This window comes from Bacteroidota bacterium (assembly GCA_026391695.1).
Classification (GTDB): Bacteria; Bacteroidota; Bacteroidia; order Bacteroidales; family JAGONC01; genus JAPLDP01.
Window position 1 is genome coordinate 57,672 of record JAPLDP010000071.1, and the last position, 57,671, is coordinate 115,342.

General features: G+C 39.6%; 39 protein-coding genes, 1 tRNA gene and 1 pseudogene. 19 read left to right on the forward strand and 22 right to left on the reverse strand.

Translation table 11 applies throughout. The features are described from left to right. Positions 1-232 precede the first annotated feature (232 nt). Positions 233-3,811 carry an alpha-mannosidase gene (locus tag NT175_10160; protein MCX6235066.1) on the forward strand — a complete coding sequence of 1,193 codons (3,579 nt, stop codon included), beginning with the start codon at positions 233-235 and terminating at the stop codon, positions 3,809-3,811. A 49-nt stretch (positions 3,812-3,860) separates the two neighbouring features. Here the strand turns inward: NT175_10160 and NT175_10165 are convergent, their stop codons facing one another. Continuing rightward, entirely contained in the window at positions 3,861-4,691 is an 831-nt protein-coding gene (locus NT175_10165) for a M23 family metallopeptidase (GenBank protein ID MCX6235067.1), read from the reverse strand. A 348-nt stretch (positions 4,692-5,039) separates the two neighbouring features. Between NT175_10165 and NT175_10170 the strand changes: the two genes are divergently transcribed. From NT175_10170 to NT175_10180, 3 genes are all read left to right on the forward strand, one after another. Continuing rightward, entirely contained in the window at positions 5,040-5,498 is a 459-nt protein-coding gene (locus tag NT175_10170) for a hypothetical protein (protein ID MCX6235068.1), read from the forward strand. A gap of 104 nt (positions 5,499-5,602) precedes the next feature. Next, a complete protein-coding gene (locus tag NT175_10175; GenBank protein ID MCX6235069.1) occupies positions 5,603-7,006 on the forward strand; it encodes a carboxypeptidase-like regulatory domain-containing protein in 1,404 nt (467 codons plus the stop codon). A 118-nt stretch (positions 7,007-7,124) separates the two neighbouring features. Then, on the forward strand, positions 7,125-8,420 hold the full coding sequence (locus tag NT175_10180; GenBank protein ID MCX6235070.1) for a T9SS type A sorting domain-containing protein: 1,296 nt from the start codon (positions 7,125-7,127) through the stop codon (positions 8,418-8,420). A gap of 113 nt (positions 8,421-8,533) precedes the next feature. Here the strand turns inward: NT175_10180 and NT175_10185 are convergent, their stop codons facing one another. Further along, complete coding sequence (locus NT175_10185; GenBank protein MCX6235071.1) at positions 8,534-9,220, reverse strand: hypothetical protein; 687 nt, start codon at positions 9,218-9,220, stop codon at positions 8,534-8,536. A gap of 980 nt (positions 9,221-10,200) precedes the next feature. Here NT175_10185 and NT175_10190 point away from each other — a divergent pair. After that, positions 10,201-10,383, forward strand: a pseudogene (locus NT175_10190) (LuxR C-terminal-related transcriptional regulator). A 228-nt stretch (positions 10,384-10,611) separates the two neighbouring features. On the opposite strand, the gene NT175_10195 reads toward NT175_10190, so the two are convergent. From NT175_10195 to NT175_10205, 3 genes are all read right to left on the reverse strand, one after another. Beyond that, positions 10,612-11,172 carry a nucleotidyl transferase AbiEii/AbiGii toxin family protein gene (locus NT175_10195; protein MCX6235072.1) on the reverse strand — a complete coding sequence of 187 codons (561 nt, stop codon included), beginning with the start codon at positions 11,170-11,172 and terminating at the stop codon, positions 10,612-10,614. An 8-nt stretch (positions 11,173-11,180) separates the two neighbouring features. Beyond that, positions 11,181-11,465, reverse strand: coding sequence for a hypothetical protein (locus NT175_10200; GenBank protein MCX6235073.1), 285 nt, complete (start codon positions 11,463-11,465; stop codon positions 11,181-11,183). An 84-nt stretch (positions 11,466-11,549) separates the two neighbouring features. After that, the gene (locus tag NT175_10205) at positions 11,550-13,868 is read right to left on the reverse strand and encodes a glucosamine-6-phosphate isomerase (protein MCX6235074.1); all 2,319 of its coding nucleotides are present in this window, start codon (positions 13,866-13,868) and stop codon (positions 11,550-11,552) included. 90 nt (positions 13,869-13,958) lie between these two features. Here NT175_10205 and NT175_10210 point away from each other — a divergent pair, with 90 nt between their 5' ends. The 3 genes from NT175_10210 to NT175_10220 all read left to right on the forward strand — a co-directional run bounded on the left by NT175_10210 (position 13,959) and on the right by NT175_10220 (position 17,706). Further along, on the forward strand, positions 13,959-15,500 hold the full coding sequence (locus NT175_10210) for a DPP IV N-terminal domain-containing protein (GenBank protein MCX6235075.1): 1,542 nt from the start codon (positions 13,959-13,961) through the stop codon (positions 15,498-15,500). Beyond that, the gene (locus NT175_10215; protein ID MCX6235076.1) at positions 15,500-16,219 is read left to right on the forward strand and encodes a prolyl oligopeptidase family serine peptidase; all 720 of its coding nucleotides are present in this window, start codon (positions 15,500-15,502) and stop codon (positions 16,217-16,219) included. The genes NT175_10210 and NT175_10215 overlap by 1 nt, the downstream gene beginning before the upstream one ends. A gap of 149 nt (positions 16,220-16,368) precedes the next feature. Next, a complete protein-coding gene (locus NT175_10220; GenBank protein MCX6235077.1) occupies positions 16,369-17,706 on the forward strand; it encodes a PhoH family protein in 1,338 nt (445 codons plus the stop codon). A 36-nt stretch (positions 17,707-17,742) separates the two neighbouring features. Here NT175_10220 and NT175_10225 read toward each other — a convergent pair whose 3' ends face one another. The 3 genes from NT175_10225 to NT175_10235 form a co-directional block, all read right to left on the reverse strand. Further along, positions 17,743-18,741, reverse strand: coding sequence for a M28 family peptidase (locus NT175_10225; GenBank protein ID MCX6235078.1), 999 nt, complete (start codon positions 18,739-18,741; stop codon positions 17,743-17,745). A gap of 113 nt (positions 18,742-18,854) precedes the next feature. Further along, positions 18,855-20,210 carry an ATP-binding protein gene (locus tag NT175_10230; GenBank protein ID MCX6235079.1) on the reverse strand — a complete coding sequence of 452 codons (1,356 nt, stop codon included), beginning with the start codon at positions 20,208-20,210 and terminating at the stop codon, positions 18,855-18,857. Further along, entirely contained in the window at positions 20,200-21,579 is a 1,380-nt protein-coding gene (locus tag NT175_10235; protein MCX6235080.1) for a sigma-54 dependent transcriptional regulator, read from the reverse strand. Before NT175_10235 ends, NT175_10230 begins: the two co-directional genes overlap by 11 nt. A gap of 176 nt (positions 21,580-21,755) precedes the next feature. On the opposite strand from NT175_10235, the gene NT175_10240 reads away from it, so the two are divergent. From NT175_10240 to NT175_10255, 4 genes are all read left to right on the forward strand, one after another. Then, the gene (locus tag NT175_10240) at positions 21,756-23,006 is read left to right on the forward strand and encodes an efflux transporter periplasmic adaptor subunit (GenBank protein MCX6235081.1); all 1,251 of its coding nucleotides are present in this window, start codon (positions 21,756-21,758) and stop codon (positions 23,004-23,006) included. 71 nt (positions 23,007-23,077) lie between these two features. After that, positions 23,078-25,420 carry an ABC transporter permease gene (locus NT175_10245; GenBank protein MCX6235082.1) on the forward strand — a complete coding sequence of 781 codons (2,343 nt, stop codon included), beginning with the start codon at positions 23,078-23,080 and terminating at the stop codon, positions 25,418-25,420. Positions 25,421-25,474: 54 nt separating this feature from the next. Then, positions 25,475-26,161 carry an ABC transporter ATP-binding protein gene (locus tag NT175_10250; GenBank protein ID MCX6235083.1) on the forward strand — a complete coding sequence of 229 codons (687 nt, stop codon included), beginning with the start codon at positions 25,475-25,477 and terminating at the stop codon, positions 26,159-26,161. Between the two features lie 54 nt (positions 26,162-26,215). Next, positions 26,216-28,642, forward strand: coding sequence for an ABC transporter permease (locus tag NT175_10255; GenBank protein MCX6235084.1), 2,427 nt, complete (start codon positions 26,216-26,218; stop codon positions 28,640-28,642). A gap of 95 nt (positions 28,643-28,737) precedes the next feature. On the opposite strand, the gene NT175_10260 is transcribed toward NT175_10255, so the two are convergent. The 4 genes from NT175_10260 to NT175_10275 all read right to left on the reverse strand — a co-directional run bounded on the left by NT175_10260 (position 28,738) and on the right by NT175_10275 (position 32,590). Next, the gene (locus NT175_10260; GenBank protein ID MCX6235085.1) at positions 28,738-29,286 is read right to left on the reverse strand and encodes a hypothetical protein; all 549 of its coding nucleotides are present in this window, start codon (positions 29,284-29,286) and stop codon (positions 28,738-28,740) included. Between the two features lie 365 nt (positions 29,287-29,651). Further along, positions 29,652-30,272: a hypothetical protein gene (locus NT175_10265; GenBank protein MCX6235086.1), complete on the reverse strand. Its 621-nt coding sequence runs from the start codon at positions 30,270-30,272 to the stop codon at positions 29,652-29,654. A 99-nt stretch (positions 30,273-30,371) separates the two neighbouring features. Beyond that, positions 30,372-30,839: a hypothetical protein gene (locus tag NT175_10270; protein ID MCX6235087.1), complete on the reverse strand. Its 468-nt coding sequence runs from the start codon at positions 30,837-30,839 to the stop codon at positions 30,372-30,374. Between the two features lie 248 nt (positions 30,840-31,087). Beyond that, complete coding sequence (locus NT175_10275) at positions 31,088-32,590, reverse strand: glutamine synthetase family protein (GenBank protein ID MCX6235088.1); 1,503 nt, start codon at positions 32,588-32,590, stop codon at positions 31,088-31,090. 168 nt (positions 32,591-32,758) lie between these two features. Here NT175_10275 and NT175_10280 point away from each other — a divergent pair, with 168 nt between their 5' ends. Then, complete coding sequence (locus NT175_10280; protein ID MCX6235089.1) at positions 32,759-33,865, forward strand: TerC/Alx family metal homeostasis membrane protein; 1,107 nt, start codon at positions 32,759-32,761, stop codon at positions 33,863-33,865. 113 nt (positions 33,866-33,978) lie between these two features. On the opposite strand, the gene meaB is transcribed toward NT175_10280, so the two are convergent. After that, entirely contained in the window at positions 33,979-35,079 is a 1,101-nt protein-coding gene (meaB, locus tag NT175_10285; GenBank protein MCX6235090.1) for a methylmalonyl Co-A mutase-associated GTPase MeaB, read from the reverse strand. A 117-nt stretch (positions 35,080-35,196) separates the two neighbouring features. Between meaB and NT175_10290 the strand changes: the two genes are divergently transcribed. Beyond that, positions 35,197-35,269, forward strand: a tRNA-Lys gene (locus NT175_10290). A gap of 38 nt (positions 35,270-35,307) precedes the next feature. Here NT175_10290 and NT175_10295 read toward each other — a convergent pair. The 3 genes from NT175_10295 to NT175_10305 all read right to left on the reverse strand — a co-directional run bounded on the left by NT175_10295 (position 35,308) and on the right by NT175_10305 (position 38,857). Further along, on the reverse strand, positions 35,308-37,224 hold the full coding sequence (locus NT175_10295) for a hypothetical protein (GenBank protein ID MCX6235091.1): 1,917 nt from the start codon (positions 37,222-37,224) through the stop codon (positions 35,308-35,310). Between the two features lie 371 nt (positions 37,225-37,595). Continuing rightward, the gene (locus tag NT175_10300; protein MCX6235092.1) at positions 37,596-37,910 is read right to left on the reverse strand and encodes a nucleotidyltransferase domain-containing protein; all 315 of its coding nucleotides are present in this window, start codon (positions 37,908-37,910) and stop codon (positions 37,596-37,598) included. A 257-nt stretch (positions 37,911-38,167) separates the two neighbouring features. Continuing rightward, on the reverse strand, positions 38,168-38,857 hold the full coding sequence (locus tag NT175_10305) for a clostripain-related cysteine peptidase (GenBank protein ID MCX6235093.1): 690 nt from the start codon (positions 38,855-38,857) through the stop codon (positions 38,168-38,170). Between the two features lie 205 nt (positions 38,858-39,062). On the opposite strand from NT175_10305, the gene NT175_10310 reads away from it, so the two are divergent. From NT175_10310 to NT175_10320, 3 genes are all read left to right on the forward strand, one after another. Next, positions 39,063-41,189 carry a tetratricopeptide repeat protein gene (locus tag NT175_10310; GenBank protein ID MCX6235094.1) on the forward strand — a complete coding sequence of 709 codons (2,127 nt, stop codon included), beginning with the start codon at positions 39,063-39,065 and terminating at the stop codon, positions 41,187-41,189. Further along, on the forward strand, positions 41,186-41,812 hold the full coding sequence (locus NT175_10315) for a response regulator transcription factor (GenBank protein MCX6235095.1): 627 nt from the start codon (positions 41,186-41,188) through the stop codon (positions 41,810-41,812). Before NT175_10310 ends, NT175_10315 begins: the two co-directional genes overlap by 4 nt. Positions 41,813-42,276: 464 nt before the next feature. Then, complete coding sequence (locus tag NT175_10320; GenBank protein MCX6235096.1) at positions 42,277-46,806, forward strand: hypothetical protein; 4,530 nt, start codon at positions 42,277-42,279, stop codon at positions 46,804-46,806. A 445-nt stretch (positions 46,807-47,251) separates the two neighbouring features. On the opposite strand, the gene NT175_10325 is transcribed toward NT175_10320, so the two are convergent. Continuing rightward, entirely contained in the window at positions 47,252-47,734 is a 483-nt protein-coding gene (locus tag NT175_10325) for a DUF4440 domain-containing protein (GenBank protein ID MCX6235097.1), read from the reverse strand. 346 nt (positions 47,735-48,080) lie between these two features. On the opposite strand from NT175_10325, the gene NT175_10330 reads away from it, so the two are divergent. Beyond that, entirely contained in the window at positions 48,081-48,830 is a 750-nt protein-coding gene (locus NT175_10330) for a DUF3800 domain-containing protein (GenBank protein MCX6235098.1), read from the forward strand. Between the two features lie 714 nt (positions 48,831-49,544). Here the strand turns inward: NT175_10330 and NT175_10335 are convergent. The 4 genes from NT175_10335 to NT175_10350 all read right to left on the reverse strand — a co-directional run bounded on the left by NT175_10335 (position 49,545) and on the right by NT175_10350 (position 53,789). Next, complete coding sequence (locus NT175_10335) at positions 49,545-50,453, reverse strand: nuclear transport factor 2 family protein (GenBank protein ID MCX6235099.1); 909 nt, start codon at positions 50,451-50,453, stop codon at positions 49,545-49,547. Positions 50,454-50,661: 208 nt separating this feature from the next. Then, positions 50,662-52,227 (reverse strand): Fic family protein, encoded by a 1,566-nt coding sequence (locus tag NT175_10340; protein MCX6235100.1) that lies wholly within the window; start codon positions 52,225-52,227, stop codon positions 50,662-50,664. A gap of 170 nt (positions 52,228-52,397) precedes the next feature. Continuing rightward, positions 52,398-53,324, reverse strand: a complete 927-nt coding sequence (locus tag NT175_10345; protein MCX6235101.1) for an Abi family protein — start codon at positions 53,322-53,324, stop codon at positions 52,398-52,400. A 174-nt stretch (positions 53,325-53,498) separates the two neighbouring features. Further along, positions 53,499-53,789: a restriction endonuclease subunit S gene (locus NT175_10350; GenBank protein ID MCX6235102.1), complete on the reverse strand. Its 291-nt coding sequence runs from the start codon at positions 53,787-53,789 to the stop codon at positions 53,499-53,501. Between the two features lie 467 nt (positions 53,790-54,256). Here NT175_10350 and NT175_10355 point away from each other — a divergent pair, with 467 nt between their 5' ends. Beyond that, positions 54,257-56,239, forward strand: coding sequence for a tetratricopeptide repeat protein (locus NT175_10355; protein ID MCX6235103.1), 1,983 nt, complete (start codon positions 54,257-54,259; stop codon positions 56,237-56,239). 79 nt (positions 56,240-56,318) lie between these two features. On the opposite strand, the gene NT175_10360 is transcribed toward NT175_10355, so the two are convergent. Continuing rightward, positions 56,319-57,515: an AAA family ATPase gene (locus NT175_10360; protein MCX6235104.1), complete on the reverse strand. Its 1,197-nt coding sequence runs from the start codon at positions 57,513-57,515 to the stop codon at positions 56,319-56,321. Positions 57,516-57,671 lie beyond the last annotated feature (156 nt).

Below are 57,671 nucleotides of genomic sequence, written 5' to 3' on the forward strand. Positions count from 1 at the left end.
TAATGAGCAGAAGTTAAGTTGTGTGTACACAATAAATCAAAAAATTCATGGTACTAATTTTAGGGTACTAAATTATAAAGATTTTTGGGTCATCTGCGTCTTCATCTGCATCATCTGTATGAAAATATATTTTCAATTATTTGGTTTTTTGCCATGTAATTCTCAGCTTTACATGTTAAATTCACTGATTGAAATAATTTATCTTATGATGTCCCAAATAAATTCCTGAAAAATGAAAAAGCCTGCAATCATTATTTTTATTTTATCCATCTGGTGGACCTCTCAAGCACAGGAAAAACAATTCATCAGCAACTGGCTTGTGGTAGGATCATTTCCAAATGTCAATACCGAGTCATTGCTGGATAATGAATACATTTATGATGAATCAAAGATCACACCCTCTGCAGGGGATATCTATGAAAGTTATACTTGGTTTACGGCAAAGACCGGGCAGCATGGATCTCTCGATTTTCTGTCGATGGATTTTGAGCAGACTGAATACTGCGCGGTCTATGCTTTCTCCTTTATTTATTCAAATCTGGAGCAGAATGTAAACATACTTGTCGGATCCGATGACGGCAATGCCATTTACATCAATGGTCAAAAGATAGCCTCCAAAATGGCCTGGAGAGGCTGGCGGCCCGATCAGGATACGGTCATTGCCCGTCTCGGCAAAGGCTGGAATAGGTTACTGGTAAAAGTCGTTAATGGCGTAGGTGACTTTGCACTGTCAGTGCGCCTGACCGATAACAAAGGTTCCGGTCTTTCTGATATTATTTATAGTACGGAAAATCCTTATAAGGGCGGTATATGGCAGAAACCAGAAGTCCACCCGTGGATTTATGCTAAATCCCTTGCCTTTAATAATAAATTCATCAGGGAAGCCGACAGCAGGTGTATTAAGCTTGGACTATCATGTCAGGTTTTAGGGCAGCCTTATCCCGACAATATCCAATTGAAGTTACAGTGCCTCGGAACAGGTGGTGTTAAAGTGTACGAAAAAGACGTCATGATGACCTCACCTGAGGGATGTGCCTATGATTTTACTTTTGGTATAAACAACCTCCTTCCTGTTCTGCAGGAAGGGAAAATATTTCTCGTCAATCTCTCCTGGTCAGGTCAGGATGCCTCTTATTCTTTCCCGCTGAAAAGAGAGGATATATTTTACGCGATCATTAATGATGACTTGGGAAATATGCCGCCGGAACTAGCAGAAAAATTAACATATATCCGTACCAACCTTGGCTATGCACACCTGTTTTATCCCGACAGCTTACAGCTGAATGATATGTCCGTATTTAACCTTACCAAGGCTTACCTGCTTTCACAATGGGCAGAATTTGACCGGCTTCTGGCTCCATTTTATAATGAAATGAAAGGTATGGCTGAAGGATTGAAGAAGAATACGATCTATTTTGCCGGCAATGCTCACATTGACATGGCCTGGTTATGGAAATTCGAAGAGACCGTGCAGGTTTGTTATGAAACTTTTGAGTCAGTATTGAATTTTGCAGATAAATATCCCGGATTCATTTACAGTCAATCTCAGGCTCAGACATATTGGTGGATGGAAAACCGCTTCCCTGACTATTTTGAAAAGATCAGGAAGAAGATTGATGGTGGTCAGTGGGAGATCGTCGGTGGAATGTGGGTGGAACCTGACCTGAATATTCCTTCAGGAGAATCTCTTGTGAGGCAGCTCCTTTATGGCAAACGCTATTTTATGAAGAAATTCGGCGTCGATGTCAAAATCGGTTACGATCCCGATACTTTCGGATACTGCTGGACATTACCGCAAATATTGAGAAAAGCCGGCATCACTTCGTTTATTACTCAAAAGCTGACATGGAACGATACCAATGAATTTCCATATAAGATTTTCTGGTGGGAAGCTCCTGACGGTTCACGCGTCCTTGCTATATTCCCTTTTACCTATGTTCATTCAGGAGAACCCAACAGGGTAGCAAAGGAATTCATCAAACATAAAGAGGTTTCCGGCACTTCCGATCAACTGGTTCTTTATGGTGTGGGAAATCATGGCGGAGGCCCAACACAGGAAAATATTGATAACATTCAGACCATGAAGAATGTCGATGCTTTTCCTAAAGTAAAGGAATCCTCGATACAGAATTTCAGTGATGTCATCATGAATAAATATAAAAGCCTGCCGGAATGGAATAGTGAACTTTACCTTGAATACCACAGGGGAACATATACCACCCAGGCCCACAACAAAAAAAATAACCGCCTCAGCGAGATATCTCTTGAAGAAGCTGAAAAACTCTCGGTGATTTCAGGGATTATCTATCCAAAAGATGAATTGAATGAGGCCTGGCGCCTCACCCTGTTTAATCAGTTCCATGATATACTACCGGGATCAAGCATCGGTGAAGTGTATGACGATTCAAAAGTACAATATGAGAATGTTCAGAAACTGACCGGAAGAGTGATTAACTGGTCATTGGATAATCTGATTAAATCCTCTCCCGGAACCAACACAGGAATCCCTCTGATCGTTTATAATCCATTGACACATGCGCGGAAAGATGCTGTGGAAATAAACACGCCATTGAACTATAAACAGACAATGGGACTTTATGATGCAGAAGAAACAGAAATACCATATGAAATCGTTAATGGTAAAATAGTTATCACAGGCCTTGATATACCGGCCACGGGTTATAAAATGCTCTATCTAAGAGAAGGCCGGAACAGGACAGGTAGTGACTCACCTTTAAAGATCGGAAATGATTTCCTTGAAAATGAGTTCCTTCGGGTTACAGTAAATCCTGTAAATGGAAATATCAGCAGTATCTTTGACAAGATTAACAACCGGCAGGTACTGCAGGAAAACTGTGAAGGGAACATACTTCAAATCTTTGGGGATAAACCTGCCTATTGGGATGCATGGGATATCGGATATACTGGTGAGGAATGGAATGCTGACTCAGTGCTGGCAATCAAGGTCGTCACAAACTCTTCACAGAAAGTTGCATTACGCATTGAAAAAGCATATAACAAATCCCGTTTCATTCAGGATCTGATACTTTATCGTGGTATAGCACGGTTGGATATTGCTAATGATGTGGACTGGAACGAGGATCATAAAATGTTAAAAGCAGCTTTTAATTTGTCGGTAGTTAATGACAGCGCAACCTATGAGATACCTTTCGGTTATATTGTCAGACCGACAGTCTATCGTAATTCCTTTGATTCAGCCCGCTATGAGGTAAGCGGGCATAAATGGATTGACCTTACTGATAAGGATGGGAAATATGGTGTCAGTATGTTAAATGATTGCAAATATGGTTTTGATGTAAAAGGCAGTATGATGCGGATCACCCTTCTCCGCTCACCAAAATGGCCTGATAAAGAAGCCGACATGGGCAAACATACTTTTACATACTCAATTTATCCTCATACCGGTGGATGGCGCGAAGGCAACACCTATCAGCGTGCTTATGAACTCAATTATCCGGTATTGTCAAAAACGGGGATGCCTGAAACAACCAGTCATCAGCGACCAGAATCACTACCGGCATCCCGTTCCTTTGTGACCGTCAGCAAACCCAATATCATCATATCTGCTATTAAAAAAGCCGAGGATTCTGATGAGGTCATCATCAGGTTCTATGAGATTTGGGGAAAGGAGGACAATGTAGAATTTACCTTTTACAGCGACTTGATTTCAGTCAGACAAACTGACTTGCTGGAGCGAACTGAGAAGGCACTGTCATTTCAGGGAAATAAACTGACCTTTCATGTAAAGCCATTCGAAATAAATACAGTGGCTTTAAAATTTAAAGAATGAAAGCAATTCTTCAAGATTTCGGTCTTTATAAAATCCCTGTGCTATATTATTATTGATACCTGATCTTCCTGCCGATTCGCAGGATAGTCTTGGATGACATATTATTCAGTCTGCAAAGCTTGCTGACCGATGTGTGATAACGGGCAGCAATACCAGATAAGGTGTCTCCGCTTTTTATTGTGTGATATTTCGCTTTGCGTAGTTCAATCAGATATTCAAAATTCGCGCTGGTGATGGTCAGGGTATCTACCTTCAGTTCGAAACTGGAGAAATCAATAAAACAATTGGGATCAAAAGGCTCACCGTGGTACCGGGTTTCAAAGTGCAGGTGGCTGCCTGTCGACCGGCCTGAATTTCCGCCTAAACCGATGAGGTCTCCGGCATCGACTTTCTGGTTGGCCTCTACCAGCACCCTTGACAAATGGCCGTAAATGGTTTCAAGACCCTGTGGATGCCTGATGACCACAACTCTTCCAAAACCATGCCGGTCATATTTTGTCAGCCTGACTATTCCGTCAGTCGCTGCAAAAATTGAGTCCCCTGTAAATACCTTAATATCCACTCCATAGTGCCATATCCGCCGGCTGGGGCCAAACTTAAAGGATACATAGTTCTTATGCGGAAAGACAAAATGTAACCCATTTATACTGTCGCATAAAACTATTCGTACCGTATCTATCATGTTCTTCGAATCGAAACATCCTGAGTTAATTCTGACGTTGTCCCAACCAAATGTATCGATGTTGGAATAAATATCCTGGTATAGCGTGTCGAGATATGCCTGAAACGATTCTTCCTGTATATCACTGTTGCCAAGTGTATCAGCTTCCGGAGTATGTCTTATCACAGAATCAACAGCGACTGAATCAGCTTGCGACATGACCCTGCTGATAATCATTATACAAACCAAAAAGACAGAAATAAACCGTTTTAACAATGATCGGGAGAGTTAAAGAGTTTTAAAATTTTATTTGCGAAAATAACCTAAATCCCTAAAAGAATGTTTAAATTTTCTTCATTCTTCATTTTTCATGCTTCATGTTTCATTCTTTATATCCGCCAGTGTCCACTACCGAACATGGTATTGTACACTATCATAACAAAGCTGATTGAAATTTTTCAAAAGTTTTGTTGTAAAATAAAGACTATTAATACATTAAAAATATTGGAATAATATTGGTGGAGAGCATATTTTCTTCTAATTATTATGGATATAAATCCGAACACTATGAAACTGTATAATTACCCCATGCTCTTATTGATAGTGGTTTTCTTTCTGCTGGGTGCATTTTTTCAGGGTTGGGAAAACCTCTATGGCTTCAGCTCCGGAAGTGATAATTCGGCCTCATGCAGGGCTACTCACAGGTACGCCGAATCTGATCCCGATATGATATATTCACCATGGTATACCGGCGAAGATTACCTGCTGATTAACCCAACTCCAATGGGCACTGCAGATAAAAAAATTTTCGGTATTTTCGGACTGAATCAGGTTGAACTGGTGATTATTTCACCGGATGGGAAGTCTATACGTGATTTGATTTTTAACAAGGAACAATTTGACGGACGTCCGATATACTGGGATAAAAGAGATCAGAATGGTTATAAGGTCACTCCCGGAATATATTATTGCATGCTCAAGGTAAACGAAATGACCATATCTAAAAGAATCCTCTTAGTCAGATAACGTAAAATCAATCATCCTGCAAACCTCATGTGTACCGGTCAGATTGTTTACAATATTAAAAATTATTATATTTGAAGTGGTCTGGGAAATTTAAAGGGATACCCATGTATTTCATTCAAGCATTTTATAGTAAGCATAAATGGGGATTATTCCTGGTTTTTCTTTTCTTCTGCTCCTTTAACCTTTCAGCTCAATATTTACCATCACTCTTCTCCGGAATTGTCACCGACAGCACCACTCAAAAGCCATTGCCGATGGTCCACCTCTATCTTAAATCAACGGGAGCAGGTGTGGTGACTGACCTTGAAGGTAAATATATTCTACGTGTCCCGGCTTTACCCGATACCATGATTATATCGTGCATTGGTTATGAAACAAAAAGAATCAGGTTATCACTGAGTATCAAAGCCAAGCAGAATATATCACTTTCGCCAAAAATTATGACGCTGAAAGAGGTGACCATAACATCAGAGAAGGCAGTACCATTTTTCAAAGATGAACATTATTCTGTGCTGGATTATGCTCTCGATGGTATGAATGTCTACCTCCTGATATACAGGAATACCCTCTCCCGGTCAGAACTCCTCCTGCTAAATCAGCAGGGTGATACAATTGCCAGGAAAACAGACCTGCCCGGCCTGCCCAATTTCCTCTTTAAGGATTGCCTCGATTGTATTCATCTGGTGACGAACGACGCAGCCTGGCAGATTATCTATGCTGGCGATTCACTCGACCTGCGCTACAAAACCGATCTTCAGCGATTCATTGGAACCATGGGCAATTGTGTTACAAGTGTAGGAGAAAAACTGATCTTTAAAAGATATTTCAATTACAAGTTGTCGGTCGAATATTATGCCCTTGATTTAAACAGCCATGCTAGGACCACCATCGCTTTTGTCGAGGATGAATATAAGCTCAATATGTTCCGGCGAAATCCCGATGATCGCAGAAACATGGAACTGGCATCTGGAAGCAAGGAATTCCAACGTGAATTCATGGAGGACATTACCGGTGACCTAAGCAACAGGGAAGTATTGGATGCCTTGCACCATTCAATTGATCAAAGCCGGTTTACAGGATCGGTATATTACACGCCTGTTATGGCATCCCTGAAAAGAATGGATGAAACCCTGATCATCGTTGATTTCTCAAATTCAAAGATGCGTTTCTTTGATCCGCAAGGAAAGCAGTTTTATGAGGTTGGAATCACTTTTCACCTTAAGAATAAAGAACTTGGAGCATTTGAAAACCTATTCAAATCGAAGAAGTGGGATGAATATGAAATATTTGTCGATGAACAGAAATACAGAACATATTTTTTACAGACCGACGGAGGCAGATATGAGCTGAATGAGATCAATATGTTCACGGGAAAAGTAAGCCAGACCATACGGTTAGAGCATTCTTTTCCCGAAAAAATCACCGTCAGCGACGGGTATGCCTATTATCTTTATAAAAGCTTCGGCGACTGGAGTAAAAAAAGATTATACCGTCAGAGATTGGATTAACTTTTGGAATTTACTTCAGAATATTTATCCCTTTTTTTCAATAACTTTCTACTGCCAAATTTCCGGTTGATTTTACTGTTTACTTTTTGTATATTTGTAATTTAAATATATTCTGATCATGGCAGAATTAGAGAAAATCCTTGTGACAGTAACATTATTGTTTATTTTAAGTCTACCATCTTTGTCTCAGAATAATATTGAGCCTTTAAATCTTGAAATTCTGAGCTCAAAGCAATCTCAGCTTCAATTTAATCTTAATGGTTACTTGCAGAATTCTTTTGATCTTGATAACAATTTTACTAAGACTAGTTTTTTCCTTGAAGCTTGTATTCCGGCACAGAACCTGGCTGGTGAATTTGTAAATCCGTTTGATGTACTACTTACTTGGGAGCATCCATTATTCATCCATGAATGGATTCACTGGGATGATGGATTCAATTACGATGCAATTGGCCTTAATAATTGTAGTACCTTCTCAGTCGCTGTGAGGTTTAGCCAGGAATTTTTGACTGGGTATGAAGGAGCAGCACTTACTAAAGTTGCATTATACCCCAATAGTGCTAATACTAATTATATACTTAAAATCTGGAAAGGGAATAGTGCTGCAACTTTACTTTATGAAAAACCATTACCTTTTTTACTGATTAATCAGTGGAATACTGTTGAGATAAATAAACTAATAGTGATCGATACGACAGAGGAATTGTGGTTTGGCTATACATGCGCAAACCAGCCGGTACATGAATGCCCTGCCGGATGTGATGCAGGTCCCGCTATAGCAGGTTTTGGAGATTTGATTTCGTTAAATGATACAATGTGGGAAAACCTGTCTTCTTATGGGCTGGATTATAACTGGAATCTTCAAGGCTATGTCACAACTGAATATGGTGAAAATGTGTTTCTGGGATATGATTCTCAGGATAATATCGCTAAAGATTTTCAAACGTCCGATTTATCAAAGAAAGCGGATATAAGAACAAATGAAAATAATTTGCTCGGTTTTAATGTATATCACGATGATGTGCTGCTGAATGAAGCGCCAATTATGGAATGTGAATATCTAGATGAAAATGTTCCTTGGAATGCTAACTTTTGGTGTGTTCGTGCTGTATATGATACATGTATCTCGGAACCGGTTTGTATCTGGATCATTGTGAACACGCTTGCTTTGAATTACAATGATTCGGATGTGATAATTTCCCCAAATCCCGTATCCGATATATTATACATTAAATCAATATCTCCCATAAAGATTTTGCAGGTACTTACTCTGGATGGAAGCATATTAACCACACACAAACCATTTTCCTCATCGGTTTATAGTTTGAATGTTACTGGTTTTAAATCAGGTGTGTACTACATTAAACTTATCAGGGAAGATCGAACGTACTTTCGGAAGTTTATAAAATTATAGGACAGATACTGTTCTGCAAAATGGAAATCTCCTGAGAATTCGTCAATCCTTTTTTGTTTTGTACCAGTATTTATAATACACATGTAAGATGACAAGTAACGCCCTGCAAAGATTCAACTGACTTTTTCCTGCATCTCCGGGGATTGTCCATACCTGTTGTTCACAACGTAAAACAGTGCCGCCGAGGCGCAGCCTATCCACATCATTGATATAATGCTGCCCACAAAAAGACAAATAAAACCTGCGATGAAAATTAGTACGCCAAGCAAAGCCATTAAGAATATGGTCCACGCATGGCCCCTGGTCATATTCCAGCTTGTCTTTACAGCCTCCACCGGGTCTAATTTCCGGTCCACAACTAAATAGGGAACAAAAGCCAGTTTGCAGGCAAAAATAATACCTGGTATAAGAACTAAAAATAGGCCGAACATGATGATGGCACTTGTCAGCAATCCTGCCAGGATGACATTCAGATAGTTATCAAAGACCAACCGGAGATCCTTGATCTCTACTTTATAGCCCCTGACTGCTTTCAGGAATAAAAATGTCGCCCCATACTGTATCAGGAAGTAGACAAAGATGACATAAGCCAGGGAAAATAACCGCAGGATGATGACACCAGGATTATGTATATCATCTAGGGCACTGATCCAGGCAAATGGTACAGATGCCACACCCATCACAAGTATAAGAAGAAAAAGTTCCAGGAAATTCTTTTTCATGACTTCCCATCCGAATCCATATGTTGAATCGACCGTCGGTTCGAGTTTCAGTTCAGTGTTTACATTCATTTGATTCATAAAACCTCCATTTTTTTGGTTAATACGGGTCAAAATTATACCCATCCCCGGTGATATCCTTCAGACTTAAGTAGGATTCGCTATCCCAAACTGAAAATCACTACTTTGGTTGGATAGGTTTGGTAAACCTGTTAGGTCGGATTTAACTTTTTATACTAACTTTATATTTTCACACTTATCCGCAACAATACACCCAGATACCTGACATTCTCTATCTGATTATACTTCTGATACTTCTTGGAACAGGTGCTGGTGTGGTCCTTTTTGCATATAATTTCTTCAAAACCTTTAAGTTCGACTACCTTCAGACCTATACCTATTATCTGATCCTTTTTTATGTTTATGGCTTATATGGTCTATTAGGCACCTTCCTATCCCGTACTATTTTACAAAACCTGCAATCGCCGGCGCCCGTTATTGAAGCTTTTGGCTATTATATTCCATTCCTTGGTGTACCGTTTCTGATGGCAGCCTGGTATATGTTCATCAAATTCTGCAATGAACTGGTCGACAAAAAACCATCATCAAAATTTACACTCGGTTATTTCCTATTCCAGGTAATCTTTTTCTTTATCTATGGGTTCATTGTTTTTAATTATTCAAGAAACGAGGCGGAGAAATTCCAGCAGGTTACTTTTCTCATTCTGATATCTTTTGCTGTCATTGAATCCATAACATTGATCCTGGCTTTATCGCAGATCTATTTTTTCAGAAAAAAAATAAAGGATATTTCCCGGCGAAAAGCCGCTGTCAATTTCGCACATATCAATCTATCTGTTCACAGTGTGACGATAGCGCTATCACTTCTGTCGACTGGCAATACCATTATGGCAGGCATTTACCTTTTTGTCTATTTTACCGGGAACATCCCGCCGTTGCTTTACCTGGGGATGTACCTACATAAATACGATAAGATCCGTTCATCAAAGGTTCCTTCAGATGATCTTGATTTCAACAGTCTGGTCATCAATTTCGGTATTTCCAAACGGGAACTTGAACTCATTGAGCTGATCTGTCAGGGTAAGACCAACAAAGAGATCAGTGAAGCCCTTTTCATCACACTTCAGACTGTAAAAGATCATATTCATCATATTTTTCAGAAGACCGGGGTCAGAAACCGTGTGGAGCTGATGAATATCCTGACAGAATCAAGGAGGAAGTAGAAATAACGTCAAACCTGGCCTGTTAAGGCCGTGAAAGCCCTAAACTCTTCCGGGTTCTGCGGACGAGGCGTGGTTGACGGTTGACAATTGACGGTTGATGGTCTGTCATATTTTTTGCCAACTGCAAACCGTCAACTAAAAACTCTTCCGGTTCCTGTGGACTCCGGAAGGTTAATTTAATCGACCTTCCAGAGTCTGAAAGACCTGGAAGAGTCTGCTTCAGCCATATTAATTTAAAAATGATTTTACAACTACCTGAAGCTTTTTTTTAACGGATATCCAGTCAGTAGGTATCAACAGGATAGGATCAGGTTCCTTTTCTGCATCATCAAAGTAAACCAGGCTCTTTAATAAATGAAATCGCTCACTGCTTTTGTATTTCTTGTCGTAAAAACCAAACATCTCTTCGAAAGTATAATATTTCAATAAAAAGTATATATCAAAGAAATCTTTTTTACTACCGCGTGAAGCAATCGCCGAAAGCTTCATACATGCGATATCCTCTTTTGAGACCAATCGTAAATAATCCGAATGGATCAATTCACCAACATAAGGATAATCGTATTTTAGAAGATCGACTGGGGTCTCGTTAACCAAAATAGTCAGGGTACTTTCAGCTTCGCTTATGATCTTAAAATTAATCACATGTTCGAGCTCAGCTGCTAACACTTTTGGGTGAAAAGGGGTTTGGGTAAACAAATCCAGATCATCGGATCTCCGGTGTCCAATTTGTAAGGCAAGAGCCGTTCCTCCCACAAGGACAAAACTTTGCAGAACGCTGGAAGCCATCAGCTTTTTCAGTAGATCCAATGTTTCTGGCTTGATGGAATGATATTGTAACATCTGAATTGTTCTTTAGGGATACTGAAATAGAAACAACAAAAGTTAAGTGTCCTTTTATCAAGGTATCTTAAGTGCAGAACAGCCTGTTTGATTTTTTCGAAACCATAATACGTTTTTATCTCCTTAAAGTCTTCCAGAGAACCTCTTGATAACACCCTTGAAATGACAAACTCACTGTGCCTGTCCCAGTCGATCGTATTATAATCTACATCCCAGAATAAAAACGTCGAAAGATTCATAGGAATATGGATTTTTCCTTATAAAAGCAAAGATAACTAAACTTAATGAGATGGAAATCATGATTCTTCAGGAATCCCTGATCTCTATCCCTCCATTGTCTTCTCCAGCTCTCTTGCTTTATTTAGAAACTCATCGACATTCATTTCCCTGAAAAAAACCAATCCATGTGAAGCACGAATGCGTGGGTGATCGTTGAGGTAGAAAAAGTTTTTTCCAAGGAGCAGTTCGATATCCTTATGCTGTTCCACCCATATTTTCTGTGCCAGGGTGCTGAACGGCCCATCGTGCTCATAACTGGGGAAGGAGGCGTCGACCTGGCTTAGATAACAGTCTCTGAATGCATCATTCATCATCGACATGGAGTTTAGTGAGCATGGCACCATGACGTTTGCTTCAGCAGGATGGAACCGGTACCATACATTACGGTATCCCCAGATGCGAAGTTTTGACAGGTCTTTCTCTTTCTTCCATTCTCTGAGTGCTTCAGCAATGGTTTGTAAAACCTTGTAATGTGTATCAGGCCCGCTGCCTTCAGGATCAAAAGCCAGACTGATGACTGTAGGCTGAATGTTCTTTATCAGGTTGAGGATAGGGATGACATCCCGGTTTTGTTCCGGTACTTCAGTAAAGATATCTCCGGTATAAAATCCAAGCCGCAGATGATGAATGTTTTTAACCTGAACTCCGAAGTGAGCCCATACCAATTCCTCTTCAAACTCCCTTATCATACCCTTCAGTGTCTGAATTGTTGGCGGATTCTTTTCCCCATCATAGCTGTTGTTTATGACTCCAACTATCTCACTGATCCTTTCCATTAGCTCTTTTTTGTTTTTGACAGAATAGATCTGAATGATGGCTCTCACGATACGGTGACTGAGGCCTCGCTCACGCTCAAACGGATTTCGTGAAGCTACGCTATCGAGGTAATGATAGACATCTTTATCCCATTTGCGTCTGTATCCCGATTCAAAGAAATCAGGATAGCTGATCATTTGAATCAGGTCATTTTCAAGAAACTTTATGGTGGTTAACAGGGTATCTTTGATAAAGACGTTGGTCACCGCAGTGAATCCCGAGGTCATTATGGCAAAATGGAACGTATTAGTTGCCGACCTGAGCTGGTGGGCAATATGAGGAAGGATACCCAGCATGATGTCGTCATGATGCGGGCCTGTATGAAGGAATGTCTGGTTTAGCTCCGGTTCCAGCCCTCGTTCAATTTTGTTTTTCATGGATTCCTCTACCGATGGAACCGTACTCTCAGTCAGATCCGGAATAAGCTGACAAAAAGGATCAGACCTGAGATCATCCATAACGATATGATGACCATATTTCTGAAGCTTTCTGCAGAGATCGGTGACTGCACGTTCGGTTTTTTCATGGATCCAGGAACCTGATTTGTAATACTTTTCAATGCTGTCATTCAATCTGGAGGCAGCACCTTGTGTGAGATAAAAGCGGCTGTTGGGAAGCTTTTGTAAAGCAGTGGCAGGATAGATGTTTGTCGATTGACTTTCAAGGGATTGCTTTACGATATCTGCTTTTGACTCGCCCGCAGCAATGATGATAGCCACCGCATCGGGGTTAAAGGTTATTGTATCCAGTCCGATGGTGATTACCATCCGGTTTCTGGAGATCTCAATCCCCCCAAGGTCTGTCGCTGCCACCGCCTGGGTTTCAAAGTTGGTGGATGTTAGCCGGGTTGTGGAGAAATGATCGGAACCCCTGATGTTGAATGCAATATGCCCGTCAGGTCCGATACCTCCAAGAAAAAATCCGATCCCGCCTATATCACGGATTTTCTGCTCGTAGCGCGAACACCAGGCATCGATCATGAAAATGGATTCCTGCTGCATCCGCTCAAGAGAAGTGCGGCATTCATGGTAACGCAAGGAATTGTCGATGATGTTATCAGGAAAGACTTCCGTAAACTTTCTGCCACCTGCAAGAGGGATACCATCACAGTTAATCAGTAAAGCTCTTTGAGGGTCAAGGCCGAATCCATCAATATAAAAATTGTTCACATAATAATTGAAGCTGTTATGCTGTGATGGTGAAATGGGATAGAATTCATCGATCTGAACAAAATGCAGCTTGCTCAGATCAGGTTTGTGATGTAATTTATGTCCATGTTTTTTTCGTATCCCGGCAACCTTTGCGTCGTCCCAGTTGTCCAGGAAATACTTGGTCCATTTGATGAAATACTCTGGGGTTTTGCCGGTCGGAAGGCTGATGACACCTTCCGGGTTTTGGGCTACCCACTCCAGAAATCTGAGTGATGTGAGCATGCCGAGCTTTGGAAAATTCTCAACAAGGATGTATGGTATGCGTGTTGAGACTTGTTTAATCCCTGATTGTTTAAAAAAAGCAGCTTCTACAGGTGAGTAGTGAAAAGGAATCATTTCATGCCGGGTTAACTATGTAAAATTAATGCCTTTTCACAATTGAATTGAAGCATTTTCTAACTTTATCAATTTAATTAGATCACTCCTATGAAAAAGAACTATCTCAATTTCAGATTATTCGTCATTACTGTATGTCTTGGACTAATCTCTGTTTACCCGGTTTCTTCGCAGGAGGTCCAGGATTCTTCTTTACTCACCATCGACAGGATTTTTAGTTCAGCCGAATTCAGGATGGGCCGTTTTGGCCCTGCCCGTTGGATTGATAATGGAGAGGCCTATATTATTAATGAGCGATCAGCTGCCACGCAAGGCGGTGAGGATATCGTCAAGTATATGACTATGAGCGGTGAGAAAAGCATTCTGGTGGCAGCCGCAGATATGATCCCAAAAGGAGCAGAAGGTCCTCTTGCAATCGAGGATTTTTGCTGGTCAAATGACAAACAAAAACTCCTCATATTCACCAATTCGCAAAGAGTATGGAGGCAGGATACACGCGGTGATTATTGGGTATTTGATATGAAGACAAAAGAGCTCAAACAATTAGGTAAAGGATTGCCAGAATCGTCGCTCATGTTCGCCAAGTTCTCACCCGATGACCTGAACGTCGCCTATGTCAGCAAACATAACCTGTATGTCGAGAATATCAGTGACGAGAAAATCACTCAACTGACGTTTGATGGGACAGAAACTCTCATCAATGGCACATTTGACTGGGCGTATGAGGAGGAGTTTGATTGCCGTGATGGTTTCTCCTGGAGTCCTGATGGGAAAAAGATTGCATACTGGCAGCTCGATGCATCAAATATCCGTAATTTTTTGATGATAAATAACACGGATTCCATCTATTCGTACGTGATTCCGGTGCAATACCCAAAAGTTGGTTATTTGCCGTCCAGTTGTCGCATTGGTACTATTGCTGCCAGTGGTGGCCAGACGGTCTGGATGAATATACCGGGTGATGCCCGTGAGCATTATCTCCCACGTGTGATGTGGAATCCGGGTTCTGCATATATCCTTGTCCAGCAGCTCAATTACAAGCAGAATACACTGTGGCTGTGGCGGTGTGAGGCAAGTGATGGCAAAGCAACAAACATATACACCGAGATCGATCCGGCATGGATTGATGTGGTGGATGACTGGCAATGGCTTGATGGGGGAAATGAGTTTTTCTGGAAAAGTGAAAAAGATGGCTGGCTGCATTTTTACCGCATCACCAGCGACGGAGCAATCCAGAAAGTGATCACAGAGGGTGAATATGATGCAATCAGGATTACAGGAATTGACCAGGCAGAAAAAGAATGTTACTTCATAGCCTCACCCGACAATCCGACACAACGTTATCTCTACCGTATCTCTATGGAAGGAAAGGGGAAAATGAAACGACTCTCACCTTCCGACAAACCGGGTACTCATAATTATGATATATCACCCGATACGAAGTACGCATTTCATACCTATTCAAATCTGAATACTCCTCCCGTAACAGAGCTTGTATCGTTGCCAGATCACAAGGTTATCAGGGTTTTAAATGACAATGCCTCCTTTAAAAAAGCCTATGCCAGATTAAAGAAGCCCTTTGGAGAACTCTTCAGGGTGACGACGGCAGATGGCGTTCAGATGGATGGATAATGAAGCCGCCTGATTTCGATCCTGCGAAAAAATATCCTGTCCTTTTTTATGTTTATGGAGAGCCCGCAGGGCAGACCGCTACCGATGCATGGCAGCGCAGTCTCTGGAATGTAATGCTTGTCCAGAAAGGCTACCTCATCATGACCGTCGACAACCGCGGTACACCTTGTCCGAGAGGAAGAGAATGGCGTAAATCCATCTACCAGAAGATAGGTGTTCTGAATTCACATGATCAGGCCATGGCAGCAAATGAGATACTGAAATGGGAGTTTGTTGACCCCGACCGTATTGCTGTGTGGGGATGGAGTGGTGGTGGCTCTATGACCCTTAACCTGATGTTCCGTTATCCGGAGATTTACAAAACAGGTCTAGCCGTTGCGGCTGTTTCCGATGAACGGTATTATAACACGATATATCAGCAACGTTATATGGGATTGTTATCTGAAAATCCGGAAGTTTATACCGAAGGTTCCCCCATAACCTATGCAAAAAACCTTCAGGGTAACCTGCTTATCGTGCATGGAACAGGTGATGACAATGTCCATTTTCAGAATGCCGAAGCCGTGGTAAATGAACTCATCAAATACAATAAGCAGTTCACCTTCATGCCTTATCCCAACAGGACACATGGAATATATGAAGGAGAAAACACGACGAGGCATCTGTTTACATTACTGACAAACTATCTGTTGGAGCATACACTACCTGGAGGGAAATAAGGGTATTTAACCTGGAAGAGCCATCTCTCAGCAGTTGTTATCAACTGTCGCCTGTTCAATAATTTCAGAATTATCCTGTTGCATCCTCTCTGGCTTTGTCTAAATTTGTTGCCAGCACGTGATTGAACCATTCCTTAACGCATATAATTATGCCTCTTAAGAAGCCGAAGGAGAAGAAGATCTTTGTCATTGATACTTCCGTTATTTTATATAACCACAATGCCATCCACAGTTTCCAGGATAATGATATAGCCATTCCGATTACCGTTCTTGAAGAACTGGATAACTTTAAAAAGGGGAACGAAATAAAAAATTTTGAGGCACGCGAGTTCATCCGCATTATGGATAAGCTTTCCGGGAAAGGCACTCTGCGCAACTGGATCCCATTAGGTTCCCCCAAAATGGGAAAGGTGAAAGTGGTTATGTATGAAACCTTTGATCCTGACGCCCGTCAGATTTTTGGTGAGAACAAACCTGATCACCGCATTCTGAATGCTGCCATGGTCATGGCTAAAGAGTACCCTAACCGGAAGGTGATCCTCGTCACAAAGGACATCAACCTGCGCTTAAAGGCTAAGTCCCTCAGCATTTCTGCCGAAGATTATGAAACCGGCAAAATTAAAAATGTCGAAGAATTATATACCGGTAAAACGGTTCTTGAAAACCTTGGTTCAAATATTATTGATCTTCTTTATCAGCAAGGATATTGCACTCCTGAAGACCTCAATCTGAGGAATCCGATTCCGAACCATTATTTCATTCTTAAAAACACAAAAAATTCCGCCCTTGGCTATTTCAATCCAATCACCAATCATATTGAACGTCTTGAGAAACGGCCCGCTTATCGTATCTCGCCGCGTAATGCCGAACAGGTCTTCGCGATCCATGCTGCAATGAATCCGGAAGTGAAACTGGTCACCCTTCAGGGTGTGGCAGGTACAGGCAAAACGCTTATTGCTCTTGCTGCTGCCCTTGAACAAAAGAGAAACTTCAAGCAAATCTACCTGGCACGGCCAATTGTCCCGCTTAGCAACAAGGATATCGGCTATCTGCCCGGCGATATTAAATCCAAACTGAATCCTTACATGGAGCCGCTTTTTGATAACCTGAAGTTCATCCAGAACCAATATAGCGAGAAGGACAAGGAATATAAAAATATCAATGATAACATACAAAATGAAAAACTGGTAATCACACCATTGGCTTATATCCGTGGAAGAAGTATCTCCAATGTATATTTCATTGTCGATGAAGCCCAGAATCTTACACCCCATGAAGTGAAGACCATCATTACAAGAGCCGGTGAGAATACCAAAATCATCTTCACCGGTGATGTTTACCAGATCGACACCCCTTACCTCGATTCCCAAAGTAACGGCCTTTCTTATCTTATCGACAAGATCAAGCATCATCCGATTTATGCCCATGTGAGGCTGGAAAAAGGTGAAAGATCCGAGCTGGCTAACCTGGCGAGTGAATTGCTTTAAGATTCCATGGATTTCATAAATTCCAGGGATGGTATGTCACTCCTCGTAAATGACTTTCAATAGTGTTTGCCCGACAACTGTAAGTGTATACTTATCTATGACGTTGATATCATCGTGAGTTGTATGCCACTGCTCAAAGAAACTTCCATTTGAGGATGCAGTGTCAAGATGAATGATATCGATGGTAGGTATCCGGAGGTTTTTATTTATGAAATAGTGATCATCATTAATTGTGGCGCCTTCTTCCATCGGGAAATCATTCTGGAATCCGAGGTCTTGAGCTTTTCCCCATACTTTTTTAAGGATATCTGGTGCATAATCGACAGAGTATCCTTCCATTGGGAAACGGGCATTGGCAGCACCAACCATATCGAGTAAAATACCAAACCTGGCATGATACCCTGTTTTATGTGGATTTAGTGACCAATACTGCGCACCTAATGCCCAGGCTTCATTATCGCCTGCATTGCTCTCCTGGTCAGGGGGGCCATAATCTTCAGCGTCAAGAAGAAGTATATCAACCCCGATGCGGGGTTTGGCGATGCTCATTTGGCGCGCTATTTCAACAAGTACGCCAACACCACTGCCGCCATCATTGGCAGCAGGTACCGGCAAACGCTGTTTGCCAGGGTCAGGATCATGATCGCTCCATGGCCGAGAGTCCCAGTGTGCTGCCAGGAGTATCCGGCCCTGTGAATCTGGATTAAACGAAGCAATGATGTTTTTTATATTCAGTTCTTTGCCATTAAAGGTGCGGACTTTACCAGTTTGAATAATTACCTCCGGAGTAAACGATTTCAACTGTCTGACCAGAAATGCTGCACATTGCTCGTGAGATGGAGTACCGGGAACACGGGGACCAAACGACAGTTGCTGTTTGATATATTCAAAGGCCGAATCCGCATTAAATACCGGTACAATGACCTCAATTTTTGGCTTTTCGACAGGTTTTACAGGTTTTTTCCTTTTACATCCTTCTGATAGAAAAATGAAAAATATGCATATAATAACAACTGCCGGGAAGAAACATCTCATAAAATTTGTATTTAATGATTAAAACAGACCGGAAGGATGACCAAATTCATTTGTTTCTGAGCGTCCATCATCGGTCAGTTATTGATGACTGGTCATTGATATCAGATTATTGATTAAAATGTCATTGTAAACACTGTGCCTTCTTTTGGTTTTGACCGCACCGTGATTGTTCCCTTATGAAGATGCATGATCTGCCTTGACAGGCTGAGACCTATGCCCGAGCCTTCCTTTTTTGAAGTGAAAAAAGGCATAAAAATTTTTTCCAGCAAGTCAGGTTTTATACCTTGTCCATTATCGGTCAACTCAATAATGACTCTTCCATTTGGATTGGTATCGGCTCTGACAGAGATGTGGGGATTTTGAACACCTTTCACTGCATCAATGGCATTAAGCATAAGATTTATCAGAACCTGGTCGATGAGATCAGGATCTGCTGTCATCATAAGATTTTCGGGATTGACCTGATGACTGCATGTAATCTGCATCTGTTCCAGTTTTGTATTTAACAACAGCTCGCAGCGATCGAAGAGCTCTCTGACCGGGAAATGGCGGAAGTTTGGTTTGGGAATACGTGTCAGGTTGCGGAAAATCTCCATAAAATTCAGCAGGCCACGACTTCTGCCCTGGATGGTCTTGAGTGCACTCAGCACCGACTCCACATCCTCTCCATCAAGTGTTTTGAGCCTTGCCTGCTCGTTTTCCTTATCTACCAGCATATCAATGATAGTTGAAGCCAATGAAGAAATGGGAGTGATTGAGTTCATGATCTCATGGGTGAGAACCCGGATGAGATTCTGCCACGATTCAATTTCTTTTTCCTCAAGTTCTGAAGTGATGTTTTGCAATGAAACGAGAATAAAGTCGTCGCCACGCATTCGAAATTCTGTAGCATACACCGACACCTGGAGTAATTGCCCCTCAATAATGACTTTAAGAAGCTGTTTGTCACCCGATCGCATTGAAGATAACACATCAGGCAATTCATCCGTAATTGACTTGAGTTCGTCAATGGTTTTAAGATTGCTGATCTTTAAAAGTTTTTTTACCGCATTATTTATGATGTCTACTTTTCCGTCCTTTTTAAACGCAATAATGCCTATGCTCACATGCTGGACAACAGTCTGGAGGTAGTTGAAATGCTCCTCTTTTTCAGCCCGTGTAATCTTAAACTCCTTGATGACATCATTAAGGGCTTTGTTCAGACTTTCGAAGCTTCTTCCCAGTCCTGTGTTAGAAAAAGAGCTTGAAAAATCAGAATGTCTGATGCTTTCAAGAAAATGGGTGATTTTGGTATTTGTTTTTTCGACGAACCGGATAAGGTCGGTAACCAGGTAAATAATGATGGCTCCCATGATAATGCTGGTCACGATATGCCTTGCATTGAAAATAAGAAAAGCCAGCAAAATGATGGACAAGACAAGCAGTGCCACCCTGAGAATTACCTGAAACCGGAAGTTTCTATAAACCATATTTTTCAATTCTTCTGTAAAGTGAAGCACGCGTCAGTCCAAGTTCTTTGGCCGCTTTACTGATATTACCTCCATGCTTGTCAATGACTTTCCGGATAAGCATTTTCTCTGTATCTTCCAGATTGGTGGTATGAGTCAAAATCACACTATTGTCTGCTTCATCCATCTGTGACAGGAAAAAATCATGTGGCTGAAGGATATTTGATTCACTCATGATCACTGCTCGTTCAACCGCATGCTGAATTTCCCGGATATTCCCTGGCCAGTTGTGCTTCTCCAATCTTTTCAATGTGTTGGGCCCGAGCCTTTTGAGCGGCATCTTATATTTTTTGCAGTAGATTTCCAGGAAATGATCGACCAGAAGGGCAATATCCTCAATACGGTCTCTCAGAGGAGGTACCTGTAATTCAACAGTATTGATGCGGTATAGCAGATCCTGGCGGAATTTACCCTCGTTCACCATCTGATAAAGGGGCATATTGGTGGCACAGATTAACCTGACATCAACAGGTATGTCTTTATTTGTACCCAGACGGACAACGGTCCGGTTTTGGATCACGCTGAGGAGCTTTGACTGAAGAGGAAAATTCAGGTTGCCGATCTCATCCAGAAAAATCGTACCCTTATTTGCTGCTTCAAACCTCCCGGCACGGTCTTCCTTGGCATCAGTAAACGCTCCTTTTTTAAACCCGAATAGTTCACTTTCGAACAACGTTTCTGTGATAGCACCCAGGTCAACACTGATAAAAACTTCATCTTTTCTGTTGGAAGATTTATGTATTGCCCTGGCAATAAGCTCTTTACCTGTACCGTTTTCTCCCAGGATAAGAATATTGGCTTCTGTCTTTGCAACTTTTTCTACCACCGTCATCACTTTCTGCATGGCTAAAGATTGCCCGATTAAAGTACCGAATGCCTGATCCTGTGATGCTATCAGGACTTTTTGCCTTGATCGCAAATCCTCAAGTTCTTTTTTGGATTCCCTTACCTGCAGGTTTGCTGTAATGGTGGCAAGAAGTTTCTTATTATCCCATGGCTTCAGAATGAAATTCGTTGCCCCTTCTTTAATACCCTGAACAGCCAGTTCTATATCCCCATAACCTGTGATAAAAATCACCACAGCCATGGGATCGATCTCAATGATCGTGCTCAGCCAGTAAAAGCCTTCCTTTCCACTGGTAGCATCTCGTGAGAAATTCATATCAAGCAAAATGACATCATAATTCTCACTTTTTAAAAGTAAAGGAATATTCTCCGGATTTTTTTCGGTATGTACGATACTGAAATGTTGTTTAAGAAAAAGCCTCGCAGCTAACAATATATCTTCATCATCATCAACAATGAGAATCTTGGCTTCTAGTTTATCCATAACGTTGTAAATAGAACTGCTAATTTAATAAAATTGTTCATATTTGTACAATACGATGAACGAAATTGAACAGGGTTTATTACTAATCCAGTGCGATATAGGCTTAATATAAAGATGATCAGCACAATAGAAAAAATGGCATAGTATTAGCCACCAACGCTAAAAATGTTTGATGGATGGATAGGCCAATTGAAAAAAAGCGATGGACGCCCCAAAGAATAATTCTCATCATTGGGGCGTTGGCATTTATATATTTACTTCTGTACCTGATTGTTCTCCGGGATAAACGGAGCCGCCTGTATGTTTCGGCTAACCAGTTGGCTGTTGTTACCGTTGTCGAAGATAAATTCCAGGAATTCATTCCCATTGATGGTGTGGTTTTGCCCAAAACTACAATCTTTATTGATGCAGTCCAGGGTGGGGTGGTTGAAAAGATATTTGTCGAAGATGGAGCCCTTGTTAAGAAGAATGATCCAATACTTAAGTTGTCCAATACCAGCCTTGAATTAAGTTATATGGACCAGGAAACCCGCATATATGATGCCATTAACAATCTACAAAACAGCAAGATAAACCTTGAGGAAAATAAATACTACCGCCAGAAGGAAATAGTTCAGCTGGAATATGAAATAGACCGGACAAAGAAAGACTTTCAACGGAAGGATGAATTGTATTTAGATAGTCTGATATCCCCCAAGGAATTCGAGGACGCAAAAAGAGATTTTGAGTTTAACCTTAAACAGCTTGAAATATCCCTTCGCCTGAAGATTCTTGATTCCATTGCCAATGCATCAAGAGCTAAACAAATCGACATGTCTGTTGAAAGGATGCATAACAACCTCCTGTTATTGAATGACAGTAAAGAAAACCTTACAATTAAGACACCTGCCAATGGCAAACTATCGTCCTTCAATGTGGAGATTGGACAAACTAAATCACCGGGTGAGCATCTGGGTCAGATTGATATGCTGGACGGCTATAAACTGCAGGCAAACATTGATGAGCGTTATGTTTCCAGAGTTCATGCCAGTCAGGGGGCTGAATGCGATGTGGATGGTAAAACCTACAGCCTGTATGTCAATAAAATCTATACTAATATTAGCCAGGGTTCATTTATGGTAGACATGTTTTTTACAGATGCTTACCCGCAAAGTATTAAAAGAGGGCAGACACTTCAGCTGCGACTAGCATTCAGCAGACCAACAGATGCTATCATCATTAAAAGAGGTGGATTTTTTCAGGAAACAGGTGGCAACTGGATCTATGTTGTCGATCCATCTGAGAAATTTGCTGTAAAACGGGCTATCAAACTCGGTAATCAAAATGCTTATTTTTATGAAGTCCTCGATGGTCTTCGACCAGGCGAGAAGGTTATCGTTTCGTCATATGATGGATTCGGAAATAAAGAGAAACTGATTTTCAAATAAGAATGTTCAGGTATTTTATAAAAATAGCATTCCGAAACCTTTTCAATCAAAAGCTTTATTCTTTGATTAAAATGGCTGCTCTCACCATAGGTATGACCAGCTTTATTCTGATTTTCCTGTATATCCTGGATGAAAAGAGCTATGACCGTCAGAATGTAAATGCAAGAAATATATACCGTATTGTAAGTGTCTATGACTTTCAGGGTGTTGGGGAGCGTTCCTCCAGCTGTCCCTTCCCGCTTGGTCCCACACTGAAAATGGAGTACCCTGACCTGATAAAAAACATGGTCAGATTCTATAATAATTGGTCGACACCCTACTTTGTTCAATATGGAGAGAAATCATTTAATGAAAACAGGTTATTCTTTGTCGATTCCACTGTTTTCGATGTTTTCACTATTCCTTTTATAAGGGGTAACCCAAAGACTTCATTGGCAGAACCGGGCACCGTTGTGATCACTCAGTCTACAGCTAAACGATATTTCGGTGATGAAGACCCCTTAGGAAAATCCTTGCGGATTCAGGAGTATTTTAGCGTCACTGTCACCGGCATTATTGAAGATCCCAGTTCTCAGTCGCATTTTACTTACGATTTCCTCGTTTCCATGTCAACCATTCGAGAGATTAATAAAGGTGCTGAGCCCAAGACATGGGTCTGGAATCCATACTGGACATATGTCTTGCTTAATGATAATGTGAAACCGGAAATTCTGGATGCCAAATTTGACGGATTTATTAAGAAGTATTTTTATGACGCTGAAAAAGAACATATCACATTATATCTCCAGCCTCTTTTGGATATCCATCTTAAATCGGATTTAGACTATGAAATTGAACAGAACGGAAATATTACATATATCAGAATTTTAACCATCATAGCTGTTTTTATCCTGGTTATTGCCTGCATTAATTTTATTAATCTTTCCACTGCCATGGCAGGCAGGAGAGCTATGGAGATCGGTATGAAAAAGGTGTTCGGCTCCTACCCCAAGCAGATGATCGTTCAATTCATCTCTGAAACTGTGGTGATATGTGTCATAAGTTTATTAATATCACTGGCCCTGGTTGAGATCATTCTGCCTTTTTTCAATTTTTTTACCGACAAGAACATCACATCTAATTATTTCTATGATATCAGGAAGATCATCATTCTGGTCACCCTGGCAATTATCACTGGCTTGGTATCGGGTCTCTATCCCGCTTTTTATCTTTCACAATTTGCCCCGGTCAGGATACTGAGAGGAGATTTGACCAGAGGTTTTGAAGGTATCCTGGCCAGAAAAATTCTGGTTGTCATTCAGTTTGTCATCTCTATAGGCCTGATCATCGGAACTCTTATAGCCTATCAGCAGATCAGGTATATCAGCAATGCAGACCTTGGATTCAGGAACAGGAATATTATCTATATACCTGTTGGTTTAAATCCTATTGTCAGGCATTATGATGCTGTTAAGGGAGAACTTTTAAAATCACCTGACATTCTGTATGTGACAGCCTCGGATTATATTATTGGGACTCAATACAACCGGCATGAATTCAGACCTGAAGGTTATCCTGAAGACCAGTGGCAGTATTATCCCACACTTGTTATTCGTGGTGATTTTGTAAAGACATTTGATATCCAGATTGTTGCTGGAAGGGATTATGATAAGAATAGTCTGACAGATCCTGAGAAAAGTATCCTTATTAATGAATCAATGGTGAAATACCTCGGCTGGAAATCAAATAGTGACGCAATAGGTAAGAGATTCAAGTCATTTAATGGCGACGAAAAGGTCATTGGGGTGTTTAAAGATTTTCATGCAGGCTCTCTTCATTACCCTATTAGCCCATTGGTTCTAAATTTGAAGGAAGATGATTGGGAAATTAATTATTATACACGTTATCTGGTTGTGCGATATGCCCCCGGTAAACTGAGAGAAGTCTTACCTTACATTAAAGGGGTGTGGGATGAATTTGAACCTGACAGGCCATTTGAGTATAAGGTTCTGGATAACGAACTTAAAAAGCTCTATAAAGAAGAATATGTGTTGGCCAAACTCTCCCTTATATTGACCATATTGGTCATACTTATCGCTATGATGGGACTTTTTGGACTAGCTTCCTTTGAAGTGTTTCAAAGAACAAAGGAACTGGGTATGCGCCGTGTACTGGGGGCTAACTTAATAGATATCAGTGTTCTGCTGATGAGGAAATTCCATAAACTTATTTTAATATCAATTTTAATCGCCTGGCCGTTGACTTATTTGATGCTCAGATACTGGCTCAACCATTTTGCCTATCACACATCCTTGAATGTGTGGGGATTCATTTTATCAGGGTTGATTTCTTTTCTTATTACCTTAGTGGTAATCCTTTTTAAGGCAATCTCTGCAACCTATAAGATTCCGGTTAAACAACTGCGAAGCGAATAATATAATGTAACAATATGACCATAGTATCGTCTAAAATTTAAAATTTAAAGAAGCATGATCAAAACAGAGAATCTTACAAAAATTTTCAGAACCGACGAAGTGGAAACTACTGCGTTAAATAAGGTGTCGATGGAGATCAAAACAGGCGAATTTGCAGCCATCATGGGGCCATCAGGTTGCGGTAAATCAACCCTTTTGAATATTCTTGGTTTGCTCGATAATTTTAATGAGGGGAAATTTTATTTTCTGGGCAATGAAGTTTCACAGTTTTCTGAAAAACAAAGAGCCAAACTGCGAAAGGAAAATATTGGTTTTATTTTTCAGAACTTTAACCTTATCGATGAGCTGAATGTGTTTGAAAATGTGGAACTGCCACTCATTTATCTTGGATTTAATGTTAGAGAGAGGAAGAAAAGGGTTGAGGATGTACTGGAACGAATGCAAATCACTCACCGAAAGAAGCATTTTCCTTTGCAGCTTTCAGGCGGGCAGCAGCAAAGGGTTGCTGTTGCCAGGGCAGTAGTAGCTAATCCGAAGCTGATTTTAGCTGATGAACCTACCGGAAACCTTGATTCTGCCAATGGAGAAGAAGTGATGAACCTCATTGAAGGCTTACATAAGAGCGGTACAACAGTCATTATAGTCACCCACTCTCAACGTGATGCCGATTATAGCCAACGCATCATTCGTCTCTTCGACGGGCAGATAATAGCTGAGAACATAAAGGAGAGTGTATTATAAAAACTCTCTTTAAAGTTATTCTTCCTTCAGTCTGATTAAAAAAAAGCTGCTGAAATGATTCTGAACTATATTAAAAGCACCTTACGAAACCTGAGCCGAAATAAATTTCCTGCTGCCCTGAATATAACTGGTCTTTCCGTCGGCCTGGCCGTTTTTATATTTATCATGCTCTATATCAGGGATGAACTGACGTACGATAAATATCATGAGAAATATAAAAGAATTTACAGGATTGAATCCAATTTCAAAATTGCTGAGCGAAATGAGAAATTTGCCATAGTTCCTATTCCGATGGGACCAGCCTTTAAACTTGAATTTCCTGAAGTTGAGACATTTGTTCGTCTCGTAAATGCCGGAAATGCACTTATCCGGTATGGAGATAAAGAGTACTATGAGGAAAATTTTTATTTTGCCGATTCTACGATGTTCGATGTATTCACTCATAAATTTCTGTTAGGATCGCCTGAGAAAGCCTTATCGGAACCTTTCACCATGGTTGTCACCCGGAAAATCGCCAATAAATATTTTGGTAAAGATAATCCCATCGGACAGGTATTAAAGACAGGCAGTGACCACAGTTATAAAATTACCGCGGTGATAGAAGATCTGCCTTCAAATTCACATTTGAAGTTTGAGGCGCTACTTTCAGCGGTCAGTTTGATGGAAGGCACCACCCCCGAGGATTTTAATAGCATGGAACCCTTACGGTTCTGGAATATCGGCGTATATACCTATATCCTTCTTAATAAAAATACGACAATTGATGGTATTTATAAAAAATTTCCGGCTTTCTACGAAAAATACATGAAGCCCATTGGCGACCAAATCAATGCGAGTATTGATCTGCTTACCACACCTTTAACCGGTCAACATTTTTCCTCCGGTCTCTCTTCCGACCAGCCCACAGGTAACCGTGCCTATATTTACATTTTCCTTGCAGTTGCGGTGTTTATTTTACTTATCGCTGCTATTAATTATATGAATATGGCAACTGCCAAATCAGCAAGCAGGGCAAGGGAAGTAGGCATGCGTAAAGTCCTTGGGGCTTACAGGACTCAACTGATCCGGCAATTCCTCAGTGAATCGGTCCTTCTATCGGTATTGGCTCTTTTGATTGCTCTTGTGATCGTTTATCTGTTTTTAGGAGATTTTAATAGTCTTGCAGGCAAAGAATTGAGCTTCCGCATGCTTACCCAACCTCAGGTGCTTCTTTCGGTTATTATTGTTGCCTTGTTTGTTGGAGTGATCTCGGGAAGTTATCCGGCATTCTATCTTTCTGCCTATCAACCTGTTAACGTGCTCAAAGGTACTTTTAGCGGCTCTGGCAGGAGATCTGGATTATTAAGAAGGATTTTAGTTGTTTTTCAGTTCTTTATTGCTATCCTGATGATCATTGCTACTCTTGTACTTTCTCATCAATTGAATTTCATGAGGGAAAAAAATCTTGGCTTTGATAAAAAGAATATGGTGGTGCTTCAATTACAGGATTCGACTTTCAGGAGTAAATCGGAATCATTTAAAAAAGAATTGCTCACGAATTCTAATATACTTGGTGTAACCAATTCAACTGGTATTCCCGGGGAGATCAACTGGATTCAGGTAGTAAGGGTTCAGATGGCGAATGAGATGAAGGATAATGCCCTGATACTGGCTCAGACCGACTTTGATTTTATTAAAGTGATGGGTATGGAGATAGTAAAAGGGAGAGATTTTGACCAGGCTATGGGAACCGATAAAACAGAGGCAGTCATAATCAATGAAACAGGGGTGAAAACCCTTGGATGGGTGGATGATCCGATAGGAAAAAAGATACAGTACGGATTCGATCTTAATGGCAACACGGGTAGGATACTGAAAGTTATTGGTGTGGTTAAAGATTTTAACTTTAAATCATTACATAATAAGATAGAACCTATTATCCTCTTTATCAGTGATGAACCACGATATTTCTTATCTGTCCGTATAAGTGACGAAAATACTCAGTCAACACTCGATTTTATTGAATCCAAATGGCATGCATTTGGCGCCAAAAGGCCTTTTGATTATGCATTTCTTAATCAGAGACTCGATGAGATGTACCAGGCAGAGCATAAGTTAGGTGTCATTTTCAGGCTTGCCGCCATTTTGACCATATTAATTGCTCTGCTTGGTTTATTAGGTTTATCCTCGTTTATTGCCGAACAACGTTTTAAAGAAATCGGCATACGGAAAATTCATGGTGCTACAGTAGGGAACATCATGCAATTATTGGTTAGGGAATTCGTCATTCTTATCCTGATTGCTTTTGTGATATCTGCGCCTATTGCCTGGTGGAGGCTTGATATATGGATAAATCATACATTCATTTATCATGATACCATGTCATGGATCTTTTTCTTACTTGCCGGCATTCTCGCTCTGGGAATAGGTACACTCACCATTAGTATCTATATCCTTAGAGCAGCTACCTCAAATCCCGTAAATGCAATAAAATATGAATGACCATGCTGGGGTTATCTCTTATGGCCCCAGTATAACTTATTCATTAAACTGATATCCCACATTTGTTAGCTATCAGCTATTGTTTTGCATACAGATCATTCTTGCCCGAAATAAAATCCGATAGTGACGATGTTCTCCAATTGTAACGCTTTATTTATCAGTTTTTCATATTCAATTAGTGTCTGAATGCTCGATTTGATATGTTTTCCAAGAATGATGCTAAACTCGTTCCTGATATTTAGATCAATAGGCATATTAAAATTTTTAAACGCTTTAATATTACAATTCCATTTTATTGAATTGCCGAATTCCTTAATAAATATCAGCTCTGTGCTTAGTCCGTATTCGAAAAGTATTTTTTTGTTTTTTTTAACTCCGTAGTACAAATCGGTGTTCATATCAGTATATACGGCCTGATTATAGATATAAATGAATTTAGCGCTAGAAATCCCGATATTTAATGATCCCAGGTTTCCCCCCTTAAAATCAAATCCTCCGCTCAATATGCATTGGGCTGGTGTCATGAAGCCTTCCCTCAGCTTTTTTTCATTTTGATGTGTACTATCGTCATAAATGTTTTCATAGGAATTTAGCAAAGGCATACGGGCATCAGTATTCAGTGTGAAGTGTATAGTTTTTGTCAAAGGAAATGATGTCTTTGTATATAACGAGGTTTCATCAAGGGTTTTATGGATTATGGAGTCAGGTATATATTGAAACCCCAATTGATGGCGAAAGCTGGAACAAAATTTAAAGTGTTGTTTTTTTTCAATAGTCAGGTTGTAAGATAAGTCCTGAAATAAAGAAAAAAGACTGATCGATTTGTTATGTTTGTTCCATTCCGAGTAGTTATTGAAAGAGATTGTATAAGTGAGATTTTCGACTAAAACGGATCGAAAATTCGTATTCTGCAGATCAATGAATTTTGAGATATCATAACTATTGATGTCGTCTGTCTTGGTCTGACCAATAACGTAATAAGATATTCCGGTTAGACATGTTAACCAGATTATTTTTTTGACATAAAGGAAAATTTTACATCCAGCGGCACATTCCAACTCTCCTGCAGATCCAAATTAACTTTTAAAACTTTGATTTTTAATGATGAAAGTGTATTGTAAAGTTCATCTTCCCAGTCTTTGACCTTTAAATTAAGATGGCCAGTGTAAAGTGACCAGAATATGACTGCGTAGATATCCGGTGTTTCATTTATATTTTGTCCGACATCCTGGCCATCGAGTGTTTTTAAATAGGGTAGAAATTGTCCGAAAGTAAACAGGCTATCCACTTCATAATTGTGAATGTCAGATAGAGAGTTGATTATTCCGGTATTCTCTGCGTTGCATTTTTCAGGATCCCTGAGTTGCATAAAATACCCATCCTTATTGAAGTACCACATTTCAGGAATCCCCGGGAATTGTTCACATTTTATCAATGCGAAATAATGAGTCGTGTCACAGATTACATAGACATTGTCCTGCCTCATTTCTTTTTTATCGAGAAAATTTTTTATGGTTGTTTTATTTTCTATCCGCGGTTTATGCATCCCATTTATTACCAAATATATCTTTGTGCAGGAAGCGAATACCGAAATCAATGCAATAAAACTGAGAAACCTGATTGTTTTCATACAAATTGGCATTAAATGAATGTCCTGTGAATTATTGGTAAGAGGTTGTCCAATAGGCTTTTTACTCTACCCGTTGAACAACCTCACCGACGATTACCCTTAAAATTTCACCACGAGTGTTTGTCCGGTATCTTTTACATCATACTGACCGGCTTTGATGGTAACATTACCCTTATATTGCAAAGCGTCAAGCACAGCACGGGGTACCTGAAAGTCTTCCTCAACAATGAATTTCTGGTTAAGGTATATAGTGATAGTCTCACTTTTTGTATTTGATTTTTTAAATTCCGTGACGAAATGGTTTTCATCATCGAAATAGGCCTCCGAAACTGCTGTAGTGAAAGGCGGCCCACTCGGAACCGGAGCATCAATAAATGAGATGCCAAAATGGCAAATCCCGAACCCTCTGCAATCCTTATTGGGATTGCCAAATTCGATCTCAAGACAAATTTTAATTTTTATTTTTGGACCCGAGTTAGCAGAATTTGTTTGCGCAGGAGTTGCCTTCAACTGTTGCATACCTCCCATCATCAAAACAACCAACAAAAATACAAGCGTCCTTTTCATAATTCCTCCTACATTATTTTTACTTACTCTGTTACAGGCTTTTCAGTATCCGCCTTTTAGTGTCGTCAGCGCGCTCCTTTAACACCTATACCTATTAATCCGAAAATGACAAAAACGTACCCATTTTTTTTAAAAAAAATGATTTTTTTACGCACTGGATTATCATCTTCTGAAAAGAGCGTGTCACATGAGAGCATACACATCAGGCGGGCGCATACTAAAGTTACAGGAACCCCACGGATTTATCATCATCCGCAGTGAAAGAATTTGTTTACAATTTTCAGCAGTTCTTCCTGGTTATAGCTTAGCCTTTCACGGATGTTTTTGTCGTTATAACTTCTCAGTTTGCTTACTATGAGGTCTAAGATGTCGTCGGAGAAAACATCATATTGTTTGTAGATATCTTTATGTCTCAGCAAGTATTCGGCTGATTCCCAGCATGATGATGGAAGCCTGGCAAGGTTTTTCATCTTGATTTTGTCCTGGTCATTGAAGATATCAACATCCACATAGGTTCTTTGCGCATATTCCAGGGCGTTATCCATCTCAAATCCATGACGGACTGCAACAGTTAGTCCTGCAAGGAGAAGGTGAACATCAGCTGAACCATCGGGGCAACGGAATTCGACAGTCTGTTTACACGAGTGATCAATAAATGTTGTATTTTCATGTGGATTGGCATCAGCAACCATATTTACCTTATTACACCAACCCAAAGGAACTCTGACCAGCACCGAGCGGTTACGGTCACCCCAGCAAATGGTTGTTGGAGCTTCCTGGTGCGGGACAAGGCGGAAATAGGATGTTGGATTGGTATTGCCGAAAGCTGTGAGTGAAGGGGCAAGCTGGAGGAATCCTGCAATAGCTTTTTTAGCTTCATCAGTCAGTTTGCCATCTTTGACCATTATATTATGACCGTTTTTCATTAGCTGGGTATGGATATGCAGTCCGCTGCCAGCTTTGCCGACAGTGATTTTTGGAGCAAACGTGACTGTGATGCCATATTTGTAGGCAAGGGTGCGCAAAATCCATTTGGCAACAACAAGCTGATCGGCGGTATCCTCAATGTCGACAGGCAGAAACTCAATTTCATTCTGTGCATATTCCAGGTTGTCGATTTTGAAATTGCCGACCTCTGAATGCCCGTATTTAATATATCCACCGGCTTGGGCAATAGCGAGCATAGCTTCCTTGCGGAACTCGCCAAATTTGGAGAATGGCTCCGCTTCATGATATCCACGCTGATCGTCCGTTTCAAATAAGGGATCATGAGTGTCGATAACGTAATATTCGAGTTCGCCCATTGCCTGAAAGGAGTATCCCGTCCGGGTTTTAAGTATGTCGTGTGCCCTGTGGAGTATATTCTCGGGAGCCATTTTCAAGGGATTGCCGTCCTTGTCATAAAATGAACACAGAATATCCAGTGTCGGAGTCTCGGTAAAGGGATTGAGAAAAGCTGTACGGTAACGCGGAATGACATACAGGTCACTTGAACCCGGCTCGATATGCGAGAAGAGATTTGATCCATCAACACGTTCACCCGTGGAAAGAAGAGTATCCAGATGTTCTTTGTTATTGATCACAAAATTCAGTTCTTTCAGTCTTCCATCTCCACCAACATACCGGAAATTGATCATTTCAATGAAATTATCCTCGATATACCGGATTAGATCAGCTTTTGTAAAATCAGATGCCGGTTTATCAAGATATTGAACAAGAGGATTGGGATTTAATGCTAGAGAATTATTCATGTCATTCACTTTTACCTGGTTACAAAAAAAGGATGGCAAAATTAATAAAAATCCATTTTAATTCTTGTATACAACAACATTATTATTATAACTCTGAATAGGATTTTATCGTTTTCAAAACTAATAAGGTGTTTCTTTATTAAATTTGACAGCTTATTCTAAGCTCTGATGAATCCTTTGACTTCAATTTTTTTCACCAATTCTTTTGAAACGCTGTTCTTCTTTGGTTTTCTGTTTATCGTTTTATCGGTCGTAATTATTGATCTGAAAGTCATCGGGCGTCAGAGTCATAGCATTTCTTTCAGGGAGGCTATCATTTGGACGCTGGTATGGATTTGCCTGGCGATGCTGTTTTATTTATTCCTGCGATTTCGAGGAGAGTATATTCATGGGATCGGACTTTCTGATCATCCAACTTCTGTCGCCGATCAAATCAGGGATAATGTAGCGGCCTACCATCCTTCTGTAAAAATCGAAGATATTACCGATGAAAATGTGATACTAAACCTTTACAGGAAAAACCTTGCCCTGGAGTATTTAACAGGATATCTGATCGAATATTCACTATCGGTAGATAATGTTTTCGTTATTATCATGATTTTTATGGCTTTTGGAATATTGAACAAATATTATAAACGGGTATTGTTCTGGGGTATTCTGGGCGCCATAGTCATGCGCTTTTTATTCATTTTTCTTGGGGCAGCACTTATTTCCCGATTTGAAATCGTCCTTTACATGTTTGGTGGTTTCCTGGTTTACACCGGTATACAGATGTTCCGCACAAGGAACAAAATAAAAGAAATAGATACCAAAAACCATCCCGTTGTAAAGTTAGCCTCCAGATACTTTGCTGTTTATCCACGGAATGTGAGACATCATTTTATGATCCGTAAACGAGGAAAGATATTCGTTACCCCCATGTTAATCGTATTACTGGTCATTGAATTTTCAGATGTTATTTTTGCCGTTGACTCTGTACCAGCCATTTTTTCGGTGACAAAAGATCCTTTTATCGTTTTTTTCTCGAACATTTTTGCGATTCTTGGATTACGGTCGTTATTTTTTTTACTGATCAATATCATGGACCGGTTCCGATATCTCAAGCATGGATTATCCGTGTTACTAACCTTCATCGGTTTCAAGCTGATATTGCATACCTGGCTTGAGGAGATCGGATTTACCACTGCCATGTCGCTATATGTAGTCATGGCTATTCTGGGTATAAGCATCTTAGCATCTCTATTATCTCCAATGAATAAAAACGCATCCTCGTAGATGCAAACAAACTGATTAATGAGACTCAAATTTTACAAGCAAAGTGCAGTAAAATTTGTAAGTCGAATTAATCCCGACTGCGAAGCGAGTCGGGATCGATTAAATACCCTGGGTTAATCAGTTAAGTTTTTATAATAGATTTCCAGCAATTTTTGGGCGGCAGCATATGGTGTGAGTTTTGAAGAGAGCAGGTCACTTTCAATCTCATTTTTCACAAGTTTGATTGATGAATTCGCATAGAAATTATCTTTCAGCCTTTCGTTGATGGCATCAATCAGAGCTTGGAAATTTTGAGATTTTCTTCTTTTCTTAAATGATCCATTGTCATGGGTCAGATTAACATAATCCATTACGGTTTTCCATACCTCTTCAACACCAGATTTATTTAGAGAAGAGCATATACTGACACGGGGTATCCAACCCGATTCAGTTGGCGGAAAGAGGTGCAGGGCATTTTGGTATTCGCGCATAGCTTGCCGGGCTTTATTCAGGTTGTCGCCATCGGCCTTGTTGATAATGATGGCATCGGCCATTTCCATGATTCCGCGCTTTATTCCCTGTAGCTCGTCACCGGCACCGGCGAGCATGAGCAGAAGGAAGAAATCAACCATGCCATGTACGGCGGTTTCGGATTGTCCCACACCCACTGTTTCGATAAAAATCGTATCAAATCCGGCTGCTTCACAAAGGATGATGGTTTCACGGGTTTTACGGGTGACGCCACCGAGCGATCCTGCCGACGGTGAAGGCCGGATGAATGCATCAGGATCGACAGAGAGCTCTTCCATACGTGTTTTATCACCAAGGATACTGCCTTTGGAACGCTGGCTGCTGGGATCGATGGCCAAAACAGCTAACCGACGCCCCTGGCCGGTCAGATATTTTCCCAGCGCCTCAATGAATGTGCTTTTGCCAACGCCAGGCACACCAGTTATTCCTATCCGTATGGATCGCCCGCTAAAAGGAACACATTTTTCAATGACACCCTGCGCGATGACCTGATGTTCCGGCAGGGAACTTTCAATAAGAGTGATGGCTTTACTCAGAAGTGTGCGATTATGCGAAAGTATACCCTCCATATATTCGTTCACTTCCAGAGATCTCCTCGCCATACTCTTGAAGCGACGTACGGCATCATCATTATGAGTTAACTGTTTCTCAACTCCTTTGCTTATGTGTAGAGCCGACCGTTTGGATTTATTATTTTCAGCCATTATGGAAATACAGGGATTTGCTTTACAAAGGTAGTGATATTGAATAGAAGAAATAATCTTTACTAATGGAGAATGGGATGTCAGGAAATTTTGCTTAATTTTGCACGCCTTTTAAAACTCTCCGTAGCTCAGCTGGCAGAGCAGATGACTCTTAATCATCGGGTCGAAGGTTCGAGTCCTTCCGGGGAGACACTTTATCGCGAGATGGATCATTTTTGTCGGTTATTATCACAGTCCCACTTCCTTTAACAGGGCCATATAGCGTGAACCTTCAGGAATAAAAATAGGATTAACTCTGAGCCAAGGAAGAAATGTGTCATGCTCATTGCAGGCTCTCTTTAGCCACTCCAATGCCAGATCCTCTTCTCCCCGGACTCTATGGATCAGATAAAAAGATGTTGCAGGCACATATTCCGTTTCTGACCTTTTCTTTACACTTTCAAATAGTTTATCTGCTTTATCTTTTTCCCCAATTTGATAATAACGACAAACAAGACATGCTATTGCAAACGGATTTCCATCTGAAAGATCAACTGCCTTCATGTATTCAGCAACTGACTCTTTGACCATTCCTTTTGCATAATAATAAACCCACCCGAGCTGAAAGTGTGTAAAGAAGTAATTCGGATTTATTTTCAGGGTCATCCTATATTCTTCTATCGCTCTGTCATGCTGACCAGCATATTCAAAGGAATCACCTGTTCGTGTATTGATATAGCATGAAAGCGGATCAAGCTCCTGGGCTCGTTTTGCTTCGGAGATTGACTCCTCATGACGTCCGGTAACTATTAGCAAACACGAATAGTCTATATGAATCGAGGAGGAGTTTGGATTTATCTGAAGAGCATGCTTAAAATTCCGTTCTGCTTCTTTCCAGTTCCAATAATATATATTGATTGAACCAAGTGCAGAATAGGCTTCAGCAAGAGTACTGTCTATTTTCAGAGCCTTATTTGTATATTCATTTGCTCTGGGTAAAGCTTCGTTTGGTGAAATATTTCCAAAAGTTGTGCTGACTATGTTGACAGCAGCCAATCCGGTATATGCAAGTGCATAGTCTGGATCCTTTTGGAGTGCTTGTTCAAAATACTCTGTAGCTTTTTTATATCCTTCCGCTGTCATCATTTGCCAATAGTAAGTGCCTTTCAAATACAGGTTATAAGCTTCAAGATTTCCAGAATGCCGTTTCGCAATCATTGCTTCTGTTTCACCTAAAAGTTTAACTTTCAGATTATCCAGGATTGCCAGCGATATTTCATCCTGGATGGCAAACACATCTTTCATTTCACGATCGTAACGTTCTGACCAGATGTGTGAACCATCAGCAACTTTAATAAGCTGTGCTGTTATACGAAGGCGGTTGCCCACCTTCCGGATGCTGCCTTCGAGTAATGTCTCAACATCAAGTATCCGTCCTATTTCACGTATATCTACCTGTTTATCCTTGAATGCAAAAGCAGAAGTACGGGCAATAACTTTAAAGCTTTCATTATGTGCAAGAGCATTGATAATTTCTTCTGTTATACCATCACAGAAATAATCCTGATCTTTCTCCGGACTCATATCCACAAATGGTAACACTGCAATGGATTTTTCTTTTGACATACTATGACCTTTAAGAACGGATTCAGCTATTTCTGATTTCTTTTGTCCGGCGATTATAGAATAAATCTTAACTGGATCCGGGATATTCTTTAAAATCTTTTCTCCGAAAAATACTGCTCTGATACCCGATTTATTTTTGATATCATCGTACACCTTTTCGGAAATATAAATGCCTCCTGGTTCACCTGCTGCTTCAATCCGGGAAGCTACGTTGACACCATCCCCGAACACATCGCCTTCACTTACAATAATATCTCCGATATGAATACCAATCCGTACCTTCAGTAAAGTTACTTTGCAACATGCCTTCTGGATTACAATGGCACAATTGACGGCGTCCATGGAACTTTGGAAGGTAGCCAGCGTCCCGTCGCCAACCTCTTTGATGTATTCCCCGTTGAATTTGGAAACAGCCGTTTTGTGGATTGACCTATTTTTCTCCAGGACGCGCATAGCCATTTTTTCATCCTTCGACATCAGGGCCGAATAGCCGGTGATGTCGGTGAACATGATGGCGGCGAGTTTGCGGTGTTCTTTCATTTAAGAAAGGCTTAAACAGGATATTGTGTTTACTTGAACGTGTAAATATAACGACTTTATCGTTAAAAATTGTAAATCTTCAGCCAAAAGTGGGCTGATTCAGGAATTAATAAATGCTTGTTATTGCCGTACCCTTTAACCCCTTTTATGCATTTTCTCTCAAAAGAAGTATCTGATATCAACTTTTCTAAATAAAGCATAATTTGCGTGAATGGTACCAGAATGAAGGCATATAGGAAGATGATAGATCAAAGGGGCACATTTTTATCATAATTACTTCAGGAATGTATAATACTCCCCAAAAGTAAGATTGGCTGAAGGTAGAAAAGTATCTGTCTCATTAATTGCTAATTTAATGTCAGAAAAGGGATTTAAGCACTTTTTCGTTCATAAACCAAGATTTTATCCCTGTCCAGGATTTTTCTGAAGATAGGATTTCTTACGGCTTGATTTTCAACTATATCAACTTCTCTATTTAACATAGATTCCAATTGTTCTTTGAAATCCATATAATTATTGAAATATTCTGTAGGATCAATTCGGGAGCTGAATTGAATGAGAATATCAACATCACTTTGCTCATTAAACTTCTCTGTATTAATAGAGCCAAAAATGAATAATTGCTCCACATGGTGATCAGAGCATAATTTTTTGATTTTGTCGATATTTTGCCCAATTAAATTCATCAAGACAAAAGTAAGAAAAAAGGAAAGATTAAAAAAATAGGGCATTAGTAGTACCAGATGTCAACTTTTACTAAATGATGCATAATTTGAATGAAGGGTACCTAAATGAGGACATAAGGAAGATGGCAGATTAAATGATCCCATTTAAGTTACAATTACTTCAAGAATGGGGAAACAGTTTGGTCAGGAATATACATTTCCAGCAACACGATTTTATTTTGTGCTACACGAAGTCTTACTTATTATGCATAGTTATTTTATTCTTTAATTTTGAGTTGTGGAATTTCCTTTAACAATCTATAAAATTCTAAATTCTTATATTCGTTTTTTTTCTTATCATTTATCAATGCACATATGGAAATACCACAGTATCCCTTCATATTTTGTCTTTTAGGATTTATTTTATGAAATAACACCAATTGATTGTTTATAAACTCAACTAGCTGATTTCTTCTAAGATTTAATTCAGAGTTATTTTCTAAATTGATATTATCTAAAAAAGAAACCATATCCCAATATTCTTCTCCAAAATAATTAATACCCGTCGGTGTTGAAACCAGCTTTATGTTTCTTTCGACTTTTATTGAATTCACGAAAGTTGAAAATATTACATAAAAGCTATCCAATTTTGAATTATCAACAAGAGTGTATGAACTATACATATCATAAGCTTCATTACCAACAATAATTTCCGCCACATCATACCCATTAGTAACCGTATTCTTTGACATTTGAGAAAAAAGTTTGGGGTAATAATAATTCGGCGCTCCAAGCTCAGTTTGAGAGCAAAGAGTGTAGCGAGCGACATCCTTAAATTCATAAATTGGTTCAATTGAACCTTTAGTGCATACTTGCAAAAAAAGAAGGTCAATTTTCATGAACCACAAATCCGCCGGCTGGCCGACAAATTCAACACCTGAACCCCTGCCTCCCAGCCTCCTAAACAAATTTTAAAGGTTTAACCGGATTCGTATAAAATAAGTCTATTTTATTGATACCCGGTTATTTATTCATAAATTTATAGGGCCATATTTCAGCCTGTGAGTTTTTAATACGGACTGCCGTTACCCGGATATGCTCTTTGAGATACTCCTTTTGCTAACTGTTTGGAAGAATTGAACAGAACAATATCATCCTTTAAATAGCCAACTCATGAAAAAAGCGCTCTTCCTCCTGGTCATCATTGCAAGCATAGCGACGCAATCTTTTAGCCAAAAACAAGGGCAGGAAAAAATTGATTCCCTCTTCACCATCTTAAATTCCGCAAAAGAGGATACTACCAAAGTAAAGACCCTGACCGCTCTTACTTATGAATTTCTTTCTTATGACCCCGACACTGGGATTTATTTTGCCTATGAAGCGCTGGCGCTTGCAACAAAAATAAATTATAAAATGGGGATTGCAGATGCGCATCTTGCCATTGGTAATGGATTAAGCAACATTGGAAAATATGAAGAAGCATTGAAAAACTTAAATGATGTATTGATGTTATGTGACGAACTTATCACTTCAGCAACGTCAGCTTACAAATTAATAATCATGAAACGAAAAGGTGATGCTTACAACCGTATTGGAACTATTAATCAATTTCAAGGGAATTACTTTGAAGGGATAAAGAATCTTTCCTCTGCCATGATAATCTATCAGGAAATGGGGAATAAGAAAGGAATAGCTAATGTATACAACAACATAGGAACTGTTTATTATTATCTGGGAAATTATCCCGAAGCATTAAAGAATTTTTTCGCTGCCTTAAAAATCCAGGAAGAAATCGGGGATAAAATAAATATAGCTGGTTCATACAACAACATCGGAGTTATTTATATGGATCAAGGCAATTATGCCGAAGCTTTAAAAAATTATTTCATGGCATTAAAACTAAATGAAGAGTTAGGTGATAAAAGGGGGAAAGCTGAGAATCTTACCAACATCGGAAATATTTATGAGGATCACCAGGGCAATCATGCCGAAGCGTTAAAAATATTTTTGGAAGCATTAAAAATATCCGAAGAATTAGGCGATATAGCCGGGGAAGCTATTGATCTATCCAATATCGGAATTGTTTATTCGATGCAGGGCTATTATGCTGAAGCGTTGAAGTATTATTTGGCTTCTTTAAAAATCGCTGAAGAACTCGGTGATAAAGATCAGATGGCCCATCGTTTCAACTATATCGGAGCTGCTTTTATAAAATTGAATAAAAACAATGAGGGATCCCGGTATCTGAATAAAGGATTATCACTTGCAAAAGAGATTGGCAACCCCCGTGAAATTGATAATAGCTATAGGTTTTTGGCTGAACTGGATAGTATACAAGGTAATTTTAAGCAGTCATTGGAGAATTATAAGATGTATATTATTTACCGCGATAGTTTAGTAAACGAAGAGAACACAAAAAAAACGGTTCAAATTCAAATGCAATATGAGTTTGACAAAAAAGAATCACTGGCAAAAGCCGAACAGGAAAAGAAGGATGCCTTAGCCCTGGAAGAATTGCAAAAACAAAAACTGATTCGCAATGGATTTGTGGGCGGTGTTAGCGTGTTGCTGATCTTTGCCGTAATTATTTCCATCATTATGCGTCAGCACGAAAAGATCAGGCTGATTAAAAAAGAGAGGAACCGGATCTCGAAAGAACTCCATGATGACATCGGGGCTGAACTTACCCGTATCACTGTGATCAGCCAGCACTTACAGAAAAAAACGAACAAAGATGATGAGATGCAGGAAAAACTCAGGAAAATTTCTGAAGCAGGTAAAAAAGTATTGGGGAGTATCGGTGAAATCATCTGGACAATGAACCAGCAAAAAAATAACCTGGAAAGTCTTTTTGCTTACATCCGCAGGTTTGTCACAGAATACCTCGAAATGAGCGGGATTGAAGTAAATATTGAATTTCCTGATGAAATCCCTGCAAACTCTGTCAGCGATGAATACCGCCGGAATATTTTCCTGGTCATCAAGGAGGCCATATATAATATTACAAAACATTCAAAAGCCACCAGGGTGCGGCTCACAATGAATTTCAGGAAAAGATTGGCAGAATTTGAAATATCCGATAATGGGACAGGGTTCTCTGTACAGGAAAAACAAAACTGGGGAAACGGGCTCAGCAATATGAATCAACGGATGAAAGATATCGGGGGTAATTTCAAGATTAGCTCTGATAAAAACCAGGGCACCTTAATCAAGCTTATTTTCCCCGTTCGTGGATCTAAAAAAAATACAACTTTTGTGTTATTGATCCTTGCTTTTTTTAAAAGGAAATTTGCATCATGATCTCTATAGCAATTATTGAAGACGATGAAGATATCAGGGAAAGCCTGAAAATCCTTATCCAAACCACAGAAGGCTTTGAATGTGCCGGAACTTTTGCTGATGCAGAAACCGGTCTGGAATTTCTTACCGGTAATCCTGCCGATATTGTTTTAATGGATATTCAACTTCCCGGGATGAATGGGATTGAATGTGTCAGGCAGTTGAAATCTATTCACCCTGAAATGCAGTTTATCATGTGCACCATATTCCAGAATGATGATTCGGTTTTCAATGCACTGAAAGCAGGAGCAACAGGATACCTGCTGAAAACTGATGATCCCGGAAAAATCATTGATGCCATCCATGAACTTCACGCCGGGGGATCCCCGATGACTCCGCAAATTGCCAGGCGTGTTATGGAATCCTTTAAAATACCTACCGTTAATGATGCCATTCACCTGCTTACCAAAAGGGAAACCGAGATGCTGGGTCTTCTTGCAAAAGGCTTCCGGTATAAGGAAATTGCCGATAAACTTTTCATCAGTACCGAAACCGTCAGGAAACACATTAACAACATCTACCAGAAACTCCATGTGCAATCCCGCATAGAAGCGGTAAATAAAATCTTCGGGGAGAGGAGTTAATCCATCATAAAAATCACACGAAAGTGGTATTGTGGAGTCAGGATTTTGGTTATATTTTTACACTACTGTCCGGATAAAAAGGGAGGAACATGCCAGTAGCCTTATCAATATTGTGTCCCGATGGGACTTAAATAAATCAGGGGTGTTTATTATTCTACCGATATTTTGTCCCTATCGGGACTGTCCCGTAGGGACAAGATATTGGTAGAAAGTAAATTACAAAATAGCATTAAGTCCCGTAGGGACGAAATTGAATTTTAACCGGACAATAGTGATATTTTTATTATATAATGTTAAAATCTTTAAGACATGAAAAGGATTATACTTTTGGCAATGATGTCATAGGTATTAATTTGTTGAATATTTAAGAATAGCAAACAACAGCTGCGTTATTCCCTCCCAAATGTATGGGTAAATAAATAGTTGCGTTATACATACGTAGTAACCAATAAACTCACCCAATAATGAAAAAAGTTATACCAGTAATCTTTATTGTCCTTGTATCAATAGTTATTTCATTTGGACAAGCCCCTCAAGCCATTAAATACCAAGCCATTGCAAGAGATAATGCTGGCAATCCCATTGTTAACCAAGATATCTGCTTACGTATCAGTCTGCTCAAGGGCAGTACTGACGGTACAGTCGTTTACTGTGAAACACAAAACCCGCCTTCCAATTTTTTAGGTCTGATCAATTTAGAGATTGGAAAAGGCAAGGTCTTATCAGGCATGTTTACTGCTATTGACTGGAAAAATGGTCCGTTCTTCCTGAAAATAGAGATGGACATCACAGGGGGATCAAACTATCAACTGATAGGGACATCGGAGTTGTTATCTGTTCCCTATGCACTTTATGCAGAACAGAGCGGTGATAATGGTAACAGGAAACAATTATGGTCAGAGAATGGGGATCATATTTACAATTCGAATAATGGAATGGTCGGAATAGGAACAATGAATCCTTCTACCATGCTGCATGTCAATGGTGTGATAACAGCGACTGGAGGAAATTCTGGTCAATGGAACACTGCATACGGCTGGGGCAACCATGCCATAGCAGGTTACATGACAAGCTACACCGAGACCGACCCGGTATTTATCGCACATCCTGCAAATGGAATAACAAGCGGTAACATTGCCAATTGGAATATAGCATACGGCTGGGGCAACCATGCCATAGCAGGTTACATGACAAGCTACACCGAAACCGACCCGGTATTTTTCGCACATCCTGCAAATGGAATAACAAGCGGTAACATTACCAGTTGGAACACAGCTTACGGCTGGGGCAACCATGCAACCGCCGGGTACCTGAAGAATTTCACAGAAACTGATCCCAAGGTGGGTACAATTACATTAAACCGCGTTCCTAAATGGAACGGAACTGCATTAACCTCAAGTTCCATCATTGAAACCGAAGTTGGGCAAATAGGAATTGGAACAAACCTGCCTGCCGAAAAGCTGGATGTAGATGGAAAAATACGGACAAGCCAGGCATTTAATGTAAATGGTTCAAATGGCATTAATGATACAACTGAGCAAATAACAAACTTTGATTTTGTCAATGATAAACTAAAGTACAGAACATATATTATTAAAGGAGGGATTGTAACATATAAAAGTGTAGAATCTATTTGGTTAGATACAATAGGCGAACCTATATTAGAATTTACTACCTGTGGGGATCTTCTTTACGACCAGAGAGACGGCCATCGTTATTCAACTGTATTAATTGACACGCAATGCTGGATGGCTGAAAATATGAATGTAGGCATGATGATAAACAGCACCGCAGGCGGATATCAGCAAACCGATAATGGGATTATTGAAAAGTACTGTTACAACAACAATGTCGCCAATTGTGCTATTTACGGAGGTTTATATGAATGGCCTGAGGTGGTGCAGTATGTTACAACGCAGGGTGCGCAGGGCATTTGCCCTGATGGATGGCATGTTCCTACGGACGGGGAATGGACAATTTCGACAAACTATTTAGGAGGGGAAAGCGTTGCAGGTGGAAAGATGAAGTCCACAGGTACCATCGAGGCAGGTACAGGTCATTGGTATTCACCTAATACAGGTGCAACCAACGAAAGCGGTTTTATAGGTCTTCCGGAGGGCTTCCGCAGCTTCAGCAATGGTACCTTCAGCTTCCTTGGCAGCTACGGTTTCTTCTGGTCTTCATCGCAGAACGATACCTACGACGCGTGGCTCCGGCTCCTGCATTACAACCTCGCCGACGTCTCCCGGTACTTCGACAACAATGGGTACGGGTTACCTGTCCGCTGCCTCAAGGGCTGCTCACCACAACCCTCACAATCAGATGCCGGGCTTGACCAATTAAATATTCCGGGAACCTCTACTAATCTAGCAGGAAATACGCCTGAATATGGCACAGGACTATGGAATATTACCAATGGAACGGGTGGGACTATTACTGATCCAACCAACCCAACAACTTCTTTTTATGGTTTAGCGAATAATTCATATACACTTAAATGGACAATCTCTAACGACTGCGGTTCAAACTCAGATGATGTGGTTATTAGTTTCTCTTCTTCAGGTTTCACTTGTGAACAACAATTAGTAGATGCTAGAGACGGGCAAAGTTATAACACAGTACAGATTGGCACGCAATGCTGGATGGCTGAAAATATGAATGTAGGCATGATGATAAACAGCACCGCAAGCGGATATCAGCAAACCGATAATGGGATCATTGAAAAGTACTGTTATAACAACGAGGAGGACAGTTGTGATATTTACGGTGGTTTGTATGAAGGGCCTGAGGCGGTGCAATATATAACAACAGAAGGAGCACAGGGCATTTGCCCTGATGGATGGCATGTTCCTACGGACGGGGAATGGACAATTTTGACAAACTATTTAGGAGGGGAAAGCGTTGCAGGTGGAAAGATGAAGTCCACAGGTACCATCGAGGCCGGTACAGGTCTTTGGTATTCACCTAATACAGGTGCAACCAACGAAAACGGTTTTACAGTTCTACCGGCGGGCCAACGCTACTACTTCAGTGGTAACTTCGGCCACCTTGGCTACTACAGTTACTTCTGGGCTTCATCTTTTTTTTATGGCTACGCGTGGTACCGGGGTCTGAACTGCGGTGTCGCCGATGTGCAACGGTACTTCACCCAAATGGGGTACGGGTTCTCTGTCCGCTGCCTCAAGGACGACTGCTCACCACAACCCTCACAATCAGATGCCGGGCTTGACCAATTGAATCTTCCTGGAACTACTACAAATCTTGCAGGAAATACGCCTGAATATGGCACGGGACTATGGAATATTACCAATGGAACAGGTGGGACTATAACTGATCCAACCAATCCAACAAGTTCGTTTTCCGGTTTACCTGACAATTCTTATACACTCAGTTGGACGATTTCAAATAACTGTGGTTCAAACTACGATGATGTGGTAATTAGTTTCTCTTCTTTAAGTTTCACTTGTGGACAACAATTAGTAGATGCTAGAGACGGGCAAAGTTATAACACAGTACAGATTGGTACACAATGTTGGATGGCTGAAAATATGAATGTAGGAACTCGAATTGATGTGAATATTAATCAAACAGATAATCAGGTGATAGAGAAATATTGCCAGGGAAACTTGGAATCATATTGCGACATATATGGAGGTTTATACCAATGGCATGAGATGATGCAGTATATGATAACAGAAGGCGCACAAGGTATCTGTCCGACGGATTGGCACATACCCACGGATAATGAATGGAAGATATTGGAAGGTACTGTTGATAGCCAGTACCCCGTGGGAGATACTGAATGGGATAATGGTGGATTGCGTGGTTTGGATGCAGGTGGCAACTTAAAGGAAATCGGAACAACCCACTGGGATTCGCCTAACATAGGTGCAACCAACGAAAGCGGTTTTACAGCTCTTCCGGCGGGAGAGAGTGCTGGATACTTTGGAAACCTTGGCCACAGCGGTTACTTCTGGACTTCGTCGCAGTACGCTACAAACTACACATGGGCCCGGGCCCTGTACAACAATTACGCCGGCGTGGATCGGTTCGGCAACTACGAGGAGACGTTCGGGTTTTCTGTCCGCTGCCTCAAGGACGACTGCTCACCACAACCCTCACAATCAGATGCCGGGCTTGACCAATTGAATCTTCCTGGAACTACTACAAATCTTGCAGGAAATACGCCTGAATATGGCACAGGACTATGGGATATTACCAATGGAACGGGTGGGACTATAACTGATCCAACCAATCCAACAAGTCCGTTTTCCGGTTTACCTGACAATTCTTATACACTCAGTTGGACGATTTCAAATAACTGTGGTTCAAACTACGATGATATGGTAATTAGTTTCTCTTCTTCAGGTTTCACTTGTGGACAACAATTAGTAGATGATAGAGACGGACAAAATTATAATACAGTACAGATTGGTACACAATGCTGGATGGCTGAAAATATGAATGTTGGCACGAAGATAAACAGCACCGCAAACGGATTTCAGCAAACCGACAATGGGATCATTGAAAAGTACTGTTATAACAACGATATCGCCAATTGTGCTATTTACGGAGGTCTATATGAATGGCCTGAGGCGATGCAGTATGTTACAACGCAGGGTGCGCAGGGCATTTGCCCTGATGGATGGCATGTTCCTACGGACGGGGAATGGACAATTTTGACAAACTATTTAGGAGAAAGCGTTGCAGGTGGAAAGATGAAGTCCACAGGTACCATCGAAGCCGGTACAGGTCTTTGGTATGAACCTAATGAAGGTGCGACCAACGAGAGTGGGTTTACAGGTCTTCCGGCGGGCTCTCGCTGTGATGTTAACTTCTTCGAACTTGACTACGACGGTTACTTCTGGTCTTCATTTCAGTACGGTACGCCCTACGCGTTTGCCCTGCGCCTGTACTACAATTACGCCGTCATGGATATGTTCGGCAACGCCGAGGACTCCGGGTTCTCTATCCGCTGCCTCAAGGATGATTGATTACCTAATTCAGTAAATATATTATTTCTGGTATTGCTCTTACTGGAGACTATATTATATTATTCTCATCAAAATAGCAATAAAAAGCGTTCTGGGTAACCAAATCAGCCATTTCAATTCTTCATTGCCATATACTGTGATAATACAAGAATTCGTAGTGAAAGGTATCTGAACTCCACTTATGACAGATAATGCATCAATTACTTGTATAGCACATCACAGAGGGCATTATTATGGCAGAGGATAACCACAGCGTTGTAGATGAAAGTCAGATGACTTTTTGGATGATCACAAAAATAAGGAGGCTTATGAATTTATAGACTTTACTAAGGGATATTCAAATTTCAGAAAATAAAAGTAACTTTATGTCATTAATGATTATAAATACCACCTTATATATTGATCCTTATTTGTCCAGATTTACCAGTGACCGTTCAGAACAGCATCAATCCTCAGCATCATCTTCATCTTCATATACCGTCATATCTCCCAGGCAAAGCCACTTGCCGCCTTCTTTGACATAAAACTCAACGTACTTTCCCTGCCTCTCTACCCGTTTTTTTTGATCCCCCATCGTATAGGTCACCGCAAGTTGAAAATAATAATGGACAACAGCAGCATTTTCCGTCACAACGATCCGTGCAGGATTTATCACATACTCCCTGTACTGTGGAATATCCTTCATTGACTGAAACCATTGTATGGTGGCTGCTTTGTTACTGGGTAATGGTGCCTCGGTGCTCCATCCCTGGTACTTTTCATGGAGGGTAGCTGTAGCAGCTTCAATGTTCCCGGTTTTCCAGTTCATCCAGCTGTTATCGATAACCTGCCAGATCTCTTTTTGTTCTTTCGTCCATTCCTGGGCGAAAACGGTGGTTGCAATCATTGCAATAATAGCAACCAATGCTAATTTGAATAGTGTTTTCATAGCATTGTTTTAATTAGGTTAATACTTGAAGTTATTGAAAAGGAAACAAATATAGTGAAATATTTAATGAAAGTCAAAATATAATTTACATGAAGGATTGTATGCAGGGCTACAGGCTTTAAACCTCAAAGATTGACGAACAGAGGTATAATACTCCCCAAAATTCAGACCACTGGTTAAGTTGAAAAAACAATTAAATTTACCAGTGTTATGAAAAAAAGCAGAAGAAAATTTACAGCAGCCTTTAAGGCGCAGACGAACTGATTTATAATATTGAAAAACGATTGAACCAGAATGTGACAGAAGAAGAACTCTTTATCATTCAATGGCAGTTAAAATGACAATTATGAAAGAATTAATAAACATATACTGTGATGAAAGCTGTCATCTTCAAAATGATGGTGAAAATGTTATGGCATTAGGAGCTATATGGTGCCCGGAAGCTAAAAAATCTGAGATATTTTATCGCATTAAAGAGCTTAAGGAAAAACACAAGCTTATTCCAAAGAAAATTAATGATCCCAATAGCAACAGGTCCGCTTATGAAATTAAATGGAATAAAGTTTCAGCTGCTAAAATCGAATTTTTTAAGGAGCTTATTGATTTTTTCTTTACTGACGATGATTTACATTTCAGAGTTTTAATAGTACCAGATAAGAAAGGATTGAATTATGAAGGCTTTGGGCATACACATGATACATTTTATTACAAAATGTATTTTGATATGTTGAAAATAATTCTTAATCCTGAATATAGCCACAATATTTACATTGACATAAAAGATACGCGAAGCCGTGAAAAAGTACACAAGTTGGAAGAGGTATTAAGAAATAATCGCTATGATTTTTCAAAGGAAATTATCAGGAAAGTTCAACAGGTTCGATCACACGAAGTAGAGTTGATTCAATTAGCTGACCTTTTTACAGGAGCGGTTTCTTACGTTCATAGAGGACTTATTTCAAGCAAAACAAAACTCAAATTAATTGAGCATATTAAACACAGATCCCATTACTCATTATTGAAATCGACCTTAGTAAAAGAGTCAAAGTTCAACATTTTTGTTTGGCGTTCCTCAAAATTCAAAAATAGCTTATGAGTCAAACTGTTACACTTATTTTTCCGGGGTTGATATATCTTGAAACGTATGGTGGTGACTTTTCAGTTTATTTTAATGCTGTTTATAAGATTTTTGAAAAAGACTTCATAAAAAGAAATCTCCTTTTGACTGCCTACTACATTGTGGAAAAACACAGAATTAGAAAGCTTATAAAAGAGTATGAAGCCTTTAAAAAAGCCGAAACCGCTCAGGGTCACTGAACGGTATCTTTACTCCTTCAACACTTACTTCTTTGCAGAATGGTTGCTGAGCTGGTGCGAAGGTACAACCTTTATGATTAAAATACAAATTAATTAAGGTTTTTTTAATATAAGACGTGAAAAATCATTAAATCTGTAAGTCAATGACACAAATCGAGAAGCAATCCCTTAACTCAATGAACATAACAGAATACCAGCTGCACAAGCTGAGTGCCAAACAAATATATATATTCATGGTCAGGTTTCCAAATCATCAAACACTATACTCAATAAATGCCTGTTTTTACCCTACCGTTATCCACTTATATGCATCTACCCTAGAAAATAATACCTGAGATCAACTTTTACTGAATGAAGTATAATTTGCCTTGAGGGTATCCTAATTATGGCATATAGGAGGATGACAGATGTAAACATTAAACGAAAAGTGGATTGATTTAGAAATAAATTTAAGATTTGTCCAGATTGGGCAGAAAATATACAATTTTATAACTTATTTGATCTCCAGGTCGCTGGTTAGTATGCCAATCAGGTTGTTGTTTTTGTCATACAACGGAATGGAGTAAGTGGTCATCACTACACCCCCTCCTCCGGCATCGTAATAAGGATTACTCCAGCAAGGCGCTTTGGTTTTTACCGGTTCTGCATACCATTCACTTACAGTATAGTCATAATTTTCGGGTAGCTCGACCTGTTTGAACTCGTTGCCGGAGCGATAAATGTAAGGTGCTACCTCATGTTTCTTTCCTTCCACTTCAGTTGGAGCAAAGGCAAGTGTTGCGCCATAAATAACGGGGTTCTTTTTGAGAAATTCAGTCAGAATGAGTGGTATCTCTGATGGTGTCAGCGTTTTCCCACCAATATTCTTTGCCAGTTCAGTCAATCCTTGTTCCACCTGAACTTTTTGGGCATCATCCGGCATATTCAAATATGATTCGTGATAATGAACAACTTTCCATCCTGACGGTTCACGCTGCCAGATCCATGTTTCGACGAGAAACTCATCATTCTTTTTATCATCCAGGGTAACATAATTCCCTTTTAAAACAGCAATCCAGGCAGCCGCATCAGGCGAGAACACTAAAACCTGGTGTTTCAACTCTTCGATTTTCTGACCCTTGAGATTGTTGTAGATATCCCTGAACATGGATATAAGATCAGATTTTGAATAGGCCATCCCTCCCGACATGAATAAAGATGTGCTGTCATCACTGAGCCATTGGAATGTGGAATCAGTATTTGCCTTTTCGACGTAAATGAGGATTTTTGCCATAAGCTGGCTAATGGTATCGTGAATTGCCTGCTTCTCCGGATCGCCAAACTGACGGTGCTCTTTACAACTGTTCATAAATGCAATACTGATCATAATGATCAGTATAAAAGAAATAAATTGCTTCTTCATACTTTTGTTGATTAAGGATTTAACAAATTCACTGAGTTTGCAGATAAATTTATGAAATTTCTCTGAGTAGAGAAGGGATATATACGAACATAATGCACCTTTTTAGAATTGAGATTTGTAAATTCATGATTATCTTTGAGTTAAATTAATACTTGTTTTTGGTATTTCTCAGGAATGAGGGGTCACTATCGACCGGAATATACATTAATTACAATTCAAAATAAACACTATATTGTTTTTCTATATTTTTAATTTCTGCATCGGTCAAGTCTTTGAATTCTATCTCTCTGGCTCTTGTCGATAAAATTCCATTATTTTGTTCTAAAAAACGAACTAATGATGCAACTACTTTGTCGGGCATTTCAAAATCATTTTCCAAATACTGCTTAAATTCATCGTATTTAGTTAAATAAGAAACTTCATTGGGTATGATATTTTGTATGGTATCAGCTACACAGTCATATAAAAACTCCGCTTGCAGGGTTGCATCAAAGTATTTATAATAATCTATCGTGTCGTTCAATACTTCTACATTATGGTCTGGGGTTTCCTTCCAATTAATAAAGTCCAATAGCGGTTGTGAATAAGACTCTAATACTTTTCTGTAGTTATCTATATGGTCAAGAATAGAAGCAGAAACAGGAAATATAATCCCTTGTTGTGAAAATTGTTTTTTTGCTAATACATGATGTATCAAATAACGATGAATACGGCCGTTACCATCTTCAAAAGGGTGTATAAACACAAAACCGAAGGCAATGATAGTTGCAGCCAGTACTGCATCTACTTTACTTTTTAACAGCAATTCATTGGTGTTTAGCAAACCTTCTATCAATTGTTCAACATCTTGCCATTTTGCGGAAATATGACTGGGGAGCGGTTCTCCTGTAGTTCGGTCATAATCGCCCACGAAGCCGCCTTTTTTACGAAAACCCATCTCTGAAAATCTTGCATTTTCTATTACGATTTGCTGTAAACGAAGTAATTCTTCTTTGGTTAACTCATTTGTACCAGCTTGACCTATGGCTTTACCCCAACGTGCTGCACGTTGGTTTTTGGGGTTTTCCCCTTCTATTGTAAATGATGCTTTGGAATCTTTAAGTAATAGAAATGCTGATGTCCGTTGCAAAATATCCTTGTGTACGCCTTGCAAATAGTAGTTTTTTTGCTCGGCAAAATTGGCTGTAATATATAATTCTAACTTTGGTGTTTTGCGTATCAAGGGACAGAAATTATGCGTACCCGGTAAATTATTAATAATTAAATGACGGGGAGATTTAATCCCCTTAATAGTATATTGAAGTTTGTCATCTAATAAAGGGATATAACTCTTTTTAAGCAAATCTTCTTTATCTGGCAGGATTCTTCCCGTAATCCATTCAATTAAAAACCATATTTTCCGTGAATATTGACCTGTTGGTTCAATATTAACCAATCCGGTTAATTGATCCACAGTATAATGTTTTGTTAAAAAGCTGAATACCAGCAAGTTTACGCCTTCATATTTAAGTGCAAAAACCAGGTGTTTGTATAAGGCTTCTATTTCTGCCTGCTGTGCATTATCTTCCGGTAAATAGCTTATCGGAAATACATTCCACTCTGCGGTCTGGTATTTTTTGTTTTGATTACAAACCAATGCAATGAGTGCAGGCATAGGGACCTCCAGGTTCAGCCCGTTAATGATTGCAGCATAACCAACAATATAACCATTCTCCGGTAAGGTTCTGCCATGAAAAACGAGTGCATTATGAGAAAAATGAGCGCTATTAGTCATATTAAATAAAATTTGAGCGCAAGTTATAATAAAAACAGGTGCAAAAGAATAAAAATAGGCGCAAATAGTTATTTTATATTAAAAACGGGCGCAATCATAAATTCATCATTCATTACACAAACATTTTTACAATAGCTCCTTTTTATATTGTTCGGGTTGCCTTGACTTACTTATTGCCAGATGGGTTCGTTCTGCCAATTATTTAAAAAGCCCAATTTGTATATTGGAATAGCAGGATTGGCATGAAAAAGGTTGATGATTTTGCTCTTTATTTGATGATTAGGGGATATCTGATTACAGAGGTAAACCATACATGAAATAATTAAAAAAGGCTTTTTTGATTGCACGGGAATAAGCGGATTGGCAAACCATAATCCTATAGGATTATTAATTTGTTCTGTTGGCCTTTTAACCATATTTCTGCTCCACAACCTTGAATGATGGGCAATTATATTTCTTATATAAGTAATTGCTTCTAGCCAACTGGAAAACTCACTGTGTGAATTTAATCCCATCTCATTTGCAATAATTGATTTTTCTGGCAGTTGGTGTTTTAAGTTTTTATATAGCTTTGATAGCGTTCCCATTGATGCTACTTCTAAAATCTTCCATGCATCTGCATCCAAGTTTGGATAACGGCTGCGTTGGTCTTTGATAAAAATTTCCTGGCTTCTGTTAAAATCCAGTTTAAGTTCATCCAATGTATTTTGATGAATGGTTTTTATAACATTGTTAATTGTAATTGTTGTTGGTTCAAAGAAAGCAGGATTTATATACCACAGACCTCCATAACTGATAGATAAATGGTAGATCATTTTAGTTCTCAGGGCAATTCCAATGAGTTCAATTGCATCAAATAAAATCAGACGTAAATCCCTGTCAAAATTGTACCGATCAATAATATCTTCGAAACAGGTATTTGGTTTAAAAGTATGCAGGGAAAAGTCTGATTGCATATCCCACCAATAGCCTTTAAGCCGATAGTAACTGATATTTTTAAGGAAATGGGCTGCCTGTGTTTCATCTCTGAAAAGCAAGCCCCTCGTTTTGAGCAGTTTTATTTGGTTAGCAATGGTGTATGCGACTTTATTTGCCATAGCTATATAAAAAAAATGACCCGTCTGCAGTTCTTATGGGATGCAAAACGGGTACTGTTGGTGCAAAAGTAATACATTTTCTATCGTTATCAACATTTATATTAAATTTTTTTCTTAAGAGCTTTACTAACATATTCACTTACAACTCTATAAAAACATATCATAAGGCATCGATTAACAAAACATTTTTTGCAGTAATCCTTTTTTGTATTGTTCGGTTTGTTGTATCTGGGTTTGGGTAAGGTTTATTTTTTCATCTATGGCAGAAAGAAAATTGGCAATTTTGGTTTGTTCGGGAAGTGATGGGAAAGAAATTTCTAATTCATTCAATGATTCCTGATTAATATTAGTGTTAGCACTTGTGGTACTTGAAGAAATCAAGTTTTCTCTAAATTGTTTAGTTGAAAAACAATATTTTTTAATATTTAAATCTAATCTAATTTTCTCATCACGAAATCTAATCAAAAACCCACTATAAACTATATTTGATGATTTTTTGAGATGCCAAACAAATATATATATTCCTGATCAGATTTCCAAATCATAAAGCAATGTACTCGGTAAATGCCTGTTTTACCATACCCGTTACCCTATTTTATACATTTTCTTTCAAAAGTGGTACCAGATGTCAACTTTTACTAAATGATGCATAATTTGGCTTGAGGGTATCCTAATGAGCGTATAATGGAAGATGACAGATTAAAAGTCCCACTCCATTTCTGGTAAATTATCAAGATGTATCATCTCCTGTTACATGACTTTGTGATGGGAAAGAACAGTATACATTGTGCCGCAATGGTGGTGCAATTAGCGAAAACCCATATAACAATCACTACAATAGCCTAAAAACAGTCAATTACGTTTTTTGCTTGAAAATTCTTTCAATCCTCCTATAAATGATACCTTTGAACCACAAATGAATCTCAGGTAAAATGATCATTATACATAAGGTCGGTGAATTTATCGGAGAACTTTTTCCACGCTACAAAGCATCTGGTTATAATGAAGATGTCTTGAAGGAGGAGTTGACGCAGTATTACACATACAGGGTATACCGCCCCATCGTTGACATAAAAGACGGTTTTGTGACTATCAATATTGATACTCAAAGGATTGAAAATGAGGTTGAAGAATACAAAGCTGTTGTGAGGTTATGCGAACAAGGGCAATACGGGAAAGCAAAACCACGATTACAATCATTAATTAAACAAAATCCATCAAACTCTGAATATCATCGCATTCTGGGACAGATATATTCGGATGAAGGGGATCAGGAAATTGCAATTGATGCTCTGATTGATGCTCTGCGTTGGAACCCGAAAAACATTTATGCCCTGACTATGATGGGTAACATCATTGCCAAGTTTAAAAATGACATCGATACAGCGATGAAGTATTTCAATCAGGTCATCGAGTTGAACCCAGAAGATCACATCGCAATTAATAATTTGGGAGCAAATCTATTGCAGCAGGGTAAGATTGAACAAGCAAAAGGATATTTTGAAAAAGCCTTGAAGATCAATCCAGATTATGCCAATACTCATTATGCTCTTGCTCTAATTGCTGAAATGCAGGGTAATGGTTCGGAAGCATTTCAGAAATCGTTGTTGGCATTAAAAAGATGCTCTGCGAAAGATACGTTATACAAACAAGCCTATAACCTTGCAATTACAACTGCTAAAAATATCATCGATTCGGATATAGGGATGAAAATTTTAAGATCATTCCTGCACAAACTGGAGTTTGAGGGTGATCGAAAGATCGAGGTAATTGAGGATGATTCTCTTTCAACCATCGCAAAGATAGAACTGGCTGAGAACTATAACCGAGAAAACCATGTTATCCGTTATAAGCCCAATTACCCGGCAAAAGAACATTTGATGATGCATGAGCTGGTGCATATTCAGTTTGTCATCGAAGCACGAAAAGAGAATCTGAACCAAGCCTTTGTCACCATCCAGAAACACAAGAATGATTTTATCACCGCCCATCAAGCATGGATCAAGCGGATGGTCAAGATAGGTATGACAGAGGAATCGGTATCGAAAGTTATCGTTGACCTGTTCGTGGGGTTAAATCGCCAGATTTACAATGTTCCAATTGATCTTTTCATTGAGGATTTCCTGTTCAATCTCTATCCTGATCTCCGACCTTATCAGTTTTTATCTCTATTCAACATCATCCGAGAGGGAATCGAAGCTACAACTTCAAAGAACATTGTCGCGCTGATGCCCAAGGATGTCCTTAAGAGCTCTAAAATTTACAACATCATCGGGGCGTTGCAGTACAAAGACCTTTATGGGATCGATCTCATCAAAGAATTTCAAGCAGAACCCAATGAACTGAAAACGGCTCAAACCCTATACAACGAATATTTTGAGTACAAAGATGACCGTGGAGCTGGAGAAGAATACAAACTTATCCAGAACTGGGCGAATGATCTTCAACTTGGAGGTAATTTTGAGTTAATTTGTGAGCATGAACTTCATAAAAAGCATGCAGATATTGATACTTTAATTGAGAGTATTGAAAAAGACCCTTATGGTTTAGAGGGTGATCAGACTATTAAACAAAAGAATCAGGAAAAATTCGACAAATCTCAAGCTCAGATTGGTATCAACATGGCTATAGTGTGGTACATGGTAGATGCCCTGAAGTATTTCCAGAATATGCCCAAAGAAGAAATCAAGAAGATCGCTTACGAGATTGCACTGACTGGTACCCAAGGCATCAAACCTGACCAGCAAGGTTACAAGATCGGTGGTATTCCCGATAAATTGTTTTCAGGATACCATCTGCTCGCCTATTATTATACCAGTTGGTCACTTACCGCACCTGAGGTGGTGGATTCGCTGAATTTGCCTTACAAGGACGAATATGAGCTGGCAAAAAAGATATATAAACCATCAATGTGATGAATGTGTAAATTCTGCTTCATTCTAACCCCTCATTATTGTACAACCTGACTCCTTTTGTTATGTTTTGAGATAAAAATCAATATAAAAAACCTAATAGCCACAAAGGAATCCTGTTATGGTGCCCGATTTCAATGTCATCCACGAATACAAAAGAATTATCAAAACCCCTGACTTGCCGGGTATCTTTGTTTTTACCTCCAATTTCAATGACGAATTTATTATCCACCAGGAAATCGGCCTGTTCGTGCAGAAATACCTCATGATTTGCAGATAGCTGGTTTAAGGCAAATGTTTCCCTCAGGTTCCCGGTATTCACTATTTCAGGGTTTAGCGCATAAAACAAGTTCGGGTTATCAAGAAATATTTTATCGGGTTTTTGCAACCGGCTGATGTACCTTTCAGGTTGATTAACAAGTTTTATCAATCTTGCTTTTTCGAGATATTGAAAATAATGCAAAACTGTTTGCCGGTGTAAATCTGTTTTCTGGCTGATTTTTGAAATATTGGGTTTAAATGGGACCGATGCAGCAATCACTTTTAATAGTGTCAACATTTTTCTACTCTGGGCGATATCGAAATTCTCGATAAACCTTAAATCGGTCTCCGTAACAGTCCGGATGATTTGTTCAAGTGTCGTAAAATAATCCCGGTCCGGTTCCAGAAAATACGGGTAAAATCCGCTTCTCAGGTAAGATGAAAAATGCTTTAAAACCGGAATTTTTTTGACGATCGCGAAAGCTGTTTCCACATGATCCCGGAAAATTTCAATTAACGGATATGCCGGTAATGAAATGACATCTGCCATTAGCAGATATTCCCTGAAAGAGAGTCCGGTCATTTCGTACATTAATGCCCTGCGGCTTAAATCGGATTCCTGTTTTGTCAACTCAATGATTGAAGACCCGGAGAAAACCAATTTCAACTCCGGAATGGAATCATAAATATTCTTCAATTCTCTGGCCCATCCGGAGTATTTATGGACTTCATCCATATATAGATATTCCCCTCCATTTTTCCTGAAAGCATCAGCCAGATCATAGATATGATGATCTGCGAAATAAAGATCGTCAAGACGGACATATAGAATTTCATGCCCCTCTTTGCTAAATTGTTGTAATTTTTGAAGCAACAAGGTAGTTTTCCCTATACCCCTGGCGCCAATGATGCCGTTCATCCGCCAATCCCAGTTGATCTTTCCAATCACATCACGTTGATACGGATAGTGAACAGACTGAATACTTTTATTTGATTTTTCAAGAAGCTTTTCCATCATCTATCAAAGTATTGAAAACAATTCTTGCTTTATTGGTGATTAGATTCACCAAAGATAAACTTATTTTGGTGGTTCTGTTCACCATTTAAAGAATAACTTGTTTTATATTTTGGCTATCAATGTTTTAAACAGGCTCTATTTTTTTCAATATTAGCC

Bases quoted from the DNA above. Each gene is read 5' to 3' on its own strand.
- NT175_10255 (MCX6235084.1), top strand. From the start codon at position 26,216: ATGATTCTGAACTATATTAAAAGCACCTTACGAAACCTGAGCCGAAAT.
- NT175_10265 (MCX6235086.1), bottom strand. From the start codon at position 30,272: ATGAAAACAATCAGGTTTCTCAGTTTTATTGCATTGATTTCGGTATTC.
- NT175_10345 (MCX6235101.1), bottom strand. From the start codon at position 53,324: ATGGCAAATAAAGTCGCATACACCATTGCTAACCAAATAAAACTGCTC.
- NT175_10250 (MCX6235083.1), top strand. From the start codon at position 25,475: ATGATCAAAACAGAGAATCTTACAAAAATTTTCAGAACCGACGAAGTG.
- NT175_10335 (MCX6235099.1), bottom strand. From the start codon at position 50,453: ATGAAGAAGCAATTTATTTCTTTTATACTGATCATTATGATCAGTATT.
- NT175_10225 (MCX6235078.1), bottom strand. From the start codon at position 18,741: ATGAGATGTTTCTTCCCGGCAGTTGTTATTATATGCATATTTTTCATT.
- NT175_10200 (MCX6235073.1), bottom strand. From the start codon at position 11,465: ATGAATCTTTCGACGTTTTTATTCTGGGATGTAGATTATAATACGATC.
- NT175_10215 (MCX6235076.1), top strand. From the start codon at position 15,500: ATGAAGCCGCCTGATTTCGATCCTGCGAAAAAATATCCTGTCCTTTTT.
- NT175_10270 (MCX6235087.1), bottom strand. From the start codon at position 30,839: ATGAAAAGGACGCTTGTATTTTTGTTGGTTGTTTTGATGATGGGAGGT.
- NT175_10165 (MCX6235067.1), bottom strand. From the start codon at position 4,691: ATGTCGCAAGCTGATTCAGTCGCTGTTGATTCTGTGATAAGACATACT.
- meaB (MCX6235090.1), bottom strand. From the start codon at position 35,079: ATGGCTGAAAATAATAAATCCAAACGGTCGGCTCTACACATAAGCAAA.
- NT175_10170 (MCX6235068.1), top strand. From the start codon at position 5,040: ATGAAACTGTATAATTACCCCATGCTCTTATTGATAGTGGTTTTCTTT.
- NT175_10245 (MCX6235082.1), top strand. From the start codon at position 23,078: ATGGCTGCTCTCACCATAGGTATGACCAGCTTTATTCTGATTTTCCTG.
- NT175_10275 (MCX6235088.1), bottom strand. From the start codon at position 32,590: ATGAATAATTCTCTAGCATTAAATCCCAATCCTCTTGTTCAATATCTT.
- NT175_10360 (MCX6235104.1), bottom strand. From the start codon at position 57,515: ATGATGGAAAAGCTTCTTGAAAAATCAAATAAAAGTATTCAGTCTGTT.
- NT175_10220 (MCX6235077.1), top strand. From the start codon at position 16,369: ATGCCTCTTAAGAAGCCGAAGGAGAAGAAGATCTTTGTCATTGATACT.
- NT175_10235 (MCX6235080.1), bottom strand. From the start codon at position 21,579: ATGGATAAACTAGAAGCCAAGATTCTCATTGTTGATGATGATGAAGAT.
- NT175_10210 (MCX6235075.1), top strand. From the start codon at position 13,959: ATGAAAAAGAACTATCTCAATTTCAGATTATTCGTCATTACTGTATGT.
- NT175_10205 (MCX6235074.1), bottom strand. From the start codon at position 13,868: ATGATTCCTTTTCACTACTCACCTGTAGAAGCTGCTTTTTTTAAACAA.
- NT175_10340 (MCX6235100.1), bottom strand. From the start codon at position 52,227: ATGACTAATAGCGCTCATTTTTCTCATAATGCACTCGTTTTTCATGGC.
- NT175_10175 (MCX6235069.1), top strand. From the start codon at position 5,603: ATGTATTTCATTCAAGCATTTTATAGTAAGCATAAATGGGGATTATTC.
- NT175_10355 (MCX6235103.1), top strand. From the start codon at position 54,257: ATGATCATTATACATAAGGTCGGTGAATTTATCGGAGAACTTTTTCCA.
- NT175_10300 (MCX6235092.1), bottom strand. From the start codon at position 37,910: ATGAATTTAATTGGGCAAAATATCGACAAAATCAAAAAATTATGCTCT.
- NT175_10160 (MCX6235066.1), top strand. From the start codon at position 233: ATGAAAAAGCCTGCAATCATTATTTTTATTTTATCCATCTGGTGGACC.
- NT175_10310 (MCX6235094.1), top strand. From the start codon at position 39,063: ATGAAAAAAGCGCTCTTCCTCCTGGTCATCATTGCAAGCATAGCGACG.
- NT175_10320 (MCX6235096.1), top strand. From the start codon at position 42,277: ATGAAAAAAGTTATACCAGTAATCTTTATTGTCCTTGTATCAATAGTT.
- NT175_10180 (MCX6235070.1), top strand. From the start codon at position 7,125: ATGGCAGAATTAGAGAAAATCCTTGTGACAGTAACATTATTGTTTATT.
- NT175_10280 (MCX6235089.1), top strand. From the start codon at position 32,759: ATGAATCCTTTGACTTCAATTTTTTTCACCAATTCTTTTGAAACGCTG.
- NT175_10195 (MCX6235072.1), bottom strand. From the start codon at position 11,172: ATGGCTTCCAGCGTTCTGCAAAGTTTTGTCCTTGTGGGAGGAACGGCT.
- NT175_10240 (MCX6235081.1), top strand. From the start codon at position 21,756: ATGGATAGGCCAATTGAAAAAAAGCGATGGACGCCCCAAAGAATAATT.
- NT175_10295 (MCX6235091.1), bottom strand. From the start codon at position 37,224: ATGAAAGAACACCGCAAACTCGCCGCCATCATGTTCACCGACATCACC.
- NT175_10315 (MCX6235095.1), top strand. From the start codon at position 41,186: ATGATCTCTATAGCAATTATTGAAGACGATGAAGATATCAGGGAAAGC.
- NT175_10185 (MCX6235071.1), bottom strand. From the start codon at position 9,220: ATGAATCAAATGAATGTAAACACTGAACTGAAACTCGAACCGACGGTC.
- NT175_10230 (MCX6235079.1), bottom strand. From the start codon at position 20,210: ATGGTTTATAGAAACTTCCGGTTTCAGGTAATTCTCAGGGTGGCACTG.
- NT175_10325 (MCX6235097.1), bottom strand. From the start codon at position 47,734: ATGAAAACACTATTCAAATTAGCATTGGTTGCTATTATTGCAATGATT.
- NT175_10330 (MCX6235098.1), top strand. From the start codon at position 48,081: ATGAAAGAATTAATAAACATATACTGTGATGAAAGCTGTCATCTTCAA.